This window comes from Brevibacterium sp. LS14 (assembly GCF_012027885.1).
GTDB lineage: Bacteria > Actinomycetota > Actinomycetes > Actinomycetales > Brevibacteriaceae > Brevibacterium > Brevibacterium casei.
On the sequence record NZ_SJXG01000042.1, the window covers coordinates 1 to 57061 of the forward strand.

47 protein-coding genes (1 of these 47 cut by a window edge) are annotated in these 57061 nt (G+C 69.2%); 19 read left to right on the forward strand and 28 right to left on the reverse strand.

Features of this window, described 5'->3' with window-relative positions:
* The first annotated feature begins 234 nt into the window (after positions 1-234).
* Complete coding sequence (locus tag EZE58_RS06205; RefSeq protein WP_009380228.1) at positions 235-1236, forward strand: DUF1731 domain-containing protein; 1002 nt, start codon at positions 235-237, stop codon at positions 1234-1236.
* Positions 1237-1325: 89 nt separating this feature from the next.
* Here EZE58_RS06205 and EZE58_RS06210 read toward each other — a convergent pair whose 3' ends face one another.
* A complete protein-coding gene (locus EZE58_RS06210) occupies positions 1326-1838 on the reverse strand; it encodes a MarR family transcriptional regulator (protein WP_009380229.1) in 513 nt (170 codons plus the stop codon).
* Positions 1839-2028: 190 nt separating this feature from the next.
* Between EZE58_RS06210 and EZE58_RS06215 the strand changes: the two genes are divergently transcribed.
* A complete protein-coding gene (locus EZE58_RS06215; RefSeq protein WP_009380230.1) occupies positions 2029-2667 on the forward strand; it encodes a hypothetical protein in 639 nt (212 codons plus the stop codon).
* On the opposite strand, the gene EZE58_RS06220 is transcribed toward EZE58_RS06215, so the two are convergent.
* A complete protein-coding gene (locus tag EZE58_RS06220) occupies positions 2607-3185 on the reverse strand; it encodes a DUF2867 domain-containing protein (RefSeq protein ID WP_009380232.1) in 579 nt (192 codons plus the stop codon). The genes EZE58_RS06215 and EZE58_RS06220 overlap by 61 nt on opposite strands.
* An 87-nt stretch (positions 3186-3272) precedes the next feature.
* Between EZE58_RS06220 and EZE58_RS06225 the strand changes: the two genes are divergently transcribed.
* Positions 3273-3836 (forward strand): TetR/AcrR family transcriptional regulator, encoded by a 564-nt coding sequence (locus EZE58_RS06225; protein ID WP_009380234.1) that lies wholly within the window; start codon positions 3273-3275, stop codon positions 3834-3836.
* A 68-nt stretch (positions 3837-3904) separates the two neighbouring features.
* On the opposite strand, the gene EZE58_RS06230 is transcribed toward EZE58_RS06225, so the two are convergent.
* On the reverse strand, positions 3905-4816 hold the full coding sequence (locus EZE58_RS06230) for a rhodanese-related sulfurtransferase (protein ID WP_009380236.1): 912 nt from the start codon (positions 4814-4816) through the stop codon (positions 3905-3907).
* Between the two features lie 181 nt (positions 4817-4997).
* On the opposite strand from EZE58_RS06230, the gene purL reads away from it, so the two are divergent.
* Positions 4998-7364, forward strand: coding sequence for a phosphoribosylformylglycinamidine synthase subunit PurL (gene purL / locus EZE58_RS06235; protein WP_009380238.1), 2367 nt, complete (start codon positions 4998-5000; stop codon positions 7362-7364).
* Positions 7365-7496: 132 nt separating this feature from the next.
* Here purL and EZE58_RS06240 read toward each other — a convergent pair whose 3' ends face one another.
* Positions 7497-7871 (reverse strand): hypothetical protein, encoded by a 375-nt coding sequence (locus tag EZE58_RS06240; RefSeq protein ID WP_009380240.1) that lies wholly within the window; start codon positions 7869-7871, stop codon positions 7497-7499.
* Between the two features lie 308 nt (positions 7872-8179).
* Here EZE58_RS06240 and EZE58_RS06245 point away from each other — a divergent pair, with 308 nt between their 5' ends.
* The gene (locus tag EZE58_RS06245) at positions 8180-8509 is read left to right on the forward strand and encodes a hypothetical protein (protein ID WP_167560106.1); all 330 of its coding nucleotides are present in this window, start codon (positions 8180-8182) and stop codon (positions 8507-8509) included.
* A gap of 32 nt (positions 8510-8541) precedes the next feature.
* Here the strand turns inward: EZE58_RS06245 and EZE58_RS06250 are convergent, their stop codons facing one another.
* Positions 8542-9840 carry a hypothetical protein gene (locus EZE58_RS06250; RefSeq protein WP_167560108.1) on the reverse strand — a complete coding sequence of 433 codons (1299 nt, stop codon included), beginning with the start codon at positions 9838-9840 and terminating at the stop codon, positions 8542-8544.
* A gap of 211 nt (positions 9841-10051) precedes the next feature.
* Here EZE58_RS06250 and EZE58_RS06255 point away from each other — a divergent pair, with 211 nt between their 5' ends.
* Complete coding sequence (locus EZE58_RS06255; RefSeq protein WP_167560110.1) at positions 10052-11281, forward strand: cobalamin-independent methionine synthase II family protein; 1230 nt, start codon at positions 10052-10054, stop codon at positions 11279-11281.
* Positions 11282-11309: 28 nt separating this feature from the next.
* Here EZE58_RS06255 and EZE58_RS06260 read toward each other — a convergent pair whose 3' ends face one another.
* On the reverse strand, positions 11310-12716 hold the full coding sequence (locus tag EZE58_RS06260; RefSeq protein ID WP_167560112.1) for a TIGR01777 family oxidoreductase: 1407 nt from the start codon (positions 12714-12716) through the stop codon (positions 11310-11312).
* A 153-nt stretch (positions 12717-12869) separates the two neighbouring features.
* Here EZE58_RS06260 and EZE58_RS06265 point away from each other — a divergent pair, with 153 nt between their 5' ends.
* A complete protein-coding gene (locus tag EZE58_RS06265) occupies positions 12870-13277 on the forward strand; it encodes a hypothetical protein (RefSeq protein ID WP_009380249.1) in 408 nt (135 codons plus the stop codon).
* A 194-nt stretch (positions 13278-13471) separates the two neighbouring features.
* On the opposite strand, the gene betC is transcribed toward EZE58_RS06265, so the two are convergent.
* Positions 13472-15331: a choline-sulfatase gene (betC, locus tag EZE58_RS06270; protein WP_167560114.1), complete on the reverse strand. Its 1860-nt coding sequence runs from the start codon at positions 15329-15331 to the stop codon at positions 13472-13474.
* Positions 15332-15487: 156 nt separating this feature from the next.
* Here betC and EZE58_RS06275 point away from each other — a divergent pair, with 156 nt between their 5' ends.
* Positions 15488-16474, forward strand: coding sequence for an SUMF1/EgtB/PvdO family nonheme iron enzyme (locus EZE58_RS06275; RefSeq protein WP_009380255.1), 987 nt, complete (start codon positions 15488-15490; stop codon positions 16472-16474).
* Here EZE58_RS06275 and EZE58_RS06280 read toward each other — a convergent pair.
* The 5 genes from EZE58_RS06280 to EZE58_RS06300 form a co-directional block, all read right to left on the reverse strand.
* Positions 16433-18625: a BCCT family transporter gene (locus EZE58_RS06280; protein ID WP_101624472.1), complete on the reverse strand. Its 2193-nt coding sequence runs from the start codon at positions 18623-18625 to the stop codon at positions 16433-16435. The two genes, EZE58_RS06275 and EZE58_RS06280, sit on opposite strands and share 42 nt — an antisense overlap.
* Positions 18626-19021: 396 nt before the next feature.
* Positions 19022-19813 carry an ATP-binding cassette domain-containing protein gene (locus tag EZE58_RS06285; RefSeq protein ID WP_063248951.1) on the reverse strand — a complete coding sequence of 264 codons (792 nt, stop codon included), beginning with the start codon at positions 19811-19813 and terminating at the stop codon, positions 19022-19024.
* 3 nt (positions 19814-19816) lie between these two features.
* On the reverse strand, positions 19817-20815 hold the full coding sequence (locus EZE58_RS06290) for an ABC transporter permease (protein ID WP_063248950.1): 999 nt from the start codon (positions 20813-20815) through the stop codon (positions 19817-19819).
* Positions 20816-20895: 80 nt separating this feature from the next.
* Positions 20896-21879 (reverse strand): ABC transporter substrate-binding protein, encoded by a 984-nt coding sequence (locus EZE58_RS06295; RefSeq protein WP_167560116.1) that lies wholly within the window; start codon positions 21877-21879, stop codon positions 20896-20898.
* A 263-nt stretch (positions 21880-22142) separates the two neighbouring features.
* Positions 22143-24482 carry a S9 family peptidase gene (locus EZE58_RS06300; protein ID WP_240941168.1) on the reverse strand — a complete coding sequence of 780 codons (2340 nt, stop codon included), beginning with the start codon at positions 24480-24482 and terminating at the stop codon, positions 22143-22145.
* A gap of 840 nt (positions 24483-25322) precedes the next feature.
* Here EZE58_RS06300 and EZE58_RS06305 point away from each other — a divergent pair.
* Genes EZE58_RS06305 through EZE58_RS06315 form a run of 3 tightly spaced genes read left to right on the forward strand, consistent with a single transcriptional unit; the run spans position 25323 to position 28664 of the window.
* Entirely contained in the window at positions 25323-26459 is a 1137-nt protein-coding gene (locus EZE58_RS06305) for a tripartite tricarboxylate transporter substrate-binding protein (RefSeq protein ID WP_009380267.1), read from the forward strand.
* Entirely contained in the window at positions 26456-27133 is a 678-nt protein-coding gene (locus EZE58_RS06310; protein WP_009380269.1) for a tripartite tricarboxylate transporter TctB family protein, read from the forward strand. Before EZE58_RS06305 ends, EZE58_RS06310 begins: the two co-directional genes overlap by 4 nt.
* 1 nt (position 27134) lies before the next feature.
* The gene (locus tag EZE58_RS06315) at positions 27135-28664 is read left to right on the forward strand and encodes a tripartite tricarboxylate transporter permease (RefSeq protein ID WP_009380271.1); all 1530 of its coding nucleotides are present in this window, start codon (positions 27135-27137) and stop codon (positions 28662-28664) included.
* A gap of 84 nt (positions 28665-28748) precedes the next feature.
* Here EZE58_RS06315 and EZE58_RS06320 read toward each other — a convergent pair whose 3' ends face one another.
* Positions 28749-30302 carry an MFS transporter gene (locus EZE58_RS06320; RefSeq protein ID WP_040342310.1) on the reverse strand — a complete coding sequence of 518 codons (1554 nt, stop codon included), beginning with the start codon at positions 30300-30302 and terminating at the stop codon, positions 28749-28751.
* Positions 30303-30402: 100 nt separating this feature from the next.
* On the opposite strand from EZE58_RS06320, the gene EZE58_RS06325 reads away from it, so the two are divergent.
* Positions 30403-30924: a TetR/AcrR family transcriptional regulator gene (locus EZE58_RS06325; RefSeq protein WP_009380274.1), complete on the forward strand. Its 522-nt coding sequence runs from the start codon at positions 30403-30405 to the stop codon at positions 30922-30924.
* A gap of 1010 nt (positions 30925-31934) precedes the next feature.
* Positions 31935-32474 carry a hypothetical protein gene (locus tag EZE58_RS06330; protein ID WP_346773173.1) on the forward strand — a complete coding sequence of 180 codons (540 nt, stop codon included), beginning with the start codon at positions 31935-31937 and terminating at the stop codon, positions 32472-32474.
* A 156-nt stretch (positions 32475-32630) separates the two neighbouring features.
* On the opposite strand, the gene EZE58_RS06335 is transcribed toward EZE58_RS06330, so the two are convergent.
* Positions 32631-34451 (reverse strand): NAD(P)/FAD-dependent oxidoreductase, encoded by a 1821-nt coding sequence (locus tag EZE58_RS06335; protein ID WP_040342314.1) that lies wholly within the window; start codon positions 34449-34451, stop codon positions 32631-32633.
* Between the two features lie 183 nt (positions 34452-34634).
* Between EZE58_RS06335 and EZE58_RS06340 the strand changes: the two genes are divergently transcribed.
* Positions 34635-35822: a helix-turn-helix domain-containing protein gene (locus EZE58_RS06340; protein ID WP_040342316.1), complete on the forward strand. Its 1188-nt coding sequence runs from the start codon at positions 34635-34637 to the stop codon at positions 35820-35822.
* Here EZE58_RS06340 and EZE58_RS06345 read toward each other — a convergent pair.
* From EZE58_RS06345 to EZE58_RS06400, 12 genes are all read right to left on the reverse strand, one after another.
* The gene (locus EZE58_RS06345) at positions 35798-36286 is read right to left on the reverse strand and encodes a VOC family protein (RefSeq protein WP_009380282.1); all 489 of its coding nucleotides are present in this window, start codon (positions 36284-36286) and stop codon (positions 35798-35800) included. The two genes, EZE58_RS06340 and EZE58_RS06345, sit on opposite strands and share 25 nt — an antisense overlap.
* 79 nt (positions 36287-36365) lie before the next feature.
* Positions 36366-37241 carry a helix-turn-helix domain-containing protein gene (locus tag EZE58_RS06350; protein ID WP_009380283.1) on the reverse strand — a complete coding sequence of 292 codons (876 nt, stop codon included), beginning with the start codon at positions 37239-37241 and terminating at the stop codon, positions 36366-36368.
* A gap of 132 nt (positions 37242-37373) precedes the next feature.
* Positions 37374-38963: an ATP-binding cassette domain-containing protein gene (locus EZE58_RS17665; RefSeq protein ID WP_141236307.1), complete on the reverse strand. Its 1590-nt coding sequence runs from the start codon at positions 38961-38963 to the stop codon at positions 37374-37376.
* Positions 38960-40906 (reverse strand): ATP-binding cassette domain-containing protein, encoded by a 1947-nt coding sequence (locus EZE58_RS06360; protein WP_009380287.1) that lies wholly within the window; start codon positions 40904-40906, stop codon positions 38960-38962. The genes EZE58_RS17665 and EZE58_RS06360 overlap by 4 nt, the downstream gene beginning before the upstream one ends.
* A complete protein-coding gene (locus tag EZE58_RS06365) occupies positions 40896-41258 on the reverse strand; it encodes a hypothetical protein (RefSeq protein ID WP_009380289.1) in 363 nt (120 codons plus the stop codon). Before EZE58_RS06365 ends, EZE58_RS06360 begins: the two co-directional genes overlap by 11 nt.
* Positions 41255-42331 (reverse strand): cytochrome d ubiquinol oxidase subunit II, encoded by a 1077-nt coding sequence (locus EZE58_RS06370; RefSeq protein WP_009380290.1) that lies wholly within the window; start codon positions 42329-42331, stop codon positions 41255-41257. The genes EZE58_RS06365 and EZE58_RS06370 overlap by 4 nt, the downstream gene beginning before the upstream one ends.
* Complete coding sequence (locus EZE58_RS06375; RefSeq protein ID WP_009380291.1) at positions 42328-43827, reverse strand: cytochrome ubiquinol oxidase subunit I; 1500 nt, start codon at positions 43825-43827, stop codon at positions 42328-42330. Before EZE58_RS06375 ends, EZE58_RS06370 begins: the two co-directional genes overlap by 4 nt.
* A 37-nt stretch (positions 43828-43864) precedes the next feature.
* Positions 43865-44608 carry an SDR family NAD(P)-dependent oxidoreductase gene (locus tag EZE58_RS06380; protein WP_009380292.1) on the reverse strand — a complete coding sequence of 248 codons (744 nt, stop codon included), beginning with the start codon at positions 44606-44608 and terminating at the stop codon, positions 43865-43867.
* Positions 44605-46518, reverse strand: coding sequence for a Na+/H+ antiporter NhaA (gene nhaA, locus EZE58_RS06385; RefSeq protein ID WP_009380293.1), 1914 nt, complete (start codon positions 46516-46518; stop codon positions 44605-44607). The genes EZE58_RS06380 and nhaA overlap by 4 nt, the downstream gene beginning before the upstream one ends.
* A gap of 1 nt (position 46519) precedes the next feature.
* Positions 46520-47287 carry an SDR family NAD(P)-dependent oxidoreductase gene (locus EZE58_RS06390; protein ID WP_167560120.1) on the reverse strand — a complete coding sequence of 256 codons (768 nt, stop codon included), beginning with the start codon at positions 47285-47287 and terminating at the stop codon, positions 46520-46522.
* A 108-nt stretch (positions 47288-47395) separates the two neighbouring features.
* Positions 47396-48040 carry a hydrolase gene (locus EZE58_RS06395; RefSeq protein ID WP_009380295.1) on the reverse strand — a complete coding sequence of 215 codons (645 nt, stop codon included), beginning with the start codon at positions 48038-48040 and terminating at the stop codon, positions 47396-47398.
* Between the two features lie 692 nt (positions 48041-48732).
* Positions 48733-50019 carry an adenylosuccinate synthase gene (locus tag EZE58_RS06400; protein WP_167560122.1) on the reverse strand — a complete coding sequence of 429 codons (1287 nt, stop codon included), beginning with the start codon at positions 50017-50019 and terminating at the stop codon, positions 48733-48735.
* A gap of 226 nt (positions 50020-50245) precedes the next feature.
* Between EZE58_RS06400 and idi the strand changes: the two genes are divergently transcribed.
* The 5 genes from idi to EZE58_RS06425 are packed head-to-tail and all read left to right on the forward strand — an operon-like array spanning position 50246 to position 54393.
* Positions 50246-50800 (forward strand): isopentenyl-diphosphate Delta-isomerase, encoded by a 555-nt coding sequence (idi, locus tag EZE58_RS06405; protein WP_144589149.1) that lies wholly within the window; start codon positions 50246-50248, stop codon positions 50798-50800.
* Positions 50797-52002, forward strand: coding sequence for a cytochrome P450 (locus tag EZE58_RS17670; RefSeq protein ID WP_167560124.1), 1206 nt, complete (start codon positions 50797-50799; stop codon positions 52000-52002). The genes idi and EZE58_RS17670 overlap by 4 nt, the downstream gene beginning before the upstream one ends.
* Positions 52002-52355 (forward strand): lycopene cyclase domain-containing protein, encoded by a 354-nt coding sequence (locus tag EZE58_RS06415; RefSeq protein WP_167560125.1) that lies wholly within the window; start codon positions 52002-52004, stop codon positions 52353-52355. The genes EZE58_RS17670 and EZE58_RS06415 overlap by 1 nt, the downstream gene beginning before the upstream one ends.
* The gene (locus EZE58_RS06420) at positions 52352-52732 is read left to right on the forward strand and encodes a lycopene cyclase domain-containing protein (protein ID WP_063248936.1); all 381 of its coding nucleotides are present in this window, start codon (positions 52352-52354) and stop codon (positions 52730-52732) included. The genes EZE58_RS06415 and EZE58_RS06420 overlap by 4 nt, the downstream gene beginning before the upstream one ends.
* Complete coding sequence (locus EZE58_RS06425; RefSeq protein WP_131248495.1) at positions 52729-54393, forward strand: FAD-dependent oxidoreductase; 1665 nt, start codon at positions 52729-52731, stop codon at positions 54391-54393. Before EZE58_RS06420 ends, EZE58_RS06425 begins: the two co-directional genes overlap by 4 nt.
* A gap of 297 nt (positions 54394-54690) precedes the next feature.
* On the opposite strand, the gene crtI is transcribed toward EZE58_RS06425, so the two are convergent.
* Both crtI and EZE58_RS06435 read right to left on the reverse strand, forming a co-directional pair.
* Positions 54691-56289 (reverse strand): phytoene desaturase family protein, encoded by a 1599-nt coding sequence (crtI, locus tag EZE58_RS06430; RefSeq protein ID WP_095375053.1) that lies wholly within the window; start codon positions 56287-56289, stop codon positions 54691-54693.
* Positions 56289-57061, reverse strand: partial view of a squalene/phytoene synthase family protein gene (locus tag EZE58_RS06435; protein ID WP_119296796.1) — the 3' portion only. The gene runs 139 nt beyond the window's last position; the window shows 773 of its 912 coding nt (coding positions 140-912); its start codon lies beyond the right edge, outside the window — the gene reads right to left on this strand; its stop codon occupies positions 56289-56291. The genes crtI and EZE58_RS06435 overlap by 1 nt, the downstream gene beginning before the upstream one ends.

The following is a 57061-nucleotide window of genomic DNA, read 5'->3' on the forward strand; positions in this document are numbered from 1 at the left end:
CGAACGAGATATAACTCTAGACCACCAGAACACCCCCACGCAACCCCGAAACCACACCAGGCAGGGTGACAACCACCACATGACCCACGCCACCCGAATCGGGCCGCGCCAGCCGCCTCGAATCGAGCACTGCAACCCAGGACCAGGACCATCAGCGAGCCGCGCGCTGAGACGCAGCGTTTCGCCAGAAGCCGGCACCCGAGAGTCCGATGCTCGCCACGCTACGGTGACCTCATGAGCGAGCCTGCCGCATCTCCCGTCCACTCCCCCACCGCCGTCATCGCCGGCGCCTCAGGATTCATCGGCCGCTCACTCATCGGCCCGCTCGAGGAGTGGGGCTACCGGGTGCGCACGATCGGTCGCGGTAGCTCTGCCGATACCGGATGGGATGACCCGGACGGCATCAGAGTCACAGTCGACGGCGCCGATCTCCTCATCAACCTCGCCGGCCGAAGCGTCGGATGCCGCTACACCGACCGTAATCGGCAAGAGATCTGGGATTCCCGCATCCTCACGACCCGGGCACTCCACGACGCGGTGAGCTCCGCCTCGGCGCCGCCGCGGCTGTGGATCAACGCGAGCACGGCGACGATCTACCGTCACGCGATCGACCGCCCGCAGACCGAATCGACCGGAGACATCGGGGAGGGATTCTCCGTCGACGTCGCCACCGGCTGGGAAGCGGAGTTCTTCCGCGGCAAACTGCCGCGCACTCGCCGCGTGGCCGCCCGGATGGCGATCGTCCTCGGTGATGGTGCGGCCCTGAGCATGCTCGCGACGGCCGCTCGCTTCGGCGCAGGCGGTCGCCAGCTCGAGGGACGGTGGTTCGGTCATCGGCGTTACCGTGGAATAGGACCGCACGCCTCCGGACCGACCGTGTGGCGGGGGCACGAGCCGACTCACGGCCGTCAGCGCTTCAGCTGGATCCACATCGACGACCTCGTCGCCGCGATACGCTTCATCGACACGCATCCGGAGATCTCGGGGCCGGTCAATCTCTCCAGCCCGGGAGTCTCGGACAACGCCGCACTCATGGCCGCCCTGCGCAGCGCGGTGCGGATGCCGATCGGGATCCCCGCGCCGAGGTGGCTCCTCGAGACCGGCATGGCGGTCCTCCGGCAGGAGTCGGAGCTCGTCCTCAAGAGCCGGTGGGTCCTGCCGGAGAGGCTCGAAGCCGCCGGCTTCGACTTCCGCTGGACCGACGTCAGCGCGGCGGTGAGGAGTCTCCTGCGCTGACGAAGAGGTGAGACGGTGGCGGAGTGAGGCGACACCCGAAGCGCGACGGTTGGTGTCCGGCATCGAGCGCCTGGGTCGTCCGCCCGCAGTCAGGCCTGCTCGTCTGCGCTCTCTGTCGCATTCGGCTCCGCTGACCGAGCACCCCATTCGGATGAGTCACTGCCGAGGATCTCGCCAAGCGTCACACGCACCTGCGCAACCGCCTCGGCGCCGATGCGCTCATCAAGCCACGCGTCGAAGCGGGTGATCACCGCCTCGGCGATCTCGACTCCCTCCCAACCGGATGCGGTCAGCCGCACGAGCCGTGCCCTGCCGTCGCTCGGGTCGGGCACGACCTCGACGTAGCCGAGCCTCTCGAGGTGACGGACCTGCTCCCCCATCGCCTGCTTCGTCATCTTCGTCCGCTTCGCGAGCTCCGACGCCCTCGTCCCCTCGGGATCGATGACGAGGAACAGCGGCGCGTGCGCGGACCGGATCCCCGCCAGTCCCGCATGAGCGAGGGCATCGTCGAGGCCGCCGAGGAGGTGCTGCGCCGTCGACGAGAGCAGGGAACCGAGCGGCAGCGGTCGCTCCCGCAGAGGATTGGTAAAGTCCTTGACCATTTCTCCCCAGCCTCCTATCCTGAAATCAGTCAACCACCTTACCATTCGGGCGGCGGCCGTGAGGGCGCGGGGAGTGCGTCAGGACGGGCATCGGAGCCACAGCAGGCGTCACAGGCCGAGACGTGGGGCGGGCAGCAATCACCATGACCACCGCCGCGGACCACGGCGGTTCAGGAGCACAGGAGTGAACATGGAGTACATGGACAGGTACCGCCTGGCAGGCGGTCTCATCTGGACGGCACTCGGCGTCATCGTCGCCGGCATCGGCGTGCTGCAGGGCGTGACGGTCGGTCCAATCGTCACGGCCCTCACCGCACTCACCGTCATCGCGGGCGTGGCAGCTCTGACCCGCAGTCGGTGGGCACGGTGGCTGACCGGCCGTCTCCTCGGCGCGGTCGTCGGGATCGAACTGCTGCTCTCGGTCGCCGATCGCTTCGGACTCCTCGGAGCGCCCGGCGCTCCCGGAGTCTCATGGGGATCGTGGCCGGAGTTCCTCGCCTATGTCGGGGTGCTGCTGCCGTGGGCGCCGAGTCCGCTCGCCGCCGTCGCCGGGGTGATCGCGACGGTCGCCGAGGCGGCACTCGGCACCCTGCTCATCGTCGGTCCGCTGTGGCGCTGGGTCGGCAAACTCGCGGCCGGCCTGCTCCTCTGCTTCCTCATCGCGATGCTGCCGACCGTCGGCTTCGCCGAGGTCGTCCGCTACGGTGTCGTCCTCCAGATCGGCGCCGTCCTCATCGTCTCGGCGCGCGGGTCCTGGCCGAGGCGGGATCACCGCGCCGAGGCGGACGCCTCCCAGCGCCGCCCGATCGACCGGAGCAGGGCCGGGTAGACGAAGAGCAGCCTCAAGGGCTTGATCGCCGTCATGTAGAACGCGCCGAGTCGGCCGTTGGGGCGGACGAGCACGGTCATCCGGCAGACATAGCGGCCGGCGTCGCCGGGCAGCCAGCCCAGGTGCATCGCCGTGTGGACGGTGCGGTTCGCCAGCTCGGCCGCGAACTCGTCCTCGGTCTCAAAGACCAGCGTGAAGGGGTCCACTCGGACGTCCGCGTCGGGTCGGAGGTCGTCGGGCAGCCGCTGCCGCAGAGACGGCACGCGTTCGTCGAGTCCGCCACCGACGTCGTCCCACCCGAGCAGCGCGCCGATCTTCCACCGGGCTGCCCAGAGGACGCGGACGACGGCCGGCGCCTCATCGGGGAACGCGCTGCCGAAGATTGCGTCGACGACCCGGGGCAGCTCGTCGCGGTCTCCGCGGATCGGCAGCTCCCAGACGTCTTCGACCGTGAAGTCGGGAGCGATCTCGTGCATGCGCCAGTGCCTGGAGGTGTAGGCGCTCCGGGGCAGTCTCATGGTCACCTCGATATATACGTCAGCGTATAGAAGCACGCTACCACGGTCTATGCGCTACCGTATAGATCTGAAGTGAGAGAGGTGACCATGGCCCATCCACGAACTCCCCGGCGCGCCTGGATCGACGAGGGCCTGCGGGCACTCGCCGTCGGCGGTCCGGAGGCGGTGAGAGTCGAGGCTCTCGCGCAGTCCCTCGGCGTCACCAAGGGCGGCTTCTACGGCTATTTCGCCGATCGGTCGGCGCTGCTGACGGAGATGCTCGACGTGTGGGAGCACGAGGTGACCGACCGCATCGTCGACCGGACCGAGCAGAGCGCCGGAGACGACCCTCGCGAGCGGCTGCGGCGTCTCGTCGACGTCGTCGACGAGGCAGACGACCGACCTGCCACCGGTGTCGACGTCGAGCTCGCGATCCGCCACTGGGGTCTCCGGGATCCGGATGTGGCACGCCGATTGCGCCGAGTCGATGAGAAGCACCTCGGTTACCTCCGGGAGCTCGTCGGCGAGATCTGCGCCGATCCAGTCGAGGTCGAGGCCCGGTGCGTGATCGCGATGTCGACCCGCCTCGGCGATCACCTCATGCCCGCGATCGCGGAGAGCCGCTCTGCCTACGCGGCCCGCGAGCACATCCTCGACCGACTCCTCGCCTGACGTCCGACGCCGGCTCCTCACGTGACGGCGACGATCGGGCGTTGTCGACCCTCGGTCGACGACGGGATTCAGCCGGCGGCCGCCTCGGCGAGGGCGGGATCCTCGGCACAGTCCGTGCACTCGGGCTGGAGCCCGGCAGCCGTGCACTCCGCGCACCGGAGGTACTGCTTCCGACATTCGAGGTTCGCGCAGTTGACGAATTCGGGAGTCCGCGTCCCGCACTCGACGCAGTGGCCGATCGACTCGGCACCCTCACCGAATTCGACGTGCATGCGCTTGTCGAAGACGTAGAGCGAACCGTCCCAGTAGCCGGTGTTGCCGAAGGTCTCGCCGTAGCGGACGATGCCGCCCTCGAGCTGATAGACCTCATCGAAGCCGCGGTTCTTCATGAGCACGGACAGCACCTCGCAGCGGATGCCGCCGGTGCAGTACGTGACCACGGGCTTGTCCTTGAGGTCGTCGTATTTGCCGGATTCGATCTCGGCGATGAAGTCGCGGGTGGTCTCGGTGTCGGGGACGATCGCATCGCGGAACTTCCCGATCTGCGCCTCCATCGCGTTGCGCCCGTCGAAGAAGACGACCTCATCGCCGCGTTCGTCGAGGAGCTTGTGCAGCGCTCCCGGCCCCAGGTGGACTCCCCCGCCCTGCACGCCGTCGGTCGTCACCGTGATCTCGTCCGTGGTGCCGAAGGTGACGAGTTCGGGGCGGACCTTCACACTCAGACGCGGGAAGTCATCGCCCTGTCCGTTCGACCATTTGATGTCGGCCTTCCGGAACGGTTCGTAGGACTTCGTCGCCCGCACGTAGGCCTTGACCTCGTCGATGTCACCGCCGAGAGTCGCGTTGATCCCATCCTTCGACACGATGACCCGCCCTTTGAGCCCGAGGCTCTGCGCGAGCGTGTGCTGCCACAGCCTGACCGCTTCAGGGTCGGGCAGTGGGGTGAAGACGTAGAAGAGCACGATCTTGGGAGTTGCCATGGCTCCCAGTCTAATTTGCGGACAGTTCGTCCGGCGAGGCGGAGCCCGATCGCCCTCGCCGAGGCGGTTGCCCCGTCCTCGCCGAGGCGGGCTGTCCCAGGGGCGAGGGCGCGCGGCGTTGCCCTGCCCGGATAAGATGGACGGCGAGCTCCGTGTCGTAGGAAAGGGCCACCCAGAGGACATGTCAGAAAACCTCATCTCCGCGAATTCCGAGTCTGCTCGCGCGGACGAGTCCCAGGAGGTCCCGGCGACCTCGAAGAAGGTCAGGGAGACGGTCGAGTTCGCCACCGCGAACCCCGACGTCGACCAGCCGTTCGCCGAACTCGGCCTCAAAGCCGACGAATACGCACGGATCAAGGAGATCCTCGGACGTCGCCCCACCTCGGCGGAGTTGGCGATGTACTCGGTCATGTGGTCCGAGCACTGCTCCTACAAGTCCTCCAAGGTCCACCTGTCGAAGTTCGGCGACTACGTCACCGACGAGATGAAGGAGCACCTCCTCGTCGGCATCGGCGAGAACGCCGGCGTCGTCGACATCGGCGACGGCTGGGCCGTGACCTTCAAGGTCGAGTCCCACAACCACCCGAGCTACGTCGAACCGCACCAGGGTGCTGCGACCGGCGTCGGCGGCATCGTCCGCGACATCATCTCGATGGGCGCCCGCCCCGTGGCTGTGATGGACCAGCTGCGCTTCGGCGCCATCGACCACCCCGACACCTCCCGCGTCGTCCACGGCGTCGTCTCCGGCATCAGCCAGTACGGCAACTCCCTCGGCCTGCCCAACATCGGTGGCGAGACGGTCTTCGACTCCGTCTATCAGGGCAACCCGCTCGTCAATGCGCTGGCGGTGGGCGTCATGCGCCATGAGGACATCCGGCTGGCGAACGCCTCGGGCAAGGGCAACAAGGTCGTCCTCTTCGGTGCCCGCACCGGCGGCGACGGCATCGGCGGGGCCTCGATCCTCGCCTCGGAGTCCTTCGACGACACGAAGCCCTCGAAGCGCCCGGCCGTCCAGGTCGGCGACCCCTTCGCGGAGAAGGTCCTCATCGAATGCTGCCTCGAGCTCTTCCGCGCCGGCGTCGTCGAGGGCATCCAGGACCTCGGTGCCGCGGGCATCAGCTGCGCGACCTCGGAGCTCGCCTCGAACGGCGACGGCGGCATGCACATCGCCCTCGACGACGTCCTGCTGCGTGATGACACGCTCACGCCCGAGGAGATCCTCATGTCCGAGTCGCAGGAGCGGATGATGGCCGTCGTCCGGCCCGACCGCCTCGACGAGTTCATGGCCATCGTCGACAAGTGGGACGTCGAGACCTCCGTCCTCGGCGAGGTCACCGACACCGGCCGCCTCATCATCGAATGGCATGGCGACGTCATCGTCGACGTGCCCCCGCGGTCGGTCGCCCACGACGGTCCCGTCTACCAGCGTCCGATGACCGAACCGTCATGGACCGCCGAGGTGGCCGCGAACTCCGTCGAGTCCGCAGGCCTTCCGCGACCGGAGACCGATGAGGAGCTCAAGGCGACGATGGTCGCCCTCGCGGGCTCGCCGAACCTCGCGTCGAAGGAGTGGATCACCACCCAGTACGACCGCTACGTCCAGGGCAATACCGCCCAGGCCTTCCCCGACGATGCCGGTGTCATCCGCGTCGATGAGGAGTCCGGTCTGGGCGTGGCGATCGCCACCGACGCCAACGGCCGCTACGGCTACCTCGACCCGGCCCGCGGTGCGCAGCTCGCCCTGGCCGAGGCGTACCGCAACGTCGCCACCGCCGGCGCCATCCCGCGGGCGGTCACCGACTGCCTCAACTTCGGCTCCCCGGAGGACCCGGAGATCATGTGGCAGTTCGCCGCCGCCGTCGAAGGCCTCGCCGAGGCGTGCCAGGACCTCGGCATCCCCGTTACCGGCGGCAACGTCTCCTTGTACAACCAGACCGGCGGCGTGGCCATCCACCCGACCCCGGTCGTCGGCGTCCTCGGCATCTTCGACGACGTCGCCCGCCGCACCCCGAGCGGCTGGAAGGAGCCGGGACAGACGATCTACCTGCTCGGCACCACGGAGGCCGAGCTCGACGGGTCGGCGTGGGCCGACGTCACGGCCGGCCACCTCGGCGGGGTTCCTCCGAAGTACCGGCCGGAGACCGAGCGCGAACTCGCGGAGATCCTCATCAACTCCTCGCGCGACGGGATGGTCGATGCCGCCCACGATCTCTCCGAGGGCGGCCTCTCGCAGGCCCTCGTCGAGTCGTGCCTGCGCTACGGCACGGGGGCGCGGATCTGGCTCGACGAGCTGTGCGAGCGCGACGGCATCGACGTCTTCACCGCCCTGTTCTCCGAGTCGACGGCGCGGGCGATCGTCGCCGTCCCGCGCTCGGAGGAGGTCCGGTTCAAGGACATGTGCACCGCCAGGAACTTCCCATTCATCCGCATCGGCATGACCGATACCGGGGACGGTTCGCCTCAGCTCGAGGTCGTCGACCACTTCTCCGTCGGTCTCGACGAACTGCGCAACGCCCACGCGGAGACCCTGCCGAAGCACTTCGGCTGAGCCGTCCGGCCGGACCGTACAGCGCAGAGCCCCGCCTCTCGACATCTCACTGTCGGGATGCGGGGCTCTTGCGTTGGGGGGGCTCTGTCGTCAGCGTTGGCGGGGATGTGCCTTCGGCGGGGATGGTTCTCGTCAGCTGAGGGGTCGGGCGTCTGTCGCCGCGTTCGGCGCCACCGGCCTGCGCCTGGCCAGGAGCAGGATGCCGAGGCTGTAGTACGCCGCACCCAGGCAACCGAAGACCACCGGCCACAGTGGGGCGATGTCGAGCAGGGAGGCGATCGCGACGACCACCGTGGCCAACAGCAGTCCGACGACGACCCAGCGGTGCCACGGCTGTCTCGGAGGGGCATCGTCGCTTCCGCGAACGATGAGGGCGATCGGCAGGGCTGCCATCGCGGCCGCGAGGATGAGCGCCGGCAGGCTCACCCAGAAGACTCCGATGCCGATGACCGCGGCGCCGAGCACGCCGCAGATCAGTCCGACGATGCGGTCTCGTTTCGGGTTCACACGATCAGCTCCTTCGGGGTGTCTCGTCGCTCGCCGTGGTGCTCACTACGCTAACGGTGCAGCACGTCGCAGACAAGGCAACGTCGCTGGTGGGAGCGCACAGCCGTCGAATACACCGATGTCGTTCGCGCCGAGGTCGGCAGTCGAGGTACCGGTGTGGTTGACGAGTCCATCCCGTCTGTGTTCACCTCGAAGGACCGGACGAGGACGGTGACTGCGGTCCGACCGATAAGACTCTGAGCACCCCGAACACCCCGAGCGCTCCGATGACCCTGAGCACCCCGATCTCGCAGAAACGAGAAGGCATCATGGCACGCGACGACAACCCGCAATCAACAAAGCCGAGCGGGAACCCTAGGCGGACGATCAGGTTCTTCCCTGACTACTGTCGAACTGTCCTCTGGGAGAACGGATCGGCCAACTACGCGCTCTACCCCGAGGACCTCGGACTGTCGGAGGCACTCAGCGCAGACATCGTTGCTTGGAACTCGTACTGGAACAGTCATTTCGACCCGTTCGACGGCTGGAAGTCCGAGGAAAGTCGACGGCGAAGCCAGACTGAAGGCGACGCGCTCATCGAGCGCCTGCGGGACGAGATCGGCAGCTTTGCCGACGTCGTCGACGACAGGTGGGCCTAAGACCTCGCCGCCGCGGTGCGGGTCGCCCCGTGTCAGTGCCGGGGGCGGTGCGGAGACTGCTGGTCTGAGGAGTTCGGCTGCTGACCTGCCGGGCCCGGCTGCTGATCCGACGGCCTCGGCTTCCACCGCTGTGGGTCCCCTGCCTGGCCAGGTCGACGGTCCGCCTGTTGCCTCGAGTCATCGGGCGCCCGGTACGGATCAGGCCCAGCGTTCGGCTGGGGCCGACTCGCCGGTCCACTGAAACCGCCGCCAGACGACTGCTGGCCGTATGGCGATTGACCTCCGTAGGCGGCCTGGCCATAGGGCTGCTGGCCGCCGTACGGCACCTGGCCGGGCTGCAACTGACCGGACGACTGCTGACCGTTCGCGTCGTGCCCGGGCCCCTGGCCGAGAGGACCCTGGCCCGGCGCCCCGCCCGGATACGGAGCCAGCGCTGTGCTCGACGCGCTGCGGCGCGGCCGTCCTTCGCCGAGCGTCGGTTGGGCGACGACGGGAGCCGCTCCGCCGCGGAGTCCGCCGAGGATGTGAAGGAGCCCGAGCGCACCGAAGACGAGAAGCAGCGAGATGATCGGGACGATGACGCCGCCCACCCAGTACGGCAGTCCGGGACGATCGAGCGTGGTGCTCGTCGCAGATTGGAGCAGCGCACTGATCACCGGAATGACCACACCGCAGCCGGCCGCAACGAGGAGCACCCACCAGCGCCGATTGCGCGCGATCGACCATCCGACGAGCCGGAGAGTGAGCGTGAAGGCGGAGAACACGGCGAAGACGACCGTGCTCACCCACAACCCCGCATTGAACTGGTAGGAGATCTCAGCGACGACCGCTACGAGGGCGGGCGGGACCGTCAGACCAAGGATCTCAGCGAAGACGAAGAGCCCTCCGCCGATCAACCGCCTCGCCCACGACGTGTTCCGGATGAGCGCGAACGCCGCCGCGGCGAGGAGCAACGAGAGGATTCCCGTGAATACCGTGACGAGCGAGTGGAGACGTCGTACCTCTTCGAAATCTGCACTCATGAGGATCGGCACGAGGAGAACCGCCGGGAGGAAGCCGATGAATATCCCTGCCCAGAGGAGGAACCGCGCAAGCCACCCCGTCGTGTTCGGGGCGATCACCGCAGCAGGCCGAGACCCCAAGGGACCCGCCTGCCCCAGGGCCGACGTGCGCGGGGGCTGCCCGCCCGCCTGTCCCCATCCCGCATCAGGACCGTCCTGGCGGAGGTGAGCGGGCACACCCGCGTTCCGCGGCGGCACGTTCCCGGGGCCGGTCCACTGATTCGGCCGGTTCCACTGGTCGGCCCTGCCATGCGGGTAAAGGTCGCTCATGCCCTCACTCTATGCGCTCGACCGGGGCGCGGAGGCGACTCCCTCGCCCCCTGCGACCGCAGATGACGACTCACACCCCTGCACGGACTCTCATGTGATTGCCTGAAGACGACCCGCCGACACCCTTCGGCGCCGGCGCCGGCCGCCGCCCGGCGACCACCGCGGCGACCACCTCGGCGAACGACATCCGAACGAGAGAAGGAGTACCTCCATGGCCACGATCCGCACCTCGCACGCAGGCTCACTGCCCCGCACCCCCGAACTTCTCGAGGCGAACAGGGCCAAACAGGCCCAGAACACTGCCCGCCTCGCCGGGGAGACCGTGACCGACGTCGACACCGAACGCTACGACGATCTGCTCACCGCGAGCGTCGTCGACCTCGTGGGGCGCCAGCGGGAACTGGGGATCTCACTCCCCAACGACGGCGAGTACGGTCATGCGATGGCTGCCGACTTCGACTACGGCGCGTGGTGGCACTACTCGTTCGCCCGCACCGACGGCCTCGAACTCGACGACGTCGACAAGTGGGAGGCCCCGGCGAAGCGCTCCGAGCCCGGCGCGATCCGCCTGACGAGCTTCGGCGACCGCCGCGACCGCAACCTCTTCGCCGGTGTCTACGGTGATGAGAGTTCCGGCACCGACACCGGCACCCAGCCCCAGTTCCCCAAGGCCACCGGACCGATCAGCTACATCGGCCACGCTCAGGTCGCCGCCGACATCGCGAACCTCAAGGCCGGCCTGTCGGCTGCCGGATACGACACTCGCGACGGCTACATCAATGCGCTCTCACCCGGCTCGGCGTCCCGCATCGCCAACGAGCACTACGCCACCGAGGAGGAGTTCATCTGGGCGTGGGCCGATGTCCTCCGGGAGGAGTACCTCGCCATCACCGAGGCGGGGCTGACCGTCCAGATCGACGACCCCTCGCTCGCGGAGAACTTCGACCAGATCAATCCCGAGCCGAGCTTCGACGACTATCGGGCCTTCACGCAGATCCGCATCGACGCCCTCAACCACGCCCTGCGCGGCATCGATCCCGCCCAGGTCCGGGTCCACACGTGCTGGGGCTCCTGGCACGGCCCGCATGTCACCGACCTGCCGTTCGCCGAGATCGTCGACCAGGTGCTCACGATCAACGCCGCCGGCATCACCTTCGAAGCCGCGAACGCCCGCCACGAGCACGAGTGGCGGATCTGGGAGGACACGACACTGCCCGAGGGCAAGTACCTCATCCCCGGCATCGTCTCGCATGCGACGAACGTCGTCGAGCATCCCGAGCTCGTCGCCGAACGCATCAGCCGCTTCGCGAAACTCGTCGGCCCCGACAACGTCGTCGCCTCGACCGACTGCGGCCTCGGCGGACGCGTCCACCCGGAGATCGCCGTCGCGAAGCTCAAGGCGCTCACCGAAGGCGCGGCACTCGCCTCGGCGCGACTCTGACACCGGTCGCCCGCACCGAGCCGGTCGCTCAGGCGCCCTTGCCGAGCTCCTCGACGAGGCAGTCGTCGAGCGTCGGATGGGCGAACTGGTACCCGGTCTCCTCGAGCTTGGTCGGCAGGACCTTCTGATCGGCCAGGGCGAGCTCCCTGGCACCGTCCCGACCGAGGACGAGTTCGGTGACGAACCCGGGCGTCGGGATCCGGGCGGGGCGGTGGAGGTGGGAGGCGAGCGCCTCGGCGAACTCCTTCTGTGTGATGAGCTCGGGGGCGACCGCATTGACCGGGCCGCGCACATAGTCGGTGAGCACCGCGTGGACGTACGAGCGGGCAAGATCGTCGAGGGAGACCCAGGCCAGGCCCTGCTCTCCGCTGCCGAGCCGCCCGCCAGCTCCGGCGAGGTAGAGCGGGGCCTGCGCTCTGAGGAACCCGCCGAGCGTCGTCAGCGCGATGCCCGAGCGGATCGAGACCCACCGGATGCCGGCGTCCTCGACCCGGGAGGCGGCGGCCTCCCAGTCACGGCAGAGCTCGGCGAGGAACCCCTCCCCGAACGCTCCCGATTCGTCGACGGGCACCTCGGCATGGGCACCGTAGGCGCCGACCGCCGAGGCGCAGACGAAGACCTCGGGGCGCTTCGCCTCGGGCAGGGAGCACATCGTCTCGGCGAGCAGCGTCGTCGAGTCGATCCGCGAGGACCGGATCTCCTCCTTCGCCTTCTTCGTGAACCGGGTTGCGATCGACTTCCCGCCGAGGTGGACGACCGCATCCGCCCACGCGAGGTTCTGCGGATTGAGGATCCCGACCTCGGGATCCCAGTGCACCTCGTAGGGGAACTTCGGCGTCCCGCGCACGAGGAGGCGCACATAGTGCCCGCCGGTGGAGAAGAGAGCCGCGACCTGCCGCCCGACGAGTCCGCTGCCGCCGGCGATGAGGATGTGCTTGCCTCTGCCCTTGCCGATCCGCAGCAGCGGTGCGCTCATCCGCTCGAGGAACGCGAAGTCCATGAGCAGGCGCCGCTGACGGGCTTCGAACGTCGCCTCGATGTAGTGGGTGATGCCGCGGTCGATCGTCTCGAAGCCCTGCGGGGTCATCGAGAACTCGATCGTGTCGGTGATCTGTGAGCCCCCAGCCTCCGAGGTGAACTCATGAGTGTGCTTCCACTGGCTGAGCGGGCCCTTCATCAGCTCGTCGACGAAGGAGAACCGCGACGGCCCTTCGGAGTGGACGGCGGTGAAGGGGCGGCGGACAAGTCCGTAGCTGCCGGGCAGGCTCGCCTTGACCTCGGCGACCGAGCCGGGCGCGAGCGGAGGATAGCTCTCCTGGACGACCTCCTGGGCCCAATGCGGTGAGACGCGGGTGAGTGCTCCGGGCTGAGCGTGCCAGTCGAAGACGGTCTCTGCGGCGAGCGGGACTTCCGAGGTCCACTCGAACTTGGTCATGACATCCCTCCTGTCCTCCGATCTTCCCACCCCAACCTCAAAGTGTGATCCACAACTCGCCCAATGCCCGGTGAATTGGCAGACAACCGACCTTGACCGATCACCGTCGGCACCCATTGCGCAGATGTATGCATGACGCATATGATTCCCGGCATGGCAACGCCCCAGCACTCCGACCTCGAGACCGCGGTGAATGCGTGGCATGAGGCAGTGAACTCAGGAGACCTCGACCGGTGCGCCGAGGCGGTCGGCGATCCCGTCGTCGTCCTCGGTCCCAAGGGGGCGGGACCGATCAGTCCCGCGGACTTCGCCGGCTGGGTCGCACGCTCGGGCATCCGTCTGCGCCCCCGCTCCTGGCACCCGATCAGCGAACGCCTCATCGTCGTCGAGCAGGACGCGACCTGGCCGCAGACTCCGACGCCGACGCGCGTGGCCACGGTCTTCCGCGCCTCCGGCGATGTCGTCACCGCCGCCCTGCGGCTCCCGGATCTCCGGTCCGCACTCGAGCTCGCCTTCATCTGCAGGGAGATGGCGGCCACCGAGGAGCCGCCCACACCATGAGCGCCCCCGCCGCCCACCCGCTCTTCGCCTTCGTCCGCCGGTTCTCCCGCATGCCCATCACCGGCGAAGACGCCGTGGCCGAGAATGGTCGGCTCGTCCTCGTCGCCGAGGCGGTCGATGCCCTCGCACGGCAGGACATCGAGCCCACGGTCAACGCTGTCGCCGCTGAGATCGGGATCGACCAGTCCGGAGCGTCACGGCTCATCACGGCCGCCGCGGACGCCGGACTCGTCGCCACCGCCGCCTCGGCCCATGACGCGAGACGGCGGACCGTGCACCTCACGCCGACCGGGCAGCGGCTGCTCGTCGATGCCCGTCAGTGGCAGGGCGAGGTCGCCGACCGGCTCACCGCCGGCTGGTCCCGCAAGCGCCGGGAGGAGTTCTTCGCGGCGCTGAGCGAAGTCGTCGCCACGGCCGACGCCCTCGACCTCTGAATCGCGCCCAGCCGCCGGTCGCCGTGTGAACGCCGGGCCGCGCACTTCCGCTCCCCGCCCAGCCGCCTGCTCGCGCAGGTCCGGGATCTTCCCGAACCGGAACGCCGCCCAGAAGTCCCCGCGGACGTACCCGTTGTCGACCGTCGGTTCGAAGTCCCAGTGGCGGACGTGCCCGACCCGGAGGGCATCGGCGACGAGGTGACGGCTGCGCTGGGAGGCGAGCACATGGTCTTCGATGACCTCGAGGTCGCAGCGGGCCGCGATCGCCGTCCGCAGCTGCGCGACGGCCTCGGCATACTCCGGTGAATCCGCGCGATTGTGCAGCTCGTCCGGATCGTCCGCGAGGTCGAAGAGCAGGTCGGGATCGCCGGGGCAGACGGTGAGCTTGAGAGTCCCGCGCACGATCGTCACCTGCGGTCGGTACGTCCCCTCGGCGAAGTACTCGATGAGGATGTCCCTGTCCCCCGGCCCCTGCTCCCCTGCTGCCTCCCGACGAGCCGATTCGAGGAGGGAGAGCCCCGAGAGACCCCGATCGGCGTGGTGGGCGACCCCGCCGGTGCCGGTGTGCGCGATCTCGACGAGGGTGGGGGCGAGGTCGAGCAGGGAGACGGGGTCGGCGTACCGGCCGGGGAGGACCACCTCGGCGGGGCCTGCGACGATGAGCGGGACCCGGGACGACTGCTCGTACGGGGACATCTTGTACCAGAGCCCTTTCTCCCCGAGCATGTCGCCGTGATCGCTCGTGACGATGACGACGGTGTTCGCGTCAAGTCCGAGATCGCGCAGGCGCGCCATGATCGCCCCGACGTGGTCGTCGATGTAGGACACGGCGGCATAGTAGGCCCGCCGGGCACGGCGGACATCCTCGATGGCAGGCTCCCGTTCGTCGAGCCCGGACATCGTCCGCAGCCGGTGGCTGTGGGGATCGACGGCCGGGTCGGGAACCTCGGGGTGGGCGGGGTCGGGGATGGCCGTCTCGGCGAAGCGGTCCCAGTGCTCCCTGGGCGGTTCGTACGGGTCGTGGGGGTGGATGAACGAGGTGACCATGAGGAACGGCTGGTCCTCGCCGGCCGCCTGGTTCGCCCGCTTCCGGTCGCCCAGGTGGCGCAGGGTCCGGAAGATCACCTCGTCGTCGAAGTCCTGCTGGACGTTCGCCGTCGCCGCGCCCGCGGTGAAGACGGGGTCGGCCTCGTGGTACCACTGGAGCCTGTCGTGGAGCGGTCGCGTCCAGTCGGGGACCATGTCGAGGTCGGCCGGGTAGACGTCGGTCGTCAGCCGCTCCTCGAAGCCGTGGTGCTGGTCGGGGCCGATGAAGTGCATCCGCCCGATGAGGGCGGTGTGGTAGCCGAGCTTGCGCAGCCGGTGGGCGAACGTCGGCACCGAAGCGGCGAAGTCATCGCCGTTGTCGAGGCAGTCGATCTCCGAGGGCATGCGCCCGGTCATCATCGACGCCCGCGAGGGGGCGCACAGCGGAGTCGTGCAGTAGGCACGGTCGAAGACGGCACCGGATTCTGCGAGCTCGTCGATGTGCGGGGTCAGGGCCGCCTCGTTGCCGTAGGCGCCGAGAGCTTCGGCCGCCATCTGGTCGGCCTGGATGACGACGATGTTCGGGGGTTGCATATGCTGGTCACGTCCTTGCGAATGAGGGCGCGACCATCGTCGGGCGCGCCGTGAGCTACGTCGGTGAGGTGGGGAATGGAGTCATGCTGCGGTCCTTCGCGGACATCGCCGACCGAGTCCGACGGGCAGGCGTCGCCCCCACCCGAGGTGGGTGTTGTGGAAGAAGAATCCCCCGCCGAGGTGGCTGTGCCGAGCCGGGAACCGTCCCGCGACGAGGACGGCGTCATCGCCGCCCTCGCCGAGTACGCGTCCGCCGAGATGCGCATGGTCGGCCTCACCGGCGGGGTCTTCCGCATGGGCAGCGAGGATTCCCTCGCCTACCCGGAGGACGGTGAGGGGCCGGTCCGTGAGGTGGATATCGCTCCATTCGCGATCGCGGCGACGACGGTCACACGCGCCGAGTTCGCCGCGTTCGTCCTCGCCACCGGTCACCGCACCGGCGCCGAGGCGTACGGTGATTCGCTCGTCTTCGCCGGTCTCCTCGACGCCGAGGCCCTCGAAACCTCCCCGGCTGTGGCGGCGACCCCGTGGTGGCGGCAGGTCGCGGGTGCGTCGTGGCTGCACCCCGAGGGCCCGGGCCGCACTCTGGTCGGGCAGGGCACCGCCGCCGGCGGCGAGCACGGCAACGGCCAGGAGCGCGGTGCCGACGCGAGGCTGAGAGCGGACCATGCGTTCATCGTCGCACGCCCCGACCATCCCGTCACCCACGTGACGCGGTATGACGCCGAGGCCTATGCCGAGTGGGTGGGCGCCCGGCTGCCGACCGAGGCCGAATGGGAGTTCGCGGCCCGCGGCGGACTCGACCAGCAACCCTACCCGTGGGGGTCGATCCGGGAACCTGACGGTGTCCCGCGGATGAAGACCTTCGTCGGCGCCTTCCCCGACCACCCCACCGAACCGGTCGGCACCGTCGCTGTCGACGCGTACCCGCCGAACGGCTTCGGGCTGCACAACATGACCGGCAACGTCTGGGAGTGGACGAGCGGAAGCTTCGGTCCCGATGATGCGCGGGCGGTCATCCGCGGCGGCTCGCACCTCTGCCACGCCTCGTACTGCCGCCGTTACCGCACCTCAGCGCGCAGCGCGGTCACCCCGGAGACGTCACTCGGTCACACGGGATTTCGCCTCGCCGTCGACCTCTGAGGCCGACCGGGGCTCGGCGTCTGCGGACTCATCCGGCGCGGACTCAGCGTCCGAGGCGGAGTCGGGGGTCGCCTCGGCGGGGGCGGTGTCCTTCGTCTCCGGAGTCCAGCCGTCCTCCCACTCCCCGGTGCCGTAGTCGTAGCCGACGGGCTCGCCGTCCTCATCGGTGCGCTGGTACCAGTCGGTGTAGGCCTCGTCCTCGGAGACGATGTCGCCGTTCGCACCGTCGCCGGGTTCGGTCGGCACGACCTGGAGGGCGAAGTTGTCGCCGTAGGTCTCGGCGCCGGCGACGACGGCGTTGTCGACGGCGTTCTGCGCGTACCGGCGGCGCAGGGCCATCGGGTCGGTGCGCAGCTCCTTGACCCACGCGACGATGATGAAGAGCATGACGAGGGCGAAGGGGACGGCGGTGACGATGACGAGCTGCTGGAGACCCTCGAGTGCGCTCGCGTCGCCGAGGAGGAGCATGACGACGGCGATGCCCGACATCACGAGACCCCAGAAGACGACGACCCACTTCCGCGGTGACTGGTCGCCGCGGCTCGTGAGCATGCCCATGACGACGGACGCGGAGTCGGCCGAGGTGATGAAGAAGATCGCGAGGACGACGATCGCGACCGCCGGCAGCCAGCCGAGGAAGGGGAGGTTGTCGATGAGGGTGAAGAACACCTCGGGGGCGGCCATGGTGTCGGTGAAGCCCGCCGCGCCCTCCCGGTAGAGCCAGATCGACGTTCCGCCCATGATCCCGTAGGCGACGAAGAGGAGCGTCGAGGGGATGAAGATCGTGCCGAGGATGAACTGGCGGATCGAACGGCCACGGGAGATGCGGGCGATGAACGTGCCGACGAACGGCGACCACGAGATCCACCACGCCCAGTAGTAGACGGTCCACACGGACTGGAACTCCTGGGTCTCGGCACCCCACGACAGCGACCGGCCCATGAGGTCGAAGAACGACCCGAGGTACTCCATGAGCGCCGAGGGCAGGAGGTTGAGGAGGAAGAGGGTGGGGCCGAGGAAGAGGACGAGGCCGACGATGCCGATCGTGAGCACGATGTTGATCGAGGAGAGGTAGCGGATGCCGCGGGAGACCCCGGAGACCGCGGAGATGATGAAGCCGATCGTGAGCACGCAGATGATGCCGACGAGCATCGCGTTCGTCATCGGTCCGACACCGGTGACGATGCTCACCCCGGTGCCGATCTGCATCGCGGCGATGCCGAGGGCCGCGGCCGTGCCGAAGAGGGTGGCGACGATCGCGAAGATGTCGACGAGCTTGCCTGCGAAGCCCTCCGTCTGACGCTTGCCGAAGAGGGTGCGGAAGATCGAGGAGAGGAGCAGAGAGCGTCCGCGCCGGTACCCGGCGTAGGCGATCGCACCGCCGACGAGGGCGTACATCGCCCACGCGTGGAAGCCCCAGTGGTAGTAGGTCTGGGCCATCGCACCGTGGAGGGCCTCGGTCGTCTCGGGGTCGTTCGTCAGCGGCGGCGGGGTGATGAAGTACGTGAGCGGTTCGGAGGGGCCGAAGAAGAGGACGCCGATGCCGATGCCTGCGGCGAAGAGCATCGCCACCCACGCGAACGTGCTGAACTCGGCCTTCTCCCCGTCCTTGCCGAGCGGGATCCTCCCGTACGGGGAGAACGCGAGGATGAGGAGGGAGACGAGGACGACGATGGCGACGAGGTTGAAGAACCAGCCGACGTTGAGCGTCGACCAGTCGAAGGCGCCTTGGGCCACCGAGGCGACGCTGCCGGGATCCGAGATGCCCCAGATGACGAAGGCGACCGTGAGTGAGCCCGCGACCGCGAAGATCACCTTGTCGATCGAGTACCGTCGCCGCTGCTCGTCGATGGCGATGCCGGGGACGAGGATCGGGTGGATGTCGTGCGGGTACTGGGCGTTCGGATCGAGCGTCGGATCGGCCGCCGTCGCGGTGTCCCGTTTGGGGCGGGCGTAGTCGAGGGCGCCGAGGCGCTTGCCGGTGTCCCTGCCCACGCGTTTGGCATCACGGCCGACCCGTTTCGCATCCCTGCCCACTCGTCGCGCGTCGGCCTTGAAGCGGTCGCGGGTGACTCTGCGGGCGGTGGTGTGCTCGGGCGGAGTGTGATGATGCGCGGAGCGCTGGGTGTCGCTGACCGAATCATCGGACATGACGAAGGGCCTTTCTCAGTTGTCGATCTCGCACCGGCCTCCGGGCCGCGGCATCTCGGCCGGGGCTGCTCAGCAGTCCGGCGGCACGACGTCCGCGGCACTCACGACCACGCGAACCATCTCAGCCGCGCGGGAGGCGCAGGGGGCCGGTCACGGCAACGGGACTTGGCTCACCCGTTGCGGCCCACGGTCGTTGAGGCTAACAGCATCGCGCGGGCTTCTCAACGCCGCGGCGACGCATTCGGACGCATCGGCACTCGGCAGTCGACCCTGCCGCACCGACGCTTGCACACCGGCAGACGGGGCACGCGGACCCACGCCGACGGCCGGCCCGCGGAGTCGCGGACCGGCCGTGGTCGGGGCGGGGCTGCCGAGCATCCCGGCAGCGCACAGCGCTCAATTGAGCAGTGCGCGGTCTCCGAGAGAGGCGCCCTTGAGCTTCGAGAACTCGCCGAGGAGGGTCTCGACGGTGAGCGTTTTCTTCGCCTCGGCGTCGGCCTCGTAGATGATGCGCCCTTCGTGCATCATGATGAGCCGGTTGCCGAGCGCGATCGCCTGCTCCATATTGTGCGTGACCATGAGCGTGGTCAGACCGTCGGCGGCGACGATCTTCTCCGTCAGCTCGGTCACGAGCGCTGCCCGCTGCGGATCGAGCGCGGCCGTGTGCTCGTCGAGGAGGAGGATCCGCGGCTGCGTGAACCCGGCCATGAGCAGGCTCAGCGCCTGCCGCTGGCCGCCCGAGAGCAGCCCGACCTTCGTCTTCAGCCGATTCTCGAGTCCGAGCTCGAGGGTCTCGAGTTCGGCGCGGAACCGCTTCCGCCTCGCCGAGGTGGTCCCCCGACCCAGCCCCCGCCGCTGCCCGCGCTTGAGGGCGAGGGAGAGGTTCTGCTCGATCGTGAGGTCGGGCGCGGTGCCCGCCATCGGGTCCTGGAACACCCGCCCGAGGTAGGCGGCCCGATGGTATTCGCGCTTCTTCGCCACCTCGGCGCCGTCGATGGTGATCGACCCGGAGTCGATGGGCAGACGTCCGGAGATCGTGTTGAGCAGCGTCGACTTGCCCGCACCGTTCGAGCCGATGACGGTGACGAAGTCGGACTCCTCGAGGGTGAGCGAGAGCCCCTGGAGGGCTTTGCGCTCGTTGACGGTGCCGGGGAAGAAGGTCTTCGAGATCGTGTCGATGGTCAGCATGGCTCAGCCCTCCCTGCCCGCCGAGGCGGTCGTCGTCCCCGGCGTCCCCGTACCCGCCCCGGCGGGCGCGGCGTGAACGGCGGCGGGGTCGTCGGTGGTGCCCGGAGGCAGCTTCGTCGGCGCCCGGTTGCCGCGGCTTCCGAACGACGGGATCCGTTTGAGGAAGCCCCACCTCGGCAGGAGGAGGGCGACGATGACGAGGAGCGCGGTGGTGAGCTTCATGTCATCGGTGTTGAGGCCCGCGCGCAGGGCGAGGAAGATGATGATCCGGTAGATGACCGACCCGAGGATCGCGCCGAGGCTGGCCATGACGATGTTCCGGTTGCCGAAGATCGCCTGGCCGAGGATGACCGAGGCGAGGCCGACGAGGATGAGGCCGATGCCCATGCTGATGTCGGCGAAGCCCTGGTACTGCGCGATGAGCGCCCCGCAGAGCGCGACGAGACCGTTCGAGAGCGCGAGCGTGAGCATCGTCGTGTTGTCGGTGTTGACGCCGAGGCTGCGGATCATCTCACGGTTGTTGCCCGTGGCCTGGATGGCGAGCCCGAGGTCGGTGGTGAGGAACCAGTCGACGAGGAACTTGAGCACGAGGGTGAAGGCGACGAGGATCGCGATCGACACCCACGACCCCAGCCACATGTTCTCCCGCAGCGGAGTGAAGACGGTGTCCTCGCGCAGCAGTGAGAGGTTCGCTGCGCCCATGATCCGCAGGTTGATCGACCACAGGCCGATCATCGTGAGGATGCCGGCGAGCAGACCGTCGATGCCTCCCTTGGTGTGGAGGAGACCGGTGATGAAGCCGGCGACGAGGCCGGCTCCGATCGCGGCCAGTGTCGCGAGGAAGGGGTTGACCCCGACGATGATGAGGGAGGCTGCGGTGGCGCCGCCCGTGGTGAAGCTTCCGTCGACGGTGAGGTCGGGGAAGTTGAGGACCTTGAAGGTGAGGTAGACGCCCAAGGCCATGGCTGCGTAGATGAGCCCGAGCTCCAGTGCTCCGTACATTGCTGTCCGATCGGATTGTCAGGATGGGTGAGGTCGCACGCGGGCCCGCGGGAGGGAGCTCCCGCGGGCCCGCCTCGGCGTCATTCGATGACGGTGGCGGCCTCGTCGATGAGGTTCTGCGGGATCTCCGCGCCCTGCCGCTTCGCGGCCTCCGGGTTGACGACGAGTTCGAGCGTGTCGCTCGTCTCGACCGGCAGGTCGGCCGGCTTCGCGCCGTCCTTGAGGATCTTCAGCGCCATCGCACCGGTCTGCTCACCGAGCTTCGTGTAGTCGATGCCGCGGGTGATCGCCGCACCCTGCTCGACCTGTCCGGCCTCGGAGCCGACGAGCAGCGCCTTGTTCTTCTCCGCGGCCTGGACCATCGTCGTCACTGCGGAGACGACGTTGTTGTCGGTGGGCACGTAGTAGGCGTCGACCTTGCCGAGCGAGTCGACGGCCTGGCCGAGCTCACCCGAGTTCGCGATCGTCGCCTCCTTGATCTCGAGGCCCATGCCCTTCGCGGCCTCCTTCGCGAGGTCGACCTGGACCTGCGAGTTGACCTCACCGGAGCTGTAGACGATGCCGACGGTCTTCGCGTCCGGCTTGACGTCCTTGACCAGCTGCAGCTGATCGGCGACGGGGTTGAGGTCCGAGGTGCCGGTGACGTTGCCGCCCGGTTCCTCATTGGACTGGACGAGACCGGCTTCGACCGGATCGGTCACAGCGGTGAAGAGGACCGGCTTGTCCGTGATCGCCTGCGCCGCTGCCTGCGCGGCGGGGGTGGCGACGGCGAGCACGAGGTCGAGGTCGGAGCTCGCGAAGTTCTGTGCGATCGACGTCGCGTTGGCCTGCTCGCCGTTGGCGTTCTGCTCATCCCAGTCGACTTCGACTCCTGCGTCCTCGAACGACTTCTTGAAGCCGGAGGTCGCGGCGTCGAGCGCCGGGTGCTGGACGAGCTGGGAGATGCCGATGCTGTAGGAGTCCCCTCCGCCCTCACCTCCGCCGCTGTCACCGCCGGAACACGCGGACACCGCAGCCATCGAGCCGACGGCGACGATCGCGACAGCCAGTTGCTTGAGACGCATACTTCTCCCCTTTGAAAAATTCGGTCCGGCATCTGCGGACCGCAACGAACCCATGCGCGTCCTCGATCGTCTCCGTCGTCGGCGACGATCAAGGCATCAGCCGTCCCCGGTCCCGGACTTCGCCCTCTCCGATGAGGGCGAAGTTCGGGTGGGGACGACTGCCATAGTGACCACTTTATTCGGCACCTGAGGTGCCAGTGGCCCGAATCACGCTTTGGGGACGTTTCGTCAGCAGATCGTTATCTGCCGAGCCGAACGTCCGCTCAGGGCTCGATGACGACGTCGGAACGTCCCAGAACCCCGAGCATCCACGCGAAGTCGAAGGCCGTCTCCTTCCACGCGTCGTAGCGCCCCGACGCGCCGCCGTGCCCGGCGGCCATCTCGGTCCGCAGGATCACGTCGGCGCCGACCTCGCGCAGACGGGCCACCCATTTGGCCGGCTCGACGTAGAGGACGCGGGTGTCGTTGAGTGAGGTCACGGCGAGGATCTTCGGGTGGGCCGCCTCGGCGACGTTCTCATAGGGGGTGTAGGAGCGCGTGTACTCATACACCTCGGGGTCGTGGAGCGGGTCGCCCCATTCCTCCCATTCGATGACGGTGAGCGGAAGTTCGGGCATGAGGATCGAGGTGAGCGCATCGACGAAGGGCACGTGCGCGCTCACGCCGGCGAAGAGCTCGGGGGCCATGTTGACGATCGCGCCCATGAGGAGGCCGCCGGCGGACCCACCGGTGGCGACGAGCTGCTCCGGCGTCGTCCACTCCGCCTCGACGAGATGGCGTGCGACCGCGATGAAGTCGGTGAAGGTGGTCACCTTCGCCGTCGTCTTGCCCTCGTCGTACCAGTGCCGGCCCATCTCCCCGCCGCCGCGGACGTGGGCGATCGCGTAGACGACCCCGCGGTCGAGCAGCGAAAGCCGGGCCACAGAGAAGTACGGGTCGACGCTGATCTCGTACGATCCGTAGCCGTAGAGGATGAGCGGCGCCGAGGCGGTCGGCAGACCCTCCTCGTCGACGTCGACGAGGTCGGTGCGGTAGACGAGCGAGACGGGGATGCGGGTGCCGTCGGCGGCCGTCGCCCAGACGAGCGTCTCACCATATCGGGTGAGGTCGACCGAGCCGAGCACGGGCTGGCGCTTGAGGACCGTGTCGGTGCCGGTGGCGACATCGTGCTGGTAGACGACGGCCGGGGTCGACATCGAGGTGAAGGTCAGGCGCACGGTCGGCTGGTCGAACTCGGGGTTGGGCCCGAATCCGAGGGTGCCCGTCTCCCTGTCGAATGGCAGCTCGACAAGCGGCGCGTACGGGACCGTCGGGTCGCCGGTGAGACGGACGATGCCGACTCGGGCGAAGCCGCCTCGGCGATAGGAGATGACGACGAAGTCGGCGAACGCATCGACCTCCTCGATACGCAGCCCGGAGACGTCGGCGAGCACCCGCCGTCCGGTCGTCGTCGGATCCGCACCGGTGCCCGCGGGTTCGTCGACGGCATCGGCGGTCTCGGTCGCGTCCCCGGTGGGATCGGCGGCCGGGACGTCGACGATGTCGAAGTCGGCGCGGTCGCGGTTGTGGGTGATGAGGAAGCGGTCCTCGCCAGAGACGACGGCGTGTTCGACGGAGTACTCGACCCCGTCGACCCGGGGCCAGATCTCCTGCGGGGCCGCCTCGAGGTCGTCGCCGCGCAGCCGCCAGTACCCGGTCGTCGTCTTCGAGCCGGTGACGATGAAGAGGTAGCACTCGGACCGGGAGAAGCCGACGCCGACGAAGAACCGCTCGTCGGGTTCGTGGAAGATGCAGACGTCTTCGGCGCCGCTCGCCTCGGGGGCGGCGGTCGGGTCGGTCGCTGAAGCGTAGCCGGCGCCGGCGCCTGTGACCGTATGGCGCCAGACCTTCTCCGGACGCCATGCCTCGTCGACCGTCGTGTAGAAGACGAACCGGCCGCTCGGGTCGATCGTCGCGCCGGCGAACGTGTTCTCGATCCGGTCGGGCAGGTCTTCGCCCGTCGAGAGGTCGCGGATGCGCAGGACGAAGCGTTCGTCGCCGGCGGTGTCGACGCCGTAGAGGAGGTAGCGGCCGTCCTCGGTGAGGGAGAACGTGCCGAGTGAGAAGAAGTCCGTGCCGCGCGCCGCCTGGTTCGAGTCGAAGACGACCTCTTCGCCGGGCAGCGGATCCTCGCCGATCTCCGGCGGAGTCCAGTCGCCGTCGTCGGCTGCAGGGACGCGGACGTGGATGCCGTAGTCGAGACCCGCCTTCGTCCGCGTGAAGTACCAGTAGCCGCCGCGCCGCGTCGGCACGGACATGTCGGTCTCCTTGATGCGGGTCTTGATCTCGGTGAAGATCGCCTCGCGCAGCGGTTCGAGCTCGGCGGTCTGCGCCTCGGTCCACGCGTTCTCCGCCTCGAGGTGGGCGATGACCTCGGGCGAGTCCTTCTCCCGCATCCACTCGTAGTCGTCGACGAAGGTGTGGCCGTGGTGGGTGCGCTCGTGCGGGATCTTCTTCGCCACCGGCGCCGAGGTGGGCGCGGCTGTCGTCTCAGGCGTGGAGTCGCTGGACCCTGCGGAGGAGGGCGTGGGGGTGCTGGACTGCGAGGAGTCGGAAGACGTCATGCCCCCACCATAGCCACCACGCCACCCCGCCCACACCCACTGCTCCTCTTCAGCCTCAGCCACCACCCAAAACCGCCCACACCCATCACTCCAACCTGGTTGCGGTCGAAGAACCGAGGGAAATCGCCTCTCTGGGTCGAAACTCCTCGGTTTTGCGACCACAAACGGGGCACGGGAGGACGGTCCCAGCCACCCCACCGCCTCTCCAACCTGGTTGCGGTCGAAAAACCGAGGGAAATCGCGCCTCTGGGCTGAATCTCCACGGTTTTGCGACCACAAACGGGGCACGGGAGGACGGTCCCAGCCACCCCACCGCCTCTCCAACCTGGTTGCGGTCGAAAAACCGAGGGAAATCGCCTCTCTGGGCCGAAACTCCTCGGTTTTGCGACCACAAACGGGGTTCGAGGGGACACTCCCGGCCGCACACTCCCGCCCACACACGCACCGCAACGCACCGCCACGCCACCCCGCCCATACCCATCACTCCAACCGGTTTGTGGTCGAAAAACCGAGGGAAATCGCCTCTCTGGGCCGAATCTCCTCGGTTTTTCGACCTCAAACGGGGCTCGAGAGGACGGTCCCAGTCACAAATGGGGCTCGAGGGGACGACCCCAGCCACTGACGGGGCTCGGGAGGGGTACGCCCAGCCACTCACTCCCAATCCCACGCGCTCAAAGATGAGCAGAATGCGCAGAAGGCGCAGAACGCGCGAAACGAGATCAATGCGCTCAAACAGGCACCGTGACCTGGGCCACAATAGAATCGGTCGCACATATGTCGGTGAGGCCGAGCGCCGCCGCCGGCACACATACACGTCTTCGATGATGAAGAAGGGACCCGATGATGCAGTCCTCCGGCGACGCGAGTCCGCCCGGCAGCCCCGATCCCGGCGGCACCGGCGCTGGCGACACCGACCCCTCCCCCAACACCGCAAACCCCAACACCGCAAACCCCAACGCCGCAAACTCCGGCAACAGGAACTCCGGCGTCTCCCGGCGCATGTTCGGACGGGTCGCCTACGGCGTCCTCGCGGTGGCCGCGATCGGCACGGCGACGGGATACTCGATCCGGTCCGCCTCGGCGAAGGGAGATCTCTCCTCCAACCTCACGCTCATCGCCCCGGCCGGCGCCGGCGGCGGCTGGGACGGATTCGCCCGCGAGACGCAGCAGGCGATGCGGGCGACCCGCACGGCGAACAACGCGCAGGTCGTCAACATCCCCGGCGCGGGCGGGACCATCGGTCTCGGCAAGTTCTCGACGATGCACGGACGCGCGGACACGATCCTCGCCACAGGCACCGCGATGGTCGGCGGAATCGCCCTCAACGACTCCCCCGTCGGCTTCGACGACACGACGCTGCTCGCCCGCGTCGCCGAGGACTACGACGTCCTCATCGCCGCCGCCGACTCCCCGTATGACACCCTCGAGGACGTCATGACCGCATGGCAGGAGGACCCCGAAGGCTTCGTGTGGACAGGCGGGTCGGCCGGTTCGGTCGACCATCTCACGATCGCCCAGCTCGCGCAGCTCGGCGGGATCCCCGGTTCGTCGATCACCTACATCCCCAAGTCCGGCGGCGGCGAGTCGATCCAGACCCTGCTCTCGGGCACCACCGACTTCGCCTCGACCGGGTTCAACGAGGTCTCCGACCAGATCGAGGCCGGGCGCGTCAAGGCGATCGGCATCGCCGCCCCCGAACGCCTGGCCGGCTTCGAGGACATCCCGACGATGAGCGAGCAGGGCTTCGAGGTCACCCTGACGAACTGGCGCGGCTGGCTCGGCGCCCCCGGCATCACCGCCGACGAGACCGCGGAGCTCGTCGGCATGCTCGAGGCGACCCGCAACAGCGCCGAATGGAAGGACGCCCTGACACGCAACCAGTGGACGGACGTGTGGCTGACTGGTCAGGCGTTCGCCGACTTCATCGTCGAAGACACCAAGCGCATCGAAGCGCTCCTTGAGGAGTTGGGACTGTGAGCACGACAACGGACACACCCGCACGGACCCGGACGGGCCACCTCGGCGAGGGGACCTGGTGGCACGGCCGCTCGGGTCTGCTCGTCCCGCTCATCCTCGGTGCGTTCTCGACGTACCTGCTCATCGGGATCCTCACGATGGAGGTCGCCGAGGACTCCGATCCGCCCGGCCCGCAGTTCTTCCCGATGATCATCATGGTCCTCGGGTACGTGATCACGGTCCTCCTCGTCCTCGCGATCATCCGCAATCCCGAACCCGTCGACGCCGACACGGCCGCCCCCGCCGAGGCGAGGGAGGAGAAGGCGTTCTCCACCCCGGTGACCTCGGCGGTCGCCGCCTCCCGGCTGTCCCCGCACGAGGAGGACGAGCCGAGTGCGGATCGTCGAGCCCTCGCCGAGGCGCGCGCTGAGGATGCCAGGCACCGGACCCATTCCGATTTCACCTCCCTGGCCTGGGCGATCGGCGGCTTCGCCGCGTTCGCCGGGATCCTCGAGTTCGCCGGGTGGATCATCGCCGCCGCCCTCCTCTTCTGGTGCGTGGCCCGCGCGATGGGATCGAGGCGCCCGCTCTTCGACCTCACGCTCGCGCTGACGTTCTCCTCTCTCGTCTACCTCGCCTTCGCGGTCCTCCTCGGACTCAATCTGCCCTCGGGTCTGCTCGGAGGGGGGTTCTGACATGGATGCTCTCTCCTCCCTCATGGAAGGGTTCACCCACGCGCTCACCCCGATGAACCTGCTCTGGGTGCTCGTCGGCTGCTTCCTCGGCACCGCTGTCGGTGTGCTCCCAGGTCTCGGCTCGTCGATGGCTGTGGCGCTGCTCCTGCCGATGACCTTCGCCCTCGACCCGACGGGCGCGTTCATCATGTTCGCCGGCGTCTACTTCGGCGGGCTCTTCGGCGATTCGACGATGGCGATCCTCATGAACACCCCGGGGCAGGCCTCGGCGATCGCCTCGACGTTCGAGGGCCACAAGATGGCCAGGGCCGGCAGAGCCCCGCAGGCGCTCGCGACAGCGGCGATCGGGGCGTTCATCGGCGGGTTCGTCTCGTGCTTCCTCGTCGTCTTCATCGGGCCCCTGCTCGCGGACCTCTCAGCGAACTTCGGTCCCGCCGAGTTCTTGGCGCTCGCACTCTTCGCCTTCGTCGCGACCTCCTCGGTCGTCGCCGACTCCGTGCTCAAGGGGCTCATGGCGCTCCTCCTCGGCATCGGGATCTCGGTCATCGGCATCGACTCGGTCTCGGGCACGGAGCGGTTCACGTTCGGGGTGCCCGAGCTCTTCGACGGCGTCTCGCTCGTCACGGTCACCGTCGGCATGCTCGCCCTCGGCGAGGTCTTCTACATCGCCTCCCGGATCCGGCGGAAGGCCGCCGACAACACGATCAACGCCTCGGGCCGGCCGTTCCTCTCGGGACGCGAATTCAAGGAGGCGCTGCCGGCGTGGCTGCGCGGCACGGCGATCGGCCTGCCCTTCGGCGTCGTCCCCGTCGGCGGTGCCGACGTGCCGACCTTCATGGCCTACGGGCTCGAACGCAAGCTCGACTCCCGCCGGGCGGACCCGCAGTTCGGCAAGGGCGCGATCCGCGGCCTCGCCGCCCCGGAGGCTGCCGGCAGTGCGACGACGGGCATCGCGATGGGGGCGCTCTTCGCGCTCGGTCTGCCGATCTCGGCGACCGCGGCGATCATGCTCGCCGCATTCCGCCAGTACGGTCTGCAGCCGGGGCCGCTGCTCTTCGACCGGGCCCCGGAACTCGTGTGGGCCCTCATCGCGAGCTTCTTCATCGCGATGATCGTCCTCCTCATCATCAACCTGCCCTTCGCCCCACTGTGGGCGAAGCTGCTCAAGATCCCCGAGCCCTACCTCTACGGCGGCATCGCGGTCTTCTGCGGGCTCGGCATCTATGCGACCTCGGCGTCGACGTTCGAGCTCTTCGTCCTCCTCGGGATCGCGATCATCAGCTTCGTCCTCAAACGCTACGGCGTCCCGCTAGCACCGCTGATGATCGGCATGGTGCTCGGCCCGCTCGCCGAGACGAACCTCCGGGATGCGCTGCTCGCCTCGGGCAACGACCTCTCGGTGCTCATCTCCTCGCCGATCGCCGTCGTCCTCTACCTCATCCTCATCGCCGCCCTCATCTACACGGGCACCGGCCGGGTCCTCGCCCGCCGGCGGCAGCGGGCACGGGCCGAGGCCCTCGCCGCTCGCTGACCGCGGGGATGTGAGGCACCGAAGCGCCGAGGTGGGGCGGACGATCGTGTCCGCCCCACCTCGGCGCTTCTCATCGCGGGAGCGTCAGTGCGCGGACACGGGCTCCCGCACCTCAGCGGCCTCAGTCTGCGGTCCGCGGCCGGCGCCCTTGAGGCCGAAGGCCGTGAGGACGGCGGCGGTGAGGACGACGACGGTCGCACCCCCGGCCGCCCACTGCACGCCGAGGTCGAAGGCGCGCACAACGGTATCGGCGAGCTCATCGCCGAGGCGGCCGCCGATCTCACCGGCGCGCTCGAGCGCGGATCCGAGCGTCTCGAACGCCGGATCCTCGGCCCTCTCGCCGAGGTGGGAGGCGAGCTGGCGGCCGAAGACCATCGTCGTCAGGCCGCCGAGGACGGCCGTGCCCATGACCGAGCCGAACTCGTAGGCGGTCTCGGAGATCGCCGAGGCGGCTCCGGCCTTGTCCGCCGGCACCGCGGAGAGGATGAGGTCGTTGGTGATCACCTCGGCGGTGCCGATGCCGGCGCCGAGGACGATGAAGGAGATGATCATGCCGGGCACGCTCGGCTCCGGGGTGAAGGCGACGAAGCCGAGGCCGGTCGCGTTGAGGGCGAGCGCGGCGGGGACGACGATGCGCGGCTGGATCCGGGCGACGAGCGGGACGGCGAGGTAGCCGGCCGCGATCGACATGATCAGTCCGGGGACCAGGGCGAGCGCGGCCTCGACCGGGGAGAGGCCGAGGACGAGCTGGAGGACCTGCGTGCCGAAGTAGAGGAACCCGGCCAGCCCCATGAGGCTGAGCAGGTTCGCCGTCACCGCCGAGGTGAACACGGCGTTGGCGAACAGCCGGACGTCGAGCATCGGGTTGGCGGACGCCAGCTGCCGGCGGACGAAGAGGAACCCTGCGATGAGCGAGACGATGACCGCTGCGACGAGGAGCCAGTCGAGGCCCTCGGACATCCCGTGCTTGATGGCGAAGACGAGCGGGGTGAGCGTGAGCATCGAGAGCACGATCGAGAGAGGATCGATGGGGCCGGGATTCGGGTCGCGCGATTCCGGCAGGAGGAGGAGCGCGGCCGGGATGAAAAGCGCGATGAGGGGGAGGTTGATGAAGAAGATCGAGCTCCAGTGGAAGTGCTCGAGGAGGATGCCGCCGACGACGGGGCCGAGCGCGGCACCGCCGCCGAAGAGCGCGGCCCACGTCGCGATCGCGATCCGCCGGTCCCTGGCGTCGAGGAAGATGTTGCGGATGAGCGAGAGCGTCGAGGGCATGAGCGTGGCGCCGAAGACGCCGAGGAGGGCGCGGGCGACGATGAGCATCTCCGGGGTCGTCGAAAACGCCGCGAGCAGGGACGCGGCCCCGAAGCCGATGGCACCGATGACGAGGAGTAGCCGGCGCCCGAAGCGGTCGCCGATGCTGCCCATCGCGACGAGGAGTCCGGCGAGCATGAGCGCGTAGATGTCGACGATCCACAGCAGCTGGGTGCCTGTGGGGTGGAGGCCGGTGCTGATCGCCGGCAGGGCGAAGCCGAGCACCGTGTTGTCGATCGAGATGAGGAGGACAGGGATCATCAGCACAGCCAGGCCGAGCCATTCACGCCGGCCGGCGCGCACAGGTGGAGTCTGCGTTGTGAACATGCCTCTACTGTACCGTCTAGACGGTACAGTTCCAAGGTCTGGGGCGACGGTGAGGCCGGACTCACAGTCGGTGCGCAGGATCTCGGTTAGGCTCGTGTCCATGGCACGGAATTCCGCCGATACGAGGGAGAAGCTCCTCGACGCCTTCGACAGGCTGCTCGAACAGCACGGCACTGCCGGGGCGACGCTCGACGCCGTCGCCGCCGAGGCGGGAGTGTCCAAGGGCGGCCTGCTCTACCACTTCGGGTCGAAGGCGAAGCTCATGCAGGGCAGCCTCGACCGCCTGCGCCGCCTTGTCGACGCCGACATCGCGGCGATGCGATCCTCCGAACTCGGCCCCCACATCTACTACCTCGAGACCTCGGCGGAGATGGGGACGCCACTCGACCTCAGCCTCATCGCCGCGACCCGCCTCGCCCAGGAGCACGACGAGGCGCGGGTGGCGCTGCGGGAGACGCGCGAGCAGTGGTTCGCCGTCCTCAACGACCACCTCGGCGACCCGCACCTGGCGATGACGATCCAGCTCATCGGCGACGGAATGTACCTCAACCAGAACTTCGGGCTCTCGGAGTCCGAGGCGCTCGTCCACGTCAAGGACGTCCTGGCCCGCCTCGGGCTGTAGGGCGCCCCACTCCGGCGACTTGTGGACCCGGAGTGTCGATTCTGGGCGCGCAGATCGACACTGAGCGTCCTCGACTCGCGGCTCAACGCCTGCCTGCCGTGTGGACGAATGCCGCCTCCGCCCCCGTACCTCGCGCCACGCCCAGCCTCTGCGCCCGGCCCAATGCGCTCCGCCCTCACCCCAAAGGGTGCCAGCGAGTGTCACGGTGCAGTGCCGCGAGGGTACTCAGGGCCCCTGAGGTTGCCGACAAGCACCGCCACCCGCGACTCATGGACGCTCAGTGTCGATCTGCGCGCCCAGAATCGACACTGAGCGTCCTCGACTCCGCTGTCCAGGACGCCGACTCGTGTGCGCCAGGCTGGGGATACCGGCGGATGGAGGCCGGCACACGCAGCCCTTCGGGCCTCTCGTGCGCTGAGGCGTTCTCACCTCTCGCTCGAGCTGCTTCGCGTCATGCACGGAAACGATCTCCCCGGAATGCCGTGCGCGACGCGCTGTGCACGCGCTTGGCCACTCGTGCGCGCAAGGACTGTGGACGCCCGGGCGCCTTCCACAGGTGAGATGGCCGACCTTTCGTCCACCCCACGGCGTGGGAGACCATCGTCGTCATGTTCTTCGGCGGCGAACACATCGGTGAATGGGAGTTTCGTGAGGCGCCTCGGCTCTTCAGAACCGGGGATGCCACACAGATGGGCATCAGTCGGCACTCGCTGTTCCACACGGCGAAGTACCCCGCGGTCGTCAGAGGAGTCAGACAAGATCCGGCGTCGCTGGTCATGCGGCCGATGCCGGTCTGGGCGGATGACACGTGGGCATCAACGGCTCAGTACCTCAGAGCAGTGGTGTTGACGTTTCCCTGCGTGGCGGCAGGGCATGTGACAGCGGCCCGACTCTACGGGTGGCCGCTTCCCACGAACCAACGGCTCCTACCCCTCCACGTCGTCGCCAGCGATCTGAACGTGCGAGTGCGATCCAGAGACGTCCGGTTCCTGCGATCACAGCTGTTCGCCGTGCATCAGTACTTCGATCTGCCGCTGCTCCGTCCTGCGGAGGCCTTCACCTCGCTGGGGCGGGACCTGTCCGTCGAGGACCTGGTGCGGATCGGCGATGCCGCAGTGGGCAACTGGCATGGGCCACCCCAGATCGACCTCGACAGACTGCGCGCCTACGTCTCCGAGACGCGAGGAATCCGCTCCCGTCGCCACCTGCTCGATGCTCTCGCGCTCGTCCGCCCGACGGTCGACTCGCCGCGCGAGACCGACCTGCGGCTGTGGACGCGCTCGGTCGGTCTGCCCGAACCGACCGTCCATCCGCGCGTCTGCTGCCCGAGCATCAATCGCGTCGTCGAACCCGACCTCGGCTACGAGAACGAGAAGCTCGCGCTCGAGTACGACGGCGACCACCACCGGACCTCGAAGGACCAGTGGAACAGGGACATCGCACGCGACGAGGCGATGCGCCTCGAGGGGTGGACGGTCTTCAGGGTCACCGGCCGCACGGACTACCGACAGCTCGAGGCCAAGATCCGGCGCCACCTCGGCCTGAGCTGAACAGTGCAGGCACGAGCCGAGGACGCTGAGTGTCGATCTGCGACTCGCGAATCGACACCCAGCGTCCTCAGCTCCGCCCCCCCCAAGGGCGAAAGCCCCAGAGGCGAAAGCCCCGAGGGCGACCACCCCACCCCAGAGCGGTCGCCCCACGACCCCTCACCCGAGGTGGTGGACCTCCTGCAGCCGGTAGACGGGGGTGTCTATCCCCTCGAACCGGGCCTTGAGCTGGAGAGCCAGGTAGAGCGAGTAGTGCCGCGACTGGTGGAGGTTGCCGCCCTGGAACCAGAGGTTCTCCTGCTGAGTGGGCTTCCACATGTTGCGCTGTTCGCCCTCCCACGGACCGGGGTCCTTCGTCGTGTCCGAGCCCAGTCCCCAGCACTTGCCGACCCGATCGGCGGTCTCCTGATCGACGAGGTCGGCGACCCAGCCGTTCATCGACCCGTACCCGGTGGCGTAGACGACGAGGTCGGCGGGCAGTTCCGTGCCGTCGTCGAGCACCACGGCATCCTCGCTCAGATGATCGACCTGCCCCTTGGCGAGGCGCACCTTGCCGTCGGCGACGAGTTCGGCGGCACCGACGTCGATGTAGTAGCCCGAGCCTCGGCGCAGGTACTTGAGGAACAGCCCGGACCCGTCGTCACCGAAGTCGAGGTCGAACCCGGCCTCCTCCATCCGCCGATAGAAGTCGGCGTCACGCTCCTTCATCTGCTCGTAGAGGGGGATCTGGAACTCGTGCATGATCCGGTAGGGCAGGGACGCGAAGATGAGGTCGGCCTTCTCCGTCGTCACTCCGGCGGCGACCGCCTCCTCCGAGTAGAGCGCGCCGAGGCCGATCTCCATGAGCGAATCGCTCTTGACGATGTGGGTGCTCGAGCGCTGGACCATCGTCACGTCGGCGCCGTTCTCGTAGAGGGCCCCGCAGATGTCGAACGCGGAGTTGTTGCTGCCGATGACGACGACCCGCTTCCCCGCGTACGCGTCCGGGCCAGGGTGCTGCGAGGAGTGCTGCTGCTCGCCGCGGAAGACCTCGCTGCCGGGGAAGCTCGGGATGTTCGGCTTGCCCGACATGCCCGTGGCCATGACGAGGTGCGTGGGAGTGAGCGTGATCGTCTCTCCTCCGCGCTCGACCACCACCGTCCACTGCCCGCTCCCCTCGTCATAGCTCGCCGAGGTGGCCGTCGTCGACGACCAGTACGGGATCTCCATCACCCGGGTGTAGAACTCCAACCAGTCCGCGATCTTGTCCTTGGGTGCGAACACCGGCCAGTTGTCGGGGAACTTGAGATAGGGCAGGTGGTCGTACCAGACGGGGTCGTGCAGGCACAGCGACTTGTACCGTGACCGCCACTGGTCCCCCGGCCGCTCCCAGCGGTCGATGACGAGCGCCGGCACCCCGAGCTGCCGCAGTCGGGCCCCGAGCGCGATCCCGCCCTGTCCCCCGCCGACGACGAGCACGTACGGGTGGGCCGTCTCGCCCCACGCGGCATCCTCCTCGGCGCGCTTCTCCGACCAGCTCTTCCGCTGCGGATCGACCCCGTGCTCGGCGCCCTTGACCCGGCGGATGCCGCGCGGCTCCTCGTGACCGGTGAGCTCCTGGAGCGAGGTGAGCAAGGTCCACGCTTTCGTCCCGTCCTCGTCGATGAGGCGGACGAGTCCCTTGCCCCGCCCCACCGAGGTGGTGAAGGTGAACCAGGCCGTCGTCACTCCGTCGGCGGTCTCCGCGGGTTCGGCGAGCGCGAAGTCGCTCGGATCGACGCGGTCGAGGGTCTCCTGGAGGAGGTCACGGATCCCGTCGTGGTTCTCCGTGGTCGTGAGGTTCCACGAGAAGGACACGAGGTCCCTCCAGAAGCTGGTGGCGGCGAAGAGCCCCATCGCTGCCTCGATGTCCCGGCTGCCGAGGGTCGAGGCGAAGTCGTTCAGCCATCCGGTGGCGATGTCGTCGGCCGTGAGCTGGGGACGGTCCACTGTCATTGTCATGATGCACTCCTCGTCGTTGAGCGGTGTGCGATCACGCTATGCTCCGGGGTCCGCCGTCGAAAGGGTTGCACTCGGTTGCATCACCGCCGTCCGAGCCCCGGCTCCATGCACGCGCCGAGGCGGTGCGCCGACCGCCACCCCGACTCCACGGCTACTCCGATCCCGAGGCCCTATACTCGTGGCATGCCTCAGCCGGACCTGGCGCATCTCGCCAGGGATCTGACCAGGATCCACGATGCCGTGGTCACCGGCGGTCCGCCGCCGTCGCCGCCGCGGGACATCGTTGCGCGCTCGTGGCAGCGGATGCTCCGCCTCGGCCTCGACCCCGGCGGGGGCAATCGTCGGGTCCACTCCGCCGAGGCCGACGTCGAGTCCCGCAGGCACCGGTCGAAGTTGCGCCTCATCGTCGACGAACTCAGGTCGGTCCTCCTCCGCACCCCCGCCTCGGCGGGCTTCATCCTCGTCGTCACCGACGCCGACGGCGTCATCCTCTGGCGCGACGGCGCCTCCCGGGCCAAGCGGCAGGCGGACGGACTCGGCTTCGTCGAGGGCGCCCACTGGTCGGAATCGGTGGTCGGGACGAACGCGATCGGCACCGCGTTGGCCGAGGAGGCCCCGGTCCAGCTCTTCTCCGCCGAGCACTTCGAGACCTCCCAGCACCCCTGGTACTGCAGCGCCGTACCCATCCACGACCCGAGCGACGGGCAGCTGCTCGGAGTCGTCGACATCAGCGGCCCCGCCCTCACCCTCCATCCGACGGTGCAGTCCCTGGTCACCACGGCCGTCCGGCTCGCCGAGGCACGGCTCCTCCTCGGTCATCAGGAGCGCCTGGGCGGTCTGCGCGACCGGTATTCGCCGATGCTCAGCGCCAGCAGGGAGCCGGCGCTCATCGTCGACGACGACGGCTGGGTCGCCTACCGGCAGGGTGTGACGACCCGGGAGCGGATCGAGGCGCCGATTCCCGAACGGACCGTGCTCATCCCCGGTGCCGGACTCTGCCTGCCCGAGCGGGTGACCGGCGGCTGGGTGCTGCGTCCTGCCGGAGACCGGCAGACCTCGGTGACCCTGCGACTCGAGACCGATCCCGCGGTCCTCGACGTCGCCTCCTCAGCGGATCCGCTCGTCGTCCCCCTCACCCCGCGACGCGCGCAGATCCTCGCCGCGATCACCTCGGCGGGGCAGGCGGGCGTGAGCGCCTCGGCGCTGAGCACCCTCCTCTACGGGGATGCCGACCACGTCGTCACCGTCCGTGCCGAGGTCTCGCGTCTGCGCCGCTCGATCGGCGCCCTCATCGCCACCCGCCCCTACCGGTGGGCCGAGGGTGTGAACGCCCGGATCGAGGGTGCTCAGCCGCGGCCGGCGCCCCGGTAGGTGCCGAAGTTCCACAGCACGCCCTCGGGGTCCGTGACGCTGAAGTCCCGGGACCCGTAGTCCTTCTCGCTCGGACCGCTGACCACAGTGGCCCCGGCGGCGACGGCCCGATCGAAGAGCGCATCGACGTCGTCGACGGCGATGTAGACCGAGCCGCTGGCGATGCCGACGTCGGACATCACGCTCCCGTCGTCGCGGGCGGACCCGAGCATGATCCCTCCCCCGCCCGGCCACGTGAGTTCGGCGTGGTCGACGAGACCGGGATCCTCGGGGTTCGTGTATTCGGCGGTGACCTCGAAGCCGAATGCCGAGCGGAGGAAGGCGATCGCCGCCTTCGCGTCCCGGTAGCGGAAAGCCGGCCAGATGTTCGCCTCTCCCCTCGCCGAGGCGGCCGTGGGGTTCGCATCGGTCGTGCGGTTCTCATCGGTCGTCGTCGGGTCGGTCGTGGGGTTGTTCGTCGTCATGGTTCGTCCTCTCATCGCGGGTGGATGGCTCCAGCCTCGCGCACCGTGCCCGCCGACGTCTTGGACGAATGGGAACCGGTCAGCGTGCGGCGAGTTCGGCGCTGGATCCGCGCGCGGCCACAGGGTCCGAGCGCAGCCACGCGGTCGGGGAGGTCCCCGCGAAGGCGGCGAAGTCCCGGTCGAGATGGGACTGGTCGGCATAGCCACAGGCGGCGGCCACCTCGGCGAGGGTCGGGGACGCACCATTGCCCGCACCGTCCGCACGGCCTGCACTCTCGTCCCGGCCGGTGCTCCCAGCGCTGCCGGCGATCATCCGCCTAGCCCGGTCGAACCGGATGACACGGGCGGCCTCCTTCGGGCCGATGCCGAGCTCGGCACGGAAGCGGGCGCTGAGGTGCCGGCGGCTCCACCCGACCTCCTCGGCGAGGGTGCCGACCGGGACCCGACCCCGGCTGCGGACGATCTGCGCCCAGGCCCGGCCGACCTCGGGGCGCGGGGAGGCATCGTCGCTGAGCACGCGCAGGAGCACGGCGTCGATCGCCGCAAATCGCTCCGCCCAGGTGGCGGCGGCGTTGACGCGGTCGTGAAGTTCGGCGGCGAGCGGGCGGGAGACGGCGTCGAGGCCGACGGTCCGGTGGGTGAGCTCGGCGGCAGTGAGGGCGAAGAGGGCGCGCGGGGCGAACGGGGAGACGTTGATCTGGATCCCCGCCATCGTCCCGTTGTGACGGATGCGGGTCGGGCGCAGGTGGAGGCCCGCGAGGAGGACGTCGAAGCGTCCCGCATCGACCTGGCGCAGCGGCTCGCCGATCGTGACGATGAACGTCAGCGCCCCCGACGGCAGACCGAGGTGCGTCCCCGCGGGGACGCCGCTGATGTCGTAGCCGACATAGTCGCCGAGGTAGGGGCGCAGCCGCGGATGCGGAGCGCGGATCCGGTCGTCGTCCGGTGCGGACATGGGGGCAGTCTAACCCGCTCGCGGCGCGGGGTCACTGGGCGCCGACGAGCGCGGAGGTCACCGGCAGGGATGCAGGTCAGCGTGTCGCTCGGTCACTGATCCGGCCGGGACGCGGGTCAGTGGGGCACTCGGTCATTGACCAGGTCGCGGGTCATCGGTCGGCCCGTCGGTGCAGGGTGGCACGTCGGCGTCGGCGGGCACGCGGGTTCCGGCAGCTTCGCTGCGGCTGAGGTCGAGGACGAACTCGACTCCCGGTGGGCTCCGGTGGGCGGCGACGATGATCGTCGCGGCCGGGAGTCGGGTGCGGATGAACTCGAGCATCCGCACAAAGGTGTCGGTGTCGAGACCGAGATCGGGCTCGTCGACGAGGAGGACATCCGGTGCCGTGAGGACGGCGCGGGCGATGACGAGGCGCCGCGTCTCTCCGCGGGAGAGCGCACGCCCGCCGATTCCCGTGCGCGTGTCCGGGGTGATGTCGACGTCCAGCCCGAGGGCGGTGAGGACCCCGGTGAGGTCAGCCGGGGTGAGCTCGGTCGGCGCGCCGAGGCGGAGGTTCGCTGCGATCGTGCCGGTGAAGAGGAACTCGTCGTCGGCGACATGGGCGACGGAGGGGACCGCGGCGGTGCGCTCGGCGGCGGTCGCGGTCCCGGCACCGCGCACCGCCTCGGCGATGGAGGTGAGCAGGGTCGATTTGCCCGCGCCGGACGGACCGATGATCGCCGCGCTCTCACGGGGCGGGATCGTGAGCAGCGTGGCCGAACCGGTACCAGTCCCGAGAGTGATCGTGCCGTCGGCGGCGACGTCGACCGGGGGCGGGGGCACGGGGACACGGCTGGGATCGCTGCCTCGGCGGGCCCGGTGTCCGCGGAGTCGTTCGAGGTGGGGGACGATGGCGCTGATCGCGACGGTGCGCTCGACGACCCCGAACGCGAGGCAGACGATCATGACGAAGAGCGGGACCTCGACAAGGTCGCCGATTCCGATGGTGGCGGCGCTGACGACGATGACCGCGCCGAACGCGAGACCACCGGCGAGTGTTGCGACCACCTGTCGGCGCAGCTGTCGGGAATCGCGGCGCTGCTCGGCGGCGGTGAGGTCGTCGAGCTGGTCGAGGATCCGCGCGCGCAGCAGGGGCGCAGCTCCCAGCGACTCGAGTTCGGGGGCGGCGTCCATGCTCGCGAGCACCTCGGCGCGCAGGCGACCGCGGCCGGGGTCGGACTCGGCGGGGACGAGCGCGAACGCGAAGAGGGTCACCGCCCCGATGACGAGCGGGATGACAGCGAGCGGAGAGGTGAGGAGGATGACGACGACCGCCGTGAGGATCGCGCTCACGGTGACGACGAGCGGGGCGGTGACGCGGAGCACCCGCTCCCCTTCGACCTGGGCCTCAGTGAGCAGGCGGTCGACCGTCCGGTCGTCGACGGGTCGGGCACCGGCGGCCGCGAGGTCGTCGAAGACGCGGAGGCGGTCGCGGGTCGTGTCGGCGAGGGCTGCTCGGTGGAGGAGGACGTTCTGTCCGTAACCGGCGCCGATGCGGCCGAGGGCGAGGAGGCGGACGATGCCGCTCGGCGTCGGGTAGGAGAAGGTCGCGAGCAGGCCGAGACCGGCGAGCGCGCAGGCGGCGAGATACCACCCGGAGACGGCGAGCAGACCGAGCGAGCAGAGCTCGGCGGCGACGGCGACGGTGAGTGCGAGCACGTGCCTGCGAGGTCGGTTCCTCACGCCGTGCCCCCGCCCACTCGAGTCTGCACGTCGAGGAGTCCGGCGCGCAGTTCCCACGCGTGCTCGGCGGCAGCCGTCACCGTCGGCGAGTGGGTCGCGATGACGACGGTGCGCCCCGCCCCGACCCGGCGCAGGGTCCAGAGGATCTCCGCTTCCGTCTCGTGGTCGAGGTGGGCGGTCGGTTCGTCGAGGACCCAGAGGTCGCGGTCGGCGGCGAGGAGGCGGGCGAGCGCGACGCGCCGCCTCTCCCCTGCCGAGAGCACGCGGCCGCGGCGGCCGAGGACGGTGTCGATGCCCTCGGGCAGATCGGCGAGCACCTGTTCGAGGCCGGCGTCGTGGGCAGCCGTGCGGATCGCGTCAGGGCTGATCGTCGGATCGCCGAGGCCGATGTTCTCGGCGAGGGTGGCCTCGAGGATGACGGTGTCCGCTCCGAGCCAGCCGTGGGAGGTGCCCGATCCGTGACCGCCGTCGGACGTGTCCCCACTGTGCATGGCACCGGCCCCACGCCTCATCACCTCGACCGACCCTGCCGCCGGAATCCGGGTGCCGGCGACGAGCTGGAGCAGCGTCGTCTTGCCCGACCCGGACGGTCCGCTGATCGCCGTCCACTCCCCGGCCGGGATCGTGAGGTCGAGGTCGTCGAGGATGACGGCATCCCCTTCGACGACTCTCACGCCTCGCAGGTCGACACGCGGGGCGAGCGCGGCGCGACGCGGGGCCGAAACCCGGTCAGGTCCGGGGTCGGTGCCGCCCTCCGGGGTCAGAGTCGTGCCGGGGGTGGGCTCGGCACCGCGGTATGGCGCCGGAGTCGTGCCCGTCGCGGCATCGGGGTTCGGCTCGGGGGCATCGGGCCGTGGCTCCGCGGCGGCAGAGCCTGGCCGTGCGGACTCGTCCCCCGCCGCCTCGTCCGCGACCCCCGCGGAGCTGTCCTCAACCCCCGCCGCCTCGCAGATCGCGCGCGCGGCGACGAGCGCGTCGTCACGATCGTGGAAGCCCCTGGCCGCCCGCTGCGCGGGAGCGAAGTACGCGGGACAGAGGAGGAGGACGAAGAGCGCCTCGCCGAGGTCGAGGCCGGGCGCCCCCGGAAGGGTGACGAAGCCGAGGAGGACGAGACCCGTGTACGTCGCCGACACCGCGATCGCGAACGTCACCGCGACGTCCATGACCGCCCCGGAGAGGAACGCGTAGGAGAGGACTCTCAGAGTCGAGGCCTCGAGCCGCGTGGACGACCGGTCGAGGACCGCTCGTCTCCGAGCCACTGCGCGGAGGCTGACGAGGGTCGGCAGTCCGCGCACGCTCTCGGTGATGACGGCCGAGAGTCGGCGGGTTGCGGCGAGCTGCCTCTCCCCTGCGGTCACCGTCGCCTGGCCTGCGAGGCGGAGATTGAGCGGCAGCAGGAGCGTGCAGACGGCGAGGAGGACCGCGACCGGCCAGTGGACGAGGGCGACGGCGCCGAGGATGAGCAGCGTCGACGGCACGGCCGCGACGCGCAGCGGCCGCGTTCCCGAGAGATAGCCGGCGACAACCGGGGCGTGGTCGATGAGGACGTCGGCGGCCTCCGTCGCGGGTGTCCGTCCCGCCGCGGCGAGGAGGGCGGGGACGAGGTCGGTGCGGATCCGCGTGCTCACCCGCTCGCGTCCGGCTGCCGCCAGGCGCGCGGCGAGCGCCCGGAAGAGCAGGCGCATCGGCGCGGCCGTCGCGGCGACCATGAGCAGGCCGACGACGTTGCCCGCTCCCGTCATCCACGCCGTGACCCCGGCGCCGAGGAATGCCCATTGGCCGATGAGCGCCACCGTCGCGGCGACCTCGGTGAGTCCCGACAGCCGGAACAGCGTCCGACCCGGTCCCGACTGCGAGGCGATCCACTCCATCGCCGACGCGTCCCGCATCGGGGTGGGGTCCTGCGAGGGCGCCGAGGTGGCTGCTCCCCGATCAGGCGCCATCGTCGTCGTGGTCGTCCTCGTGGGCGCGGCGCCTCTCATCGCGGATGAAGACGACGGCGGCGAAGACGACGATGGCGAGGATCGCTGCCCGGTTGAACCACTGAGAACCGACCTCCGGGTAGCCGGAGTACATATTCATGCTGATCGTGTAGAGGATGATGCCGAGGAGCACGAGGCCGATGCGACGGAGGATCCGCTTCCCGCGCCCGGCCGTCGCACCGGGCGTGCCCGACCGGTGCGTCGACGACTCCGGCCGATGCGTCGACGACCCCGACTGCTCCGGGCCGTGCCCGCCAGGCTTTCGCGGCTCCGGCTCCCGCTGCTCCGGCTCGTGTGGGCTCGGGTCGCTCATGATCGCGGCACCTCCCTCTCGCCTGTGCGTCCCGCCGCCCGCACGCTCCCCGCCGGGCGCGTGCTCCCCGCCTCGGTGCTTCCCGGGATCGCGTCCTGGTAGAGGGGACCGGAGAACGTGCGGTGGGCGAAGATCGTGTAGAAGACGATGAGGAGCATGTTGATGCCCACCCCGATGAGCAGGGCGTAGAGGGCGAGGCTCGGCGCCGCTGCGTCCTCGACGGTGACGCCGGGGCTGAGGATGACGGGATAGCGACCGACGACGATCGCGGCGAGCACTGCGACGACCATGGTCAGGGCCGCCCGGTATCCCCCGGCGCGCCGCGGCCCGGGGCCGAGCTGCCGCCATGCGAGGATCGCCGCCGCCAGAGCGAGGACGAGCAGGGCGGTGACGAGCACACCCTGGACCCCCGACCAGGTCAGCGGCGCAGCCGTCGTCCCGAGCAGAGCGACGATGAGGGCGAGGACGACGGCTGCCGCGGCGACGAGCGAGCGGCTCGTGCGCACCGCGAGCGGGGAGTCGACCTTGGTGCGCATGAACGACGCCCCGAGTGTTGTGTAGACGGCGACGACGCCGATGACGACGACGATCGTGAAGAGCACCGAAGCGGCGTCCCACGGGGTGGTCGGACCGACGAAGTCTCCCTCGGCGTCGAGGGTGAGTTCCCGCGCGAGGCCCGCGAGCGCCACACCCTGGGCGATCGCCGCACCGAGCGAGGCGACCGCGAAGGCCCGCACCCATGCCTCGGCGGTGTCGTGCCGGTGCGAGATGAGCTCGGTGGAGAAGCCGCGGACGATGAGGCAGAAGAGCATGACGATGAGCGGGATGTAGAGGTGCGGCAGGGCCGCGCCGTAGACAGCGGGGAATCCGGCCCACAGCGAGACGCCGAGGAGGATGAGCCACGATTCGTTGATGTCCCACGTCTGCGCGACGACTTCGACGCCCTCGCGGCGGCGCCGACGATCGCGTTCGACGAGCAGGAGGATGCCGATGCCGAGGTCGTATCCGTCGAGGACGATGTACATCGTCAGGCAGAGGACGGGGACGATGAGCCACACGTCGGCGATGGTCATGACTCCGCCCTTCCCTCGGCCGCCTCGGCGTTCCCGTCCGTCATCGGCGGGCTCCCGCCGGTCACCGGGGTGCCCCCGCTCCCCACCGACGCGGAAGCGGCGGCACCTGTGGACCCGGCGGTCGCCTCGGCGTCGAGATCATCGAGATCATCGTCGTCGGCGATGATCGCTCCGGGACGGTCATGCTCGGGTCCGCGGCGCACGGCCCAGACGATGTAGCCGATGTAGGCGGCGAGCATGACGGCGTAGAGGACGACGAACCCGATGACGGAGAAGACGAGGTGGGCGGGGGCGAGGTCGGAGACGGCATCCTCGGTGCGCAGACGGCCGTAGACGACCCACGGCTGGCGCCCGGTCTCTGCGGTCACCCAGCCGCCGATGATCGCGAGGATCCCCACGGGTGCCGACCACATGCAGACCTTGTGGAAGCGGTGGGAGGTGAAGAGGCGCCCGCGCAGGCGGGGGACGACGCCGGCCATGGCGATGCCGAAGAGGACCATCGACCCGTAGAACATCAGCCGGAAGCCCCAGAACGTCATCCACATCGGCGGCTGCAGGTCCGGATCGGGTTCGACGTCGTTCAGGCCGGGAAGGAAGTTCTGGCCGGTGAGATCCTGTCCGATGAGGGCGCCGAGGAAGGGCACCTCGACGTCCGCGAGGTTCTCCTGGTCGGCCTGGTCGGTGACGATGAGGAGGTTGTAGCCGTTGCTGTCCGTCTGCCAGTGTCCCTCGATCGCCGCGAACTTGGGCATCTGGTGTTCGACGACGACCTCGAGGGCGACGTCATCGCCGACGGAGATCTGGATGGGCAGAAGAACCGCGAGGACGCCGATCGCCATCGAGAACGAGCGCTTCGCGAAGGGCAGCGAACGGCCGCGGATGAGGTACCACGCGGCGATGCCGATGATGAAGGTCGATGCGGAGATGAGGACCGCGAGGAACATGTGGAGGAAGCGCAGCGGGAAGGACGGGTTGAAGATGATCTCGAGCCAGTTCGTCGGCACGAAGGTGCCGTCGTCGGCGATGGCGAACCCGGCCGGGGTCTGCATCCACGAGTTCGCGATGAGGATCCACGTCGTCGACAGCAGGGTGCCGATCGAGACGAGGAGGGTGGAGACGAACATCGTCCGCTCCTTCACCCGCCCGTCGCCGTAGAGGAGGATGCCGATGAATCCGGCTTCGACGAAGAACGCGGTGACGACCTCCATCGCGATGATCGGTCCGATGATCGGACCGGTGACCCGGGAGAACACACCCCAGTTGAGTCCGAACTCGAAGGTGAGCACGGCACCGGCGACGACGCCGAGGGCGAAGCCGACCCCGAAGATCCGCCGCCAGAATCGGAACATCTGCAGGTAGACCGGACGCCTGGTCTTCCAGTACAGCCCGTAGACGACGGTGAGGAACACCGAGAGCCCCACCGTCATCGCCGGGAACATGATGTGGAAGATCGCGGTGAGCGCGAACTGCAGCCGGGAGAGGTCTTCGAGGGTCATCGCCCTCGCCCTCCCCTCCGGGTTCGCCGTCGCATGGTCATGCCCAGCCCTGTGCAGTCGCGACGATGTCGAGATCGCCGAGGTGGACCCCGGCAGGTTGGTCAAGCGTGAACTCGATGACGTGGGCGACGTCGTCGGGAAGGAGCAGACCTTCGCCGAGCTGCGTGTACTCCTGCTCGAGCCCGCCGAGGAATTCGGCGAACGCTCCCCGGATGTACCCGGGCGCGATGTTCGACACGCGCACGTTCCGCTCTCGCAGTTCGATGCGCAGGTGGTCGGCGAAGGCCTTGAGCGCCGCCGAGCACGCGCCGTAGATCGTCGCATCGTCGAAGTAGGCCTGGTCGGCGATCGATCCGATCGTGATGACGTCGGCCCGCTCCCCCGCCTCGGCGGTGGCCTCCAAGGACGGGAGGACGGCGTGGACGATGTGGACGGCACCGGTGATGTTCGTCGTGAGCACTTCGTTCCACTTCGCGAACTCGGTGTCGGGGAAGGAGCCGACATAGGTGACGCCGGCGCACGCGATCACCGAGGCGCATCGCGGCCACCGCTGCCGGATCGTGGCGCCGAGCTCGGTCAGGCCCGCCAGATCGGCGACGTCCTGCTCGAAGTACGTCAGCTTCGGGTGGTCGGCGAACTCGTCCGGGAGCGGGTTCCGGTCGATGACGACGACCGAGTCCCCCCGGTCGAGCAGCCGCCTGGCCGTGGCCAGGCCGACGCCGCGGGCTCCTCCGGTGATGACGTGGGGGACCTCCGCCGAGGCGGTCGTCGACTCCGTCATGCCGACCTCCCCGCGCTCGCCTGGACGGGTGCGCCGCCCTGCACGGCACAGTCCGAGGTGAGGATGTGGTCGGGTCGGGTCTTCGGATCCGGGGCCTCGGCGCGGGTCGCGTCGAGGTCGGCGATGATCGCGTTCGGCTCCATGTCCCCCTTGTAGAGCAGACCGTTGACGAAGAGGACGGGACCGCGCGTGAGCCCCATGTTCTCGGCGTCGAGGTAGTCCTCGTCGACGCGGCCGAGGTGGTTGCCGCGGCGCAGGTCGTCTTCGACGCGGCTGAGGTTGGCGCCGATGTTGACGCTGGCGCGCAGGAGTTCGCGATTGTCCAAGCTGCGTTCCTCACTGATCTCGTTGAGTTCGTGGCGCATCGGCCAGAAGAGCTTGCGCTGCTGGGCGGCGACGGCCTCGAGGGCTTCGGCGGTCTGCTCGGGCGCGCCCTCGGCGGTGGGGCGGATGTGGCGGAAGACGAAGTTGATGTCGCCCTCGTAGTGGTCGATGACCTGGTCGAGGATCTCCTCCGTGTTCGCGTCGTCGAGGCCGCCGAAGGAGCCGTAGACCGTCAGGGAGTTCTTCGCCTCGGGCGGTCCGTAGATGTGGTCGCGCTCGGGGTCGATCGGCCGGTTGAGCTGGACCCGGGCGGGCGCGTGCCTGCGGTCGTAGCGGGCGGTCAGCTGCAGGCTGATGACGCCGATGAGCGCGGCGAGCGCGGACGCGGTGAGGATGCCGATGCGGGCGTCGGACTGGGCGACCGGGTCGGTGATCGCGAGGTCGACGATGAAGAGGGAGATCGTGAACCCGATGCCGGTGAGCATCGCACCCGAGGCGATGTGCCGGGGGCGCAGCGCCTCGGAGAGCTCGCCGATGTGCAGGCGACGCCCGAGCATCGTCGCACCGAAGATGCCGACGAACTTGCCGAGGACAAGACCGGCGATGACGCCCCAGGTCAGAGCCGACCCGAACGCGTGGGACAGCGACTCAGGGGTGATGAGGACGCCGGCGTTGACGAGCGCGAAGACCGGGACGATGACGAGGCTGACGACGCGGCGCAGGGAGAGCTGGAACCGGTCGTTGATCGACACGGAGCGGAGGATGCCCTCGGCGGCGGACATCCCGCGTTCGGCGTTGGGGCTGCGGCGGAAGCTCTGCGTGAGGTCCTCCGCCTCGTCGACGAGCTGGTGCTTCGGCGGGAAGACGGGCAGAATCAGGCCGAGGATGACACCGGCGATTGTCGCGTGGACCCCGGACTGGAGGACGGCGAACCAGAGGAAGACGCCGAGGATCGCGTAGACGAGGCCGCGCCACGCCTGCATCCTCTGGACGAACCAGGTCACCGCCGCCAGGGCTGCGGCGATGCCGAGCCAGAGCAGGTCGATGTCCTCGGTGTAGAAGAACGCGATGACGGCCAGCGCCCCGATGTCGTCGACGACCGCGAGGGCGAGGATGAACACCCGCAGCTGGGCGGGGATGCGGGAACCGAAGGCGGCGAGGATGCCGACGATGAACGCGGTGTCGGTGGAGATGACGACACCCCACGCCCCCACCTCGGGGGTGCCGCGGGTGATGGCGACGAAGATGAGGGCGGGGACGATGAGGCCGGCCACCGCGCCGACGATCGGCAGGGCCGCGCGCTTCCACGACCGCAGTTCGCCGAGGACGACGTCCTTCTTCACCTCGAGGGTGACGAGGAAGAAGAAGGCCATCATCACGGCATCGTTGATCCAGTGCTGAAGCGACATCTCGAGTTCGGATCCACCGGCGACGAAGCCGAACTCCGTCTTGATGACCGTGTTGTAGCTGTCCGGGGAGAGATTGGCCCACAGCAGCGCGATCACCGTGGCTGCGAGGAGGACGACGGCACCGGCGCTCTCCGTGCGGAAGAACGCGGCGAGTCCTCTGCTCAAGCGTGTGACCATGTCAGCTCCTCACCGGTCGGATGGTGGCGGCAGCGAGGTTCGACCGTGCGGGAAGGCCGATCATGAACTTCACGAGATGGGCGACGCTTCCCGGGTCGATCGAGGAGAACTCGTCGGCGCGTTCGAGGAACCGCTGGTAGTGCTCGGTGTCGCTCATGTCGGCGCCGAGTTCGGAGGTGACGTAGAACGGGGCGATGTGGTGCACGCGCACACCGCGTTCGCCGTACTCGGCGCGCAGGTGTTTGGCGAGCTGCTCGACGGAGGTCGCCATCGCAGAGAAGACCGCGTAGCTCTTCGCCCGCTGCGGTGCCGGGGCCGAGCCGACGAAGATGAGGTCGGCCCGGTGCCCGGTCTCGCCGATCCGGAGTAGCCCGTAGGCGAAGGTCTGCGCGGTGTAGAGGGCACCCTCGACGTTCGTCATGATCATCGCCTTCCACTCCGAGGGCACCGCCTGCTCGAAGTCGCCGGCGCGCATGACGCCGGCTGAAACCATGACGAGGTCCGGGTCGGCGCCGAAGCGGTCACGGATGGCGTCGCGGGCCTCGACGAGGTCGAAGGGCTGGGTGACATCGGCGCGGACCGGCAGGGTGAGGTCGGGCGCGTCGAGCTGTTCGGCGAGCCGCTCGAGTCGACGGAGGTTGCGGGCGAGCATCGCGGTCCGGATCCCCTGGCCGACGAGAGCTCTGCTCACAGCGGCGCCGATCGCACCGGTCGCTCCGGTGACCAGGGCGATGCGCTCTTCGGGAGGGGCCTGAGCGGTGTCGGTCATGCGGTCATCTCTCCTGGTCAGCGGTAATGCGATTCAGTTGTCAGCAGCGGCGGGGTTCGCTGCGGGGGCCGGATCCCGGTTGGCTGGGGCGGTCCGGGCGCTCGGGCCTCAGTTCCCGAAGGTGTCGCCGATCGCACGTCGACGCTGGAAGTAGTCGTTGATGATCGTGCGGTAGCGGTCGGAGTCGGACCGGGCCCAGTTGCGCATGAGCTCGGCTCCGAAGGCGAGCGAGGTGATCGGGTGCGCTCCGGCGGTGACCATCCTCGTCACCGCCGAGTTGTGGGCGTCGTCCGAGACTCCGCCGACGGCGTCGATGACGGGGTAGACCTCGTAGCCCTCTTTGAGGAGGTCAAGGGTGGGGAAGGTGAGGCAGACTTCGGTCCACAGGCCGGCGAGGACGATCTTCTTCCGACCGGTCGCCTCGATGGCGGCGCGGAAGTCCGCGTCCTCCCACGAGTTCACGCCTGTGCGGTCAATCTCCTCGAGGTCGGGGAGCTCGTCCTTGATCTCGGAGATCGTGCCGGTGTTGACGCCGAGGTCGACGCCGACGGTCGAGAGCACCGTGGGGATCTCGTAGGCGCGGGAGAGCTTGGCCAGGGTGACGACGCCGAGGAGGATCTCATCGCGGGTCGTCGACCCGACTGTCGAGAACTGCTCGGGCTGATAGTCGATGAGCGCGATGGCGCAGTTGCTGGGGGTGAGCAGGTGGTCACTGGCAGGATCGCGGACGGGTTCGGGCTGGTTCTTCGGCATGGCGTCCTCCTGAGGGGATGAGGTCGATCGCTGCGATCACCGGGGAGGCAAATCTATCGTCTTTCAACGACTTTGGCGTCAAGCATGCCTGATCTGCGGAGGGACGGCATCGGTCGGGGAGAAGCCGGCGCAGCAGCACCGCTTGGTGACACGATCCGCCTGCCAAACGCGCGATGTCGATCCACGCGGAGTCGCTGCGGCCGCCTCGGCGAATCTGGTCCCGCACCGTACCGCAAGCCGCACCCGATACCCGCACGCCCTCTCACTCTCGATCCACGGCTGGCTCGAATTCCGCGCCTCCCACGAATCGCCGCGCCCTCAATCAACGCGGGGCTCGAATTCCGCGTCGCCCACGAATCGCCGCGCGCTCGATCAACGCGAAGCTCGAATTCCGAGTCGCGGGCGACGCGGATTTCCGGCTGCGCGTGGATCGACACTCGGCTTTCCGGCTGCGCGTGTATCGACGGCCGCGCTGCCGCCCGAGCAGCATGCTGCGCTGGTCCGCGCGTTCGATCCACGGCTGGCAGGAATTCCACGCCTCCCACGAACCGCGGCGCGCTCGATCAACGCGAGGCTCGAATTCCGAGTCGCGGGCGACGCTGATTTCCAGCTGCGCGTGGATCGACGCCGAGGCTCAGCGACTCGAGCCGTCGCGCCCAGGCCAAGTCGCGCCCCAGGCGCAACCAGTACCCTCAGTCCAGCAGGTCGTGTCGCACGATCGACTGTTCGCGATCGGGGCCGACGCCGATGACCGACATCCGGCAGCCCGAGAGCTCCTCGAGTGCGAGCACGTACTTCTGCGCGTTCTCCGGCAGATCGTCGAAGGTCCGAGCCTTCGTGATGTCCTCGGTCCAGCCGTCGAAGTACTCGAAGATCGGCGTCGCGTGGTGGAAGTCGGTCTGCGTCATCGGCATCTCGTCGAAGCGCTCACCGTCGACTTCGTAGGCCACGCACACGGGGATCCGCTCGATGCCCGTGAGCACGTCGAGCTTCGTGAGCACATAGTCGGTGAAACCGTTCGTGCGGGCGGCGTAGCGGGCGATGACCGCGTCATACCAGCCGCAGCGGCGCGGACGCCCGGTGTTGACACCGAACTCGCCGCCGGCCTTCTGCAGGTACTCACCCATCTCGTCGAAGAGCTCGGTCGGGAAAGGTCCGGCGCCCACGCGGGTCGTGTAGGCCTTGACGATGCCGACGACGCGGTTGATCCGCGTCGGGCCGATCCCGGATCCCACGCACGAACCGCCGGCGGTCGGGTTCGAGGACGTGACGAACGGGTACGTGCCGTGGTCGACGTCGAGCATCGTCGCCTGACCGCCTTCCATGACGACGACGTCTCCCCGGTCGAGGGCGTCGTTGAGCATGAGCTCGGTCTCGGCGACGTAGGGGCGCAGCCGCTCGACATAGGGCAGGAAGTAGTCGACGACCTCCTCGACGCTCACCGCGCGACGGTTGTAGACCTTGACGAGGAGTTCGTTCTTCTGGTGGAGCGAGCCCTCGATCTTCTGGCGCAGGATCGACTCGTCGAAGATGTCCTGGACGCGGATGCCCAGGCGCCCGATCTTGTCCATGTACGCCGGACCGATGCCGCGCCCGGTCGTCCCGATCGCGCGCTTGCCGAGGAAGCGCTCGGTCACCTTGTCCAGAGTCTGGTGGTAGGGAGCGACGAGGTGAGCGTTCGCCGAGATCCGCAGCTTCGAGGTGTCGGCGCCGCGCGATTCGAGGGCGTCGATCTCCTCGAAGAGCGCCTCGAGGTTGACGACGACGCCGTTGCCGATGACGGGGGTGACGTTGGGCGAGAGGATCCCCGCGGGAAGGAGCTTGAGCTCGTACTTCTCACCGCCGACGACAACCGTGTGACCAGCGTTGTTCCCGCCGTTGGGCTTGACGACGTAGTCGACGCTGGTGCCGAGGATGTCGGTGGTCTTCCCTTTACCTTCGTCGCCCCACTGAGCGCCGACGACAACGATTGCTGGCATGAGTGTTTCACCTCAAGTGAAAGAAGGGGATCATTACCTCCACAGTCTACTTGCTGGTCATGACATCGCCCCCGTTCCGTCCACGGCCCCGCCCCGGTGCAGCCCCCGTTCCGACCGCGACCCCACCCCGATTCAGCCCCCGTTCCGTCCGCGACCCCGCCCCGATAAGGCCCTCGCACCGGTAGCATGGGGCAGACCGTCCGGTGTTCGAAGGAGCTGATGATCGATGACCACTCCCGACACCGCTGACACTGCCGTCGAACGCGTCGTCCTCCTCGACGAGGCGGCCCGCCCCATCGGGTCGATGCCCAAATCCGAGGTCCACACCGCCGACACCCCGCTGCACTCCGCGTTCTCCTGCTATCTCATCGACGACGAGGACCGCATCCTCCTCACCCGCCGCGCCCTGACGAAGGCGGCGTGGCCGGGCGTGTGGACGAACAGCTTCTGCGGTCATCCGGCGCCCGGGGAGGACATCGAGGACGCCCTCGTCCGGCGGGCTGACCAGGAGCTCGGCACGACCGTGACCGCCGTGACGGTCATCGCCCCCGACTTCCGCTACCGTGCCGTCGATGCCGGCGGCATCGTCGAGAACGAGGTGTGCCCGGTCTACGTCGCCCGGATCGCCTCGCCGCTGGACCCCTCCCCCGCCGAGGTGGCCGAATGGTCCTGGACTCCGATCGCTGAGGTCCGTGCGGCGCTGAGTGCGACCCCGTTCGTCTTCAGCCCGTGGATGGTCGATCAGTTCGCCGCCGGCGTCTTCGAGAGCCTGCGGCCGTGAGAGGACCCGACTCCGCGCGCGCCGACCCTGCCCCGGGTTACCACCGGATCCGCTCGTTTGCGGCGGCCCGAGAGGTCCTCCGGGCCCGCCGCTCCACGGTCCAGGCCGGCTTCACCGCGGAGCGGATCCCCCGCGGATGGTTCCGCCGCCACCCGATCCTCATCTCCGACGGCCCCTCGCATGATGAGCAGCGGCGTGCCCTCGCCCGCTTCTTCGCCCCGTCCGTCGTCGACGAACGGTACGCGGCAGACATCGAGTCACAGGCCCAGGCGATCGTCGATGAGGCCGTCGTCACCGGACGCTGCCGCCTCGACGACGCCGCTCTGCGCTACACCGTCGGCGTCACCGCCGGCATCGTCGGCCTCACCGCGTCCCCGGTCCCGGCACTCGCCTCGCGGCTCACGGCGTTCTTCCGGCAGCCCCCGGTCGATCTCGCCGCCCCGAACTGGGGGCGGACCAACCGCCAATGGCTGCAGGCCGCCGTCAACGGGCTCCTCCCTCTCACCGCCTTCCACGTCTGCGACGTGCTGCCCGCCATCCGCGACCACCGGCGCAGTCCTCGCGACGACATCATCTCCCACCTCCTCGACACCGGTGCCGGCATCGCGGACATCCTCGTCGAATGCGTCACCTACGGCACCGCGGGAATGGTCACCACACGTGAGTTCATTTCCTTCGCCGCGTGGCGGCTGCTCAGGGACGATGAGCTCCGCCATGACTACCTCGGCGCCGCCCGGGACGCCCGGCTGGCGATGCTCGAGGAGGTCATCCGCCTCGACCCCATCGTCGGCCACCTCTACCGGCGCGTCACCGACGATCTCACCGTCGACATCGACGGACAGGCGACGACGATCCCCGCCGGCGACCTCGTCGACATCGACGTCGCAGCCGCCAACGTCGATCCGTCCGCGTTCGGGACGGCCGCCGAGGCGGTCTGTCCGGCCCGAACCGAGCACAATGACCAGACCGGCCGGCGACGGACCGTCCTTCCCGCGGGACTGAGCTTCAGCGACGGGGCCCACCGCTGCCCGGGACAGCCCGTGGCGCTCGTCGTAGCCGACGCTCTCCTCCACCGCCTCCTGGCGTGCGAACCCACCCTCCTCACAACCCCGGTCGTCGGTCACGACTCCGTCATCGCCGGGGCCCGCCTGCGCGGTCTCGACCTCGGCTTCACCGTCCCGTCCCGTCCGCGGCGGCGCTGATGTTCGGCCAGTGGGAGTACCTCGCGCTCATGGCGGCCTGTGTGCTCATCACGCTGCCCCTCGAGTTCGCGTTCACCGCGCGGGTCTATCGCCGGTGGAGGCTCCTGCTCGCCGCCCTCATCCCCGTCGTCATCGTCTTCGCGGTCTGGGACCTCATCGCGATCGCCCGCGAGCACTGGTCCTACAACCCGGAGTTCGTCACGGGAATCGAATTCGGTGCCCTGCCGCTCGAAGAGCTCGTGTTCTTCGTCGTCATCCCCATCTGCGCCCTGCTCAGCTACGAGGCCGTCGGCACGGTGCTTGCCCGCGCCCCGCACTGGTGGGCGCGGCTGACGAGGAGGAAGGAGCGATGATCCCCGAATACACCGTCATGACGGTCGCCGGCATGGTCCTCGTCATCGCCCTCGAACTGTCCGTCTTCCGCAGCGGCATCTTCCGACGCGCCCAGTACTGGGCCGCGCTGGCGATCTGCCTCTTCTTCCAATGCCTCGTCGACGGCTGGCTGACGAAGCTGCGCGACCCCATCGTCGTCTACAACCCGGATATGTTCTCTGGAATCCGCGTCCCCTTCGACATCCCCATCGAGGACTTCGGTTTCGGCTTCGCAATGATCACCGCGGTCCTCATGCTCTGGCAGTGGAACCTCAACCGGCGCAGCGCCGAGGCGGACTCCCCCACCGAGGCAGACTCCCCCACCGAGGCAGACTCCCCCACCGAGGCGGACGGATGACCGCCCGGACCCGCACCGGTTCCGGTGCCGGCACCGAGGGCCGTCTCCGCCCCGCCGACCGGCATGCCGTCCGGCTCCCGGCCGCCCCCGGCAGGTCGCGGCCGCTGCGGCCGAAGAGCGTGACCGTCATCGGGGGCGGGATCGCGGGACTCAACGCCGCCGCCGTCCTCGCCGAACGCGGAGTCGACGTCGTGCTCGTCGAATCGGGCCCCCGCCTCGGCGGGCGGGTGAGTGCATGGCCGCTGCCCGGCGGGCGGACGATGAGTCGCGGGTTCCACGCGTTCTTCCGGCAGTACTACAACCTCCGCGACCTGCTCCGCCGTGCCGATCCCGACCTCTCCCGTCTGCGTCCGCTCGCGGACTATCCCCTCACCCGCCGAGGCGGGGCCACCGATTCGTTCGCCGCGATCCCGACGACACCGCCGTTCAACCTCGCCGGGTTCGTCCTCTCGAGCCCGACGTTCCCCCTGTCGGGACTGACCGAGATCGACACCGCGGCGGCGTTCGAACTCATCGACGTCGACTTCCCCGACTCCTTCGCCCGGTACGACGGCGAATCGGCGGCGGCCTTCCTCGACCGCCTGCGCTTCCCGGCGGAGGCCCGGCATCTCGCACTCGAGGTGTTCGCCCGGTCGTTCTTCGCTGACCCCGATGACTTCTCCGCCGGCGAACTCGTCGCGATGTTCCACACGTACTTCGCCGGCTCCTCAGAGGGCCTCCTCTTCGACGTCCCCACCGACGACTACGACACCGCGCTGTGGGCACCGCTCGGGGACCATCTCGCCGACCTCGGCGTGCGCATCGAGACCGACCGCACCGCGACCGCGCTCAGATGTGGCCCGAGAAGGTGGACGGTGACGACGGACAGCGGGGAGGTCGACTCCGACGCCGTCGTCCTCGCCGCCGATCCGGCCGCGGCCCGCAGACTCGTCGCCACGCTGCGCGCTCACGAGCCCGCGGAGGCCGAGTGGGCGAGCCGGGTCGCCGCCACCCGCAACGCGCCCCCGTTCGCGGTGCTCAGACTGTGGTTCGACGGACCCGTCGACCCCGACCGTCCCGCCTTCCTCGGGACGAGCGGCTTCGACCTCCTCGACAACGTCTCCGTCGTCGACCGCTTTGAGGCCGGCGCCGCGGACTGGGTGCGCGAGCACGGAGGGTCCGTCGTCGAACTCCACGCCTACGCGTTGCAGGAAACCGGGGTCACGGAGGTCGCGGTGACGGAGGCCGCGGTGTCGGGGGCCGCGGTGCCCCAGGGTGGGGCGTCCCAGGGCGCGGTGTCTCCAGGGACGGTGTTCGAGAAGGCGATCGCCGACCGGCTGCTCGCCGACCTCCACACGGTCTGGCCGGAGACGTCGCGACTGACCGCCCGCGAATCGCAGCTGCTCATCCGCGATGACTGCGGACTCACCGACCCGCGCCCGTGGCACGAGCGGCCCGGAGTCGAGACACCGCTGCCCGGACTCGTCCTCGCCGGGGACTGGGTGCGCTGCGATGCGCCCGTCGCCCTCATGGAGCGTGCGGCGACGACCGGCGCCCTGGCCGCGAACGCTCTGCTCGCGAGGTGGCGGGTCGCAGGAATCGACCTGTGGTCGCCGCCGCCGCGCGGCCTGCTCCGACGCGGCCTGCTCGGGCGGATCCGGCGGACGACGACGCGCGGCTGAGACGAGTGGACACCACAGGACGACGGGACGCCACGGCGCGGCGGAGGCGACACGGCACTCAGGCGGCACGGCGCAGAGACGGCCCGGTGGGACACCATGGCACGGCGGATGCGGCACGGCGCAGAGACGGTCCGGCGGGACGCCCTGGCGCGGCGCTCAGGCGCCACGGCGGGAAACTACGGCACGGCGGGAAACTACGGCACGGCGGGAGATGGCACGCCGCAGAGGCGGCACGGTGCTCAGGCGGCATGTGCGGCGGCACTGGCGGCCCAGACAGGGCCGCGCGGGCAGGCACCCCTAGACGCCGTCCCCGGCCGGAAGTGGACCGGGACTCGAGTCGCCGCGGATGTGCTTGAGGACCAGCTCGGCGCTGATGAGGCACATCGGCACGCCCACCCCCGGCGCCGTGGTCGCACCGGCGAAGTAGAGGCCGTCGACGGTGCGGGAGACGTTCTGCGTCCGGAACATCGCGGACTGGCGCAGAGTGTGCGCGGGCCCGAGCATGCCGCCGAGCCACGAGTTGTAGTCGCGCGCGAAGTCGGTCGGACCGATCGTGTGGCGGACGACGATGCGCTCGGCGAGGTCGGGGATGTCCGCCCACTCCGCGATCTGCGCGATCGCCCGATCGGCGGCGCGCTCGATGAGGGGATCGCCGCTGCCTTCGGGACCACCGCCCCCGAGCCCGGCATCGGCGGGGACGGGGACAAGGACGAAGAGGTTCTCGCATCCCGGCGGTGCCACGGTCGGGTCCGTGGCGCTGGGACGGCAGACGTAGAGCGAAGCCGGGTGGGGCACCCGCGGGCGCGGGCCGAAGATCGCGTCGAAGTTCTCCGTCCAGTCCGGGGTGAAGAAGAGAGAGTGGTGGGGCAGCTGCGGAAGGTCGCCGGTGACGCCGAGGAAGACGAGCACCGCCCCTGGGCCGCTGACCATCCGCGACCACCGGTCCTCCGAACGACCGCGGAGAGCGGGAGGGAGCAGCCGGGTCTGCGTGTGGTGGAGATCGGCGGCGGAGACGACGATATCAGCCCCCGTACGCCGGGCACCTGATCGGGCATCGGTCCAGGTCACCCCGGTCACCCGCGGTCGCCTGCGACCGGTGGTCTCGGTCTCGATCGCCTCGACCTCCGCCGAAGTGTGGATGCGGACCCCGGCGCGTTCGGCGAGACGGGTGAAAGCGTCGACGACCGTGCGGAAACCGCCCATCGGGTAGTCCACCCCCTCGTCGAGGTCGAGGGCGCTCATGAGGTGATAGATCGCCGGTGCCCGGCGCGGGTCGGTGCCGAGGAAGACGGCAGGGTATTGGAGGATCTGCCGCAGACGCGGATCGGACACGGTTCGCTCGGCCCGTCTGCTCAGGCTCTCCGTGAGCAGGCGGGCCAGGGACGGAATCGAGGGCAGGAGCGAACGGTCGAGGACGGAGAGCGGAGAGGTGAACGGGTTGTAGAGGAAGAGCCGCTCGGCCATCGCCTTCGCATGGGCGGCCGAGCGCAGATGGGCCTGCAGGCGCCTGCCCGCGCCGGACTCGCGGTCCTCGAAGACCGCGACGACTCTGTCCCGTCCCAGCGGGACACTCACCGGTGCCGCCTCGGCGGTGACGCTCGGCGCGGTCGACGCGTCCGGGTCGGTGAACACGGTGTAGGCGGGATCGAGGGACACGAGGTCGAGCTCAACCGCCGCGCTCGTGCCCATGAGCGCGAAGAAGTGGTCGTAGACCTCGGGCATGAGATACCAGGACGGGCCCGTATCGAAGCGGAACCCGTCCCGGACGATCCGACCGATGCGCCCGCCCACCTCGGCGTTCTTCTCGAAGACGTCGACACTGTGACCGTCTCGGGCGAGCAGGGCGGCGGTGGCGAGTCCTGCGGCACCCGCCCCGATGACGCTCACCTGCGCCATCACGAACTCCGGCCGCGCAGGGTGCCCAGGGTCGAGCGGGCGAGGAGACGCGCCTTGACGTGGCCGGGGATGCGTATCCGCTCCCGGTAGAGCCGCTCGACGGGGGCGGCGGCGATGGTGTCGATGAGCGCGGCGAAGAGCGCGGTGGCGGCGCCGACGGCGAGCCTCGCGTCGTAGGGCAGGAGCGGGATCGCAGCCTCGGCATCGGCGAGCTGATCACGGATGGTGAGGATCCAAGCGTCCCGCGCACTCGTGCTCAGGCGCGCTTCCTCGGTGAGGTAGCTGCGACCGAGGCGGTCACGGTCGTCGGCGAGGTCGCGGAGGAAGTTGATGTTCTGGAAGGCCGCGCCGAGGCGGCGGGCCCCGCACTCGAGGATGGGCAGCTGAGTGTCGTCGCGGGGGTTGTCGTGGAGGAAGATGCGCAGGCACATGAGGCCGACGACCTCGGCGGATCCGTAGACATAGTCCGCATGCTCCCCGGCGCTCAGGCACCGCACCCCGGGTGCCGCCGGGTGTCCCGCAGGCGATTCGGCGTCGAGATCGGAGCGCATGGCGGCGAAGAACGGTTCGATGAGGTCGCTGCCGATCCCCGTCTGCCGCGCCGTCCGGGCGAACGCGTGGATGATGAGATTGGTGCTCACCCCGCGCGAGAGCGCCCGATAGGTCTCGGCGACGAAGTCCTCGAACATCTCCCCCACCTCGTCGGGCCCCACCCCGGCACTGCTCGGCAACCCGTCGACGATCTCATCGGCGACGCGGACAAGGGCGTAGA

Bases quoted from the DNA above. Each gene is read 5' to 3' on its own strand.
- EZE58_RS06290 (WP_063248950.1), bottom strand. From the start codon at position 20,815: ATGTACGGAGCACTGGAGCTCGGGCTCATCTACGCAGCCATGGCCTTG.
- EZE58_RS06255 (WP_167560110.1), top strand. From the start codon at position 10,052: ATGGCCACGATCCGCACCTCGCACGCAGGCTCACTGCCCCGCACCCCC.
- EZE58_RS06220 (WP_009380232.1), bottom strand. From the start codon at position 3,185: ATGAGACTGCCCCGGAGCGCCTACACCTCCAGGCACTGGCGCATGCAC.
- nhaA (WP_009380293.1), bottom strand. From the start codon at position 46,518: ATGGTCACACGCTTGAGCAGAGGACTCGCCGCGTTCTTCCGCACGGAG.
- crtI (WP_095375053.1), bottom strand. From the start codon at position 56,289: ATGGCGCAGGTGAGCGTCATCGGGGCGGGTGCCGCAGGACTCGCCACC.
- EZE58_RS06260 (WP_167560112.1), bottom strand. From the start codon at position 12,716: ATGACCAAGTTCGAGTGGACCTCGGAAGTCCCGCTCGCCGCAGAGACC.
- idi (WP_144589149.1), top strand. From the start codon at position 50,246: ATGACCACTCCCGACACCGCTGACACTGCCGTCGAACGCGTCGTCCTC.
- EZE58_RS06365 (WP_009380289.1), bottom strand. From the start codon at position 41,258: ATGAGCGACCCGAGCCCACACGAGCCGGAGCAGCGGGAGCCGGAGCCG.
- EZE58_RS06265 (WP_009380249.1), top strand. From the start codon at position 12,870: ATGGCAACGCCCCAGCACTCCGACCTCGAGACCGCGGTGAATGCGTGG.
- EZE58_RS06360 (WP_009380287.1), bottom strand. From the start codon at position 40,906: ATGGCGCCTGATCGGGGAGCAGCCACCTCGGCGCCCTCGCAGGACCCC.
- betC (WP_167560114.1), bottom strand. From the start codon at position 15,331: ATGCAACCCCCGAACATCGTCGTCATCCAGGCCGACCAGATGGCGGCC.
- EZE58_RS06215 (WP_009380230.1), top strand. From the start codon at position 2,029: ATGGAGTACATGGACAGGTACCGCCTGGCAGGCGGTCTCATCTGGACG.
- EZE58_RS06250 (WP_167560108.1), bottom strand. From the start codon at position 9,840: ATGAGCGACCTTTACCCGCATGGCAGGGCCGACCAGTGGAACCGGCCG.
- EZE58_RS06335 (WP_040342314.1), bottom strand. From the start codon at position 34,451: ATGACAATGACAGTGGACCGTCCCCAGCTCACGGCCGACGACATCGCC.
- EZE58_RS06315 (WP_009380271.1), top strand. From the start codon at position 27,135: ATGGATGCTCTCTCCTCCCTCATGGAAGGGTTCACCCACGCGCTCACC.
- EZE58_RS06245 (WP_167560106.1), top strand. From the start codon at position 8,180: ATGGCACGCGACGACAACCCGCAATCAACAAAGCCGAGCGGGAACCCT.
- EZE58_RS06320 (WP_040342310.1), bottom strand. From the start codon at position 30,302: ATGTTCACAACGCAGACTCCACCTGTGCGCGCCGGCCGGCGTGAATGG.
- EZE58_RS06415 (WP_167560125.1), top strand. From the start codon at position 52,002: ATGTTCGGCCAGTGGGAGTACCTCGCGCTCATGGCGGCCTGTGTGCTC.
- EZE58_RS06205 (WP_009380228.1), top strand. From the start codon at position 235: ATGAGCGAGCCTGCCGCATCTCCCGTCCACTCCCCCACCGCCGTCATC.
- EZE58_RS06295 (WP_167560116.1), bottom strand. From the start codon at position 21,879: ATGCGTCTCAAGCAACTGGCTGTCGCGATCGTCGCCGTCGGCTCGATG.
- EZE58_RS06280 (WP_101624472.1), bottom strand. From the start codon at position 18,625: ATGTCCGATGATTCGGTCAGCGACACCCAGCGCTCCGCGCATCATCAC.
- EZE58_RS06395 (WP_009380295.1), bottom strand. From the start codon at position 48,040: ATGCCGAAGAACCAGCCCGAACCCGTCCGCGATCCTGCCAGTGACCAC.
- EZE58_RS06285 (WP_063248951.1), bottom strand. From the start codon at position 19,813: ATGCTGACCATCGACACGATCTCGAAGACCTTCTTCCCCGGCACCGTC.
- EZE58_RS06380 (WP_009380292.1), bottom strand. From the start codon at position 44,608: ATGACGGAGTCGACGACCGCCTCGGCGGAGGTCCCCCACGTCATCACC.
- EZE58_RS06350 (WP_009380283.1), bottom strand. From the start codon at position 37,241: ATGTCCGCACCGGACGACGACCGGATCCGCGCTCCGCATCCGCGGCTG.
- EZE58_RS06420 (WP_063248936.1), top strand. From the start codon at position 52,352: ATGATCCCCGAATACACCGTCATGACGGTCGCCGGCATGGTCCTCGTC.
- EZE58_RS06345 (WP_009380282.1), bottom strand. From the start codon at position 36,286: ATGACGACGAACAACCCCACGACCGACCCGACGACGACCGATGAGAAC.
- EZE58_RS06230 (WP_009380236.1), bottom strand. From the start codon at position 4,816: ATGGCAACTCCCAAGATCGTGCTCTTCTACGTCTTCACCCCACTGCCC.
- EZE58_RS06400 (WP_167560122.1), bottom strand. From the start codon at position 50,019: ATGCCAGCAATCGTTGTCGTCGGCGCTCAGTGGGGCGACGAAGGTAAA.
- purL (WP_009380238.1), top strand. From the start codon at position 4,998: ATGTCAGAAAACCTCATCTCCGCGAATTCCGAGTCTGCTCGCGCGGAC.
- EZE58_RS06300 (WP_240941168.1), bottom strand. From the start codon at position 24,482: ATGACGTCTTCCGACTCCTCGCAGTCCAGCACCCCCACGCCCTCCTCC.
- EZE58_RS06225 (WP_009380234.1), top strand. From the start codon at position 3,273: ATGGCCCATCCACGAACTCCCCGGCGCGCCTGGATCGACGAGGGCCTG.
- EZE58_RS06325 (WP_009380274.1), top strand. From the start codon at position 30,403: ATGGCACGGAATTCCGCCGATACGAGGGAGAAGCTCCTCGACGCCTTC.
- EZE58_RS06210 (WP_009380229.1), bottom strand. From the start codon at position 1,838: ATGGTCAAGGACTTTACCAATCCTCTGCGGGAGCGACCGCTGCCGCTC.
- EZE58_RS06375 (WP_009380291.1), bottom strand. From the start codon at position 43,827: ATGACCCTCGAAGACCTCTCCCGGCTGCAGTTCGCGCTCACCGCGATC.
- EZE58_RS06425 (WP_131248495.1), top strand. From the start codon at position 52,729: ATGACCGCCCGGACCCGCACCGGTTCCGGTGCCGGCACCGAGGGCCGT.
- EZE58_RS06305 (WP_009380267.1), top strand. From the start codon at position 25,323: ATGATGCAGTCCTCCGGCGACGCGAGTCCGCCCGGCAGCCCCGATCCC.
- EZE58_RS06340 (WP_040342316.1), top strand. From the start codon at position 34,635: ATGCCTCAGCCGGACCTGGCGCATCTCGCCAGGGATCTGACCAGGATC.
- EZE58_RS06370 (WP_009380290.1), bottom strand. From the start codon at position 42,331: ATGACCATCGCCGACGTGTGGCTCATCGTCCCCGTCCTCTGCCTGACG.
- EZE58_RS06390 (WP_167560120.1), bottom strand. From the start codon at position 47,287: ATGACCGACACCGCTCAGGCCCCTCCCGAAGAGCGCATCGCCCTGGTC.